This is a genomic window from Nocardia sp. NPDC005366 (assembly GCF_040606855.1).
Classification (GTDB): Bacteria; Actinomycetota; Actinomycetes; order Mycobacteriales; family Mycobacteriaceae; genus Nocardia.
The window spans coordinates 1-50,482 of the sequence record NZ_JBEXFQ010000039.1 but is presented as its reverse complement, the minus strand read 5'-3'; the positions used below and the strand labels follow the sequence as shown (position 1 = coordinate 50,482).

Annotated in this window: 45 protein-coding genes and 4 pseudogenes; 29 read left to right on the top strand and 20 right to left on the bottom strand. The window is 66.3% G+C overall.

Annotated features, from left to right (window positions below; all coding sequences use genetic code 11):
- Positions 1-173 precede the first annotated feature (173 nt).
- The 7 genes and pseudogenes from ABZS43_RS31600 to ABZS43_RS31570 all read left to right on the top strand — a co-directional run bounded on the left by ABZS43_RS31600 (position 174) and on the right by ABZS43_RS31570 (position 8,026).
- Positions 174-488: a hypothetical protein gene (locus ABZS43_RS31600; protein WP_355039645.1), complete on the top strand. Its 315-nt coding sequence runs from the start codon at positions 174-176 to the stop codon at positions 486-488.
- Positions 485-940: an OB-fold domain-containing protein gene (locus tag ABZS43_RS31595; protein WP_355039644.1), complete on the top strand. Its 456-nt coding sequence runs from the start codon at positions 485-487 to the stop codon at positions 938-940. The genes ABZS43_RS31600 and ABZS43_RS31595 overlap by 4 nt, the downstream gene beginning before the upstream one ends.
- On the top strand, positions 937-2,121 hold the full coding sequence (locus tag ABZS43_RS31590) for a transporter (protein ID WP_355039643.1): 1,185 nt from the start codon (positions 937-939) through the stop codon (positions 2,119-2,121). The genes ABZS43_RS31595 and ABZS43_RS31590 overlap by 4 nt, the downstream gene beginning before the upstream one ends.
- Before the next feature lie 15 nt (positions 2,122-2,136).
- The gene (locus tag ABZS43_RS31585; RefSeq protein ID WP_355039642.1) at positions 2,137-3,585 is read left to right on the top strand and encodes an aldehyde dehydrogenase; all 1,449 of its coding nucleotides are present in this window, start codon (positions 2,137-2,139) and stop codon (positions 3,583-3,585) included.
- A 40-nt stretch (positions 3,586-3,625) separates the two neighbouring features.
- Complete coding sequence (locus ABZS43_RS31580) at positions 3,626-6,037, top strand: CoA transferase (protein WP_355039641.1); 2,412 nt, start codon at positions 3,626-3,628, stop codon at positions 6,035-6,037.
- Between the two features lie 338 nt (positions 6,038-6,375).
- A pseudogene (locus ABZS43_RS31575) lies at positions 6,376-6,462 on the top strand (SDR family mycofactocin-dependent oxidoreductase); the annotation flags it as partial.
- Between the two features lie 70 nt (positions 6,463-6,532).
- A complete protein-coding gene (locus tag ABZS43_RS31570; RefSeq protein WP_355039640.1) occupies positions 6,533-8,026 on the top strand; it encodes an aldehyde dehydrogenase in 1,494 nt (497 codons plus the stop codon).
- 73 nt (positions 8,027-8,099) lie between these two features.
- On the opposite strand, the gene ABZS43_RS31565 is transcribed toward ABZS43_RS31570, so the two are convergent.
- From ABZS43_RS31565 to ABZS43_RS31540, 6 genes are all read right to left on the bottom strand, one after another.
- The gene (locus ABZS43_RS31565; protein WP_355039639.1) at positions 8,100-8,750 is read right to left on the bottom strand and encodes a TetR family transcriptional regulator; all 651 of its coding nucleotides are present in this window, start codon (positions 8,748-8,750) and stop codon (positions 8,100-8,102) included.
- A gap of 139 nt (positions 8,751-8,889) precedes the next feature.
- Positions 8,890-9,678, bottom strand: coding sequence for a glucose 1-dehydrogenase (locus ABZS43_RS31560; RefSeq protein WP_355039638.1), 789 nt, complete (start codon positions 9,676-9,678; stop codon positions 8,890-8,892).
- Between the two features lie 251 nt (positions 9,679-9,929).
- Positions 9,930-10,538 carry a TetR/AcrR family transcriptional regulator gene (locus tag ABZS43_RS31555; protein WP_355039637.1) on the bottom strand — a complete coding sequence of 203 codons (609 nt, stop codon included), beginning with the start codon at positions 10,536-10,538 and terminating at the stop codon, positions 9,930-9,932.
- A 304-nt stretch (positions 10,539-10,842) separates the two neighbouring features.
- On the bottom strand, positions 10,843-12,075 hold the full coding sequence (locus ABZS43_RS31550) for a cytochrome P450 (RefSeq protein ID WP_355039636.1): 1,233 nt from the start codon (positions 12,073-12,075) through the stop codon (positions 10,843-10,845).
- Complete coding sequence (locus ABZS43_RS31545) at positions 12,072-12,314, bottom strand: ferredoxin (RefSeq protein ID WP_355039648.1); 243 nt, start codon at positions 12,312-12,314, stop codon at positions 12,072-12,074. The genes ABZS43_RS31550 and ABZS43_RS31545 overlap by 4 nt, the downstream gene beginning before the upstream one ends.
- Positions 12,315-12,316: 2 nt before the next feature.
- Positions 12,317-13,183, bottom strand: a complete 867-nt coding sequence (locus tag ABZS43_RS31540) for an SDR family oxidoreductase (protein WP_355039635.1) — start codon at positions 13,181-13,183, stop codon at positions 12,317-12,319.
- A gap of 309 nt (positions 13,184-13,492) precedes the next feature.
- On the opposite strand from ABZS43_RS31540, the gene ABZS43_RS31535 reads away from it, so the two are divergent.
- The 4 genes from ABZS43_RS31535 to ABZS43_RS31520 all read left to right on the top strand — a co-directional run bounded on the left by ABZS43_RS31535 (position 13,493) and on the right by ABZS43_RS31520 (position 16,368).
- Positions 13,493-13,867, top strand: a complete 375-nt coding sequence (locus ABZS43_RS31535; RefSeq protein WP_355039634.1) for a hypothetical protein — start codon at positions 13,493-13,495, stop codon at positions 13,865-13,867.
- 203 nt (positions 13,868-14,070) lie between these two features.
- Entirely contained in the window at positions 14,071-14,835 is a 765-nt protein-coding gene (locus tag ABZS43_RS31530; protein WP_355039633.1) for a crotonase/enoyl-CoA hydratase family protein, read from the top strand.
- A 93-nt stretch (positions 14,836-14,928) separates the two neighbouring features.
- On the top strand, positions 14,929-15,690 hold the full coding sequence (locus ABZS43_RS31525; RefSeq protein WP_355039632.1) for a 3-hydroxyacyl-CoA dehydrogenase: 762 nt from the start codon (positions 14,929-14,931) through the stop codon (positions 15,688-15,690).
- Positions 15,691-15,735: 45 nt separating this feature from the next.
- Positions 15,736-16,368 (top strand): TetR/AcrR family transcriptional regulator, encoded by a 633-nt coding sequence (locus tag ABZS43_RS31520; RefSeq protein WP_355039631.1) that lies wholly within the window; start codon positions 15,736-15,738, stop codon positions 16,366-16,368.
- A 68-nt stretch (positions 16,369-16,436) separates the two neighbouring features.
- Here ABZS43_RS31520 and ABZS43_RS31515 read toward each other — a convergent pair whose 3' ends face one another.
- From ABZS43_RS31515 to ABZS43_RS31505, 3 genes and pseudogenes are all read right to left on the bottom strand, one after another.
- Positions 16,437-17,603, bottom strand: coding sequence for a thiolase family protein (locus tag ABZS43_RS31515; RefSeq protein WP_355039630.1), 1,167 nt, complete (start codon positions 17,601-17,603; stop codon positions 16,437-16,439).
- A gap of 76 nt (positions 17,604-17,679) precedes the next feature.
- A pseudogene (locus ABZS43_RS31510) lies at positions 17,680-18,831 on the bottom strand (acyl-CoA dehydrogenase family protein); the annotation flags it as partial.
- A gap of 42 nt (positions 18,832-18,873) precedes the next feature.
- Positions 18,874-20,043 carry an SRPBCC family protein gene (locus ABZS43_RS31505; RefSeq protein ID WP_355039629.1) on the bottom strand — a complete coding sequence of 390 codons (1,170 nt, stop codon included), beginning with the start codon at positions 20,041-20,043 and terminating at the stop codon, positions 18,874-18,876.
- A 144-nt stretch (positions 20,044-20,187) separates the two neighbouring features.
- Between ABZS43_RS31505 and ABZS43_RS31500 the strand changes: the two genes are divergently transcribed.
- From ABZS43_RS31500 to ABZS43_RS31440, 13 genes and pseudogenes are all read left to right on the top strand, one after another.
- Entirely contained in the window at positions 20,188-21,186 is a 999-nt protein-coding gene (locus ABZS43_RS31500; RefSeq protein ID WP_355039628.1) for a GNAT family N-acetyltransferase, read from the top strand.
- A gap of 139 nt (positions 21,187-21,325) precedes the next feature.
- Positions 21,326-22,288 (top strand): PDR/VanB family oxidoreductase, encoded by a 963-nt coding sequence (locus ABZS43_RS31495; protein ID WP_355039627.1) that lies wholly within the window; start codon positions 21,326-21,328, stop codon positions 22,286-22,288.
- A 103-nt stretch (positions 22,289-22,391) separates the two neighbouring features.
- Complete coding sequence (locus tag ABZS43_RS31490) at positions 22,392-23,909, top strand: AMP-binding protein (protein ID WP_355039626.1); 1,518 nt, start codon at positions 22,392-22,394, stop codon at positions 23,907-23,909.
- Between the two features lie 108 nt (positions 23,910-24,017).
- Positions 24,018-24,491, top strand: a pseudogene (locus tag ABZS43_RS31485) (enoyl-CoA hydratase-related protein); the annotation flags it as partial.
- Between the two features lie 279 nt (positions 24,492-24,770).
- Positions 24,771-25,700, top strand: a complete 930-nt coding sequence (locus tag ABZS43_RS31480; protein WP_355039625.1) for an ABC transporter permease — start codon at positions 24,771-24,773, stop codon at positions 25,698-25,700.
- Between the two features lie 50 nt (positions 25,701-25,750).
- Positions 25,751-26,578 (top strand): ABC transporter permease, encoded by an 828-nt coding sequence (locus ABZS43_RS31475; protein WP_355039647.1) that lies wholly within the window; start codon positions 25,751-25,753, stop codon positions 26,576-26,578.
- A 4-nt stretch (positions 26,579-26,582) separates the two neighbouring features.
- Positions 26,583-27,671: an Mce family protein gene (locus tag ABZS43_RS31470; protein ID WP_355039624.1), complete on the top strand. Its 1,089-nt coding sequence runs from the start codon at positions 26,583-26,585 to the stop codon at positions 27,669-27,671.
- Positions 27,668-28,687, top strand: a complete 1,020-nt coding sequence (locus ABZS43_RS31465; protein WP_355039623.1) for an MlaD family protein — start codon at positions 27,668-27,670, stop codon at positions 28,685-28,687. The genes ABZS43_RS31470 and ABZS43_RS31465 overlap by 4 nt, the downstream gene beginning before the upstream one ends.
- Complete coding sequence (locus ABZS43_RS31460) at positions 28,684-29,694, top strand: MlaD family protein (protein ID WP_355039622.1); 1,011 nt, start codon at positions 28,684-28,686, stop codon at positions 29,692-29,694. The genes ABZS43_RS31465 and ABZS43_RS31460 overlap by 4 nt, the downstream gene beginning before the upstream one ends.
- Position 29,695: 1 nt before the next feature.
- Complete coding sequence (locus tag ABZS43_RS31455; protein WP_355039621.1) at positions 29,696-30,790, top strand: MlaD family protein; 1,095 nt, start codon at positions 29,696-29,698, stop codon at positions 30,788-30,790.
- The gene (locus ABZS43_RS31450; RefSeq protein ID WP_355039620.1) at positions 30,790-31,800 is read left to right on the top strand and encodes an MlaD family protein; all 1,011 of its coding nucleotides are present in this window, start codon (positions 30,790-30,792) and stop codon (positions 31,798-31,800) included. Before ABZS43_RS31455 ends, ABZS43_RS31450 begins: the two co-directional genes overlap by 1 nt.
- The gene (locus tag ABZS43_RS31445; RefSeq protein ID WP_355039619.1) at positions 31,797-32,756 is read left to right on the top strand and encodes an MlaD family protein; all 960 of its coding nucleotides are present in this window, start codon (positions 31,797-31,799) and stop codon (positions 32,754-32,756) included. The genes ABZS43_RS31450 and ABZS43_RS31445 overlap by 4 nt, the downstream gene beginning before the upstream one ends.
- Before the next feature lie 58 nt (positions 32,757-32,814).
- Complete coding sequence (locus ABZS43_RS31440; protein ID WP_355039618.1) at positions 32,815-33,462, top strand: hypothetical protein; 648 nt, start codon at positions 32,815-32,817, stop codon at positions 33,460-33,462.
- A gap of 50 nt (positions 33,463-33,512) precedes the next feature.
- Here ABZS43_RS31440 and ABZS43_RS31435 read toward each other — a convergent pair whose 3' ends face one another.
- The 4 genes from ABZS43_RS31435 to ABZS43_RS31420 are packed head-to-tail and all read right to left on the bottom strand — an operon-like array spanning position 33,513 to position 37,267.
- On the bottom strand, positions 33,513-34,142 hold the full coding sequence (locus tag ABZS43_RS31435; protein WP_355039617.1) for an ATP/GTP-binding protein: 630 nt from the start codon (positions 34,140-34,142) through the stop codon (positions 33,513-33,515).
- Positions 34,123-34,503: a DUF742 domain-containing protein gene (locus ABZS43_RS31430; protein WP_355039616.1), complete on the bottom strand. Its 381-nt coding sequence runs from the start codon at positions 34,501-34,503 to the stop codon at positions 34,123-34,125. Before ABZS43_RS31430 ends, ABZS43_RS31435 begins: the two co-directional genes overlap by 20 nt.
- A complete protein-coding gene (locus ABZS43_RS31425; protein ID WP_355039615.1) occupies positions 34,500-34,937 on the bottom strand; it encodes a roadblock/LC7 domain-containing protein in 438 nt (145 codons plus the stop codon). The genes ABZS43_RS31430 and ABZS43_RS31425 overlap by 4 nt, the downstream gene beginning before the upstream one ends.
- A complete protein-coding gene (locus ABZS43_RS31420) occupies positions 34,934-37,267 on the bottom strand; it encodes a nitrate- and nitrite sensing domain-containing protein (protein WP_355039614.1) in 2,334 nt (777 codons plus the stop codon). The genes ABZS43_RS31425 and ABZS43_RS31420 overlap by 4 nt, the downstream gene beginning before the upstream one ends.
- A 710-nt stretch (positions 37,268-37,977) precedes the next feature.
- Here ABZS43_RS31420 and ABZS43_RS31415 point away from each other — a divergent pair.
- The 3 genes from ABZS43_RS31415 (at position 37,978) to ABZS43_RS31405 (ending at position 42,663) form a co-directional block, all read left to right on the top strand.
- A complete protein-coding gene (locus ABZS43_RS31415) occupies positions 37,978-39,168 on the top strand; it encodes an ABC transporter substrate-binding protein (protein WP_355039613.1) in 1,191 nt (396 codons plus the stop codon).
- A 71-nt stretch (positions 39,169-39,239) separates the two neighbouring features.
- A complete protein-coding gene (locus ABZS43_RS31410) occupies positions 39,240-39,962 on the top strand; it encodes an ATP-binding cassette domain-containing protein (RefSeq protein ID WP_355039612.1) in 723 nt (240 codons plus the stop codon).
- A 1-nt stretch (position 39,963) separates the two neighbouring features.
- Complete coding sequence (locus ABZS43_RS31405) at positions 39,964-42,663, top strand: branched-chain amino acid ABC transporter permease/ATP-binding protein (protein WP_355039611.1); 2,700 nt, start codon at positions 39,964-39,966, stop codon at positions 42,661-42,663.
- Positions 42,664-42,667: 4 nt separating this feature from the next.
- Here ABZS43_RS31405 and ABZS43_RS31400 read toward each other — a convergent pair whose 3' ends face one another.
- The 3 genes from ABZS43_RS31400 to ABZS43_RS31390 all read right to left on the bottom strand — a co-directional run bounded on the left by ABZS43_RS31400 (position 42,668) and on the right by ABZS43_RS31390 (position 44,495).
- Positions 42,668-43,084 carry a hypothetical protein gene (locus ABZS43_RS31400; protein WP_355039610.1) on the bottom strand — a complete coding sequence of 139 codons (417 nt, stop codon included), beginning with the start codon at positions 43,082-43,084 and terminating at the stop codon, positions 42,668-42,670.
- A 386-nt stretch (positions 43,085-43,470) separates the two neighbouring features.
- Positions 43,471-43,869: a PPOX class F420-dependent oxidoreductase gene (locus ABZS43_RS31395; RefSeq protein WP_355039609.1), complete on the bottom strand. Its 399-nt coding sequence runs from the start codon at positions 43,867-43,869 to the stop codon at positions 43,471-43,473.
- Positions 43,870-44,018: 149 nt separating this feature from the next.
- Positions 44,019-44,495, bottom strand: a complete 477-nt coding sequence (locus ABZS43_RS31390; RefSeq protein ID WP_355039608.1) for a DUF1772 domain-containing protein — start codon at positions 44,493-44,495, stop codon at positions 44,019-44,021.
- A gap of 223 nt (positions 44,496-44,718) precedes the next feature.
- On the opposite strand from ABZS43_RS31390, the gene ABZS43_RS31385 reads away from it, so the two are divergent.
- Both ABZS43_RS31385 and ABZS43_RS31380 read left to right on the top strand, forming a co-directional pair.
- Positions 44,719-44,916: a hypothetical protein gene (locus tag ABZS43_RS31385; protein WP_355039607.1), complete on the top strand. Its 198-nt coding sequence runs from the start codon at positions 44,719-44,721 to the stop codon at positions 44,914-44,916.
- A 147-nt stretch (positions 44,917-45,063) separates the two neighbouring features.
- Complete coding sequence (locus ABZS43_RS31380; protein ID WP_355039606.1) at positions 45,064-45,867, top strand: SAM-dependent methyltransferase; 804 nt, start codon at positions 45,064-45,066, stop codon at positions 45,865-45,867.
- 363 nt (positions 45,868-46,230) lie between these two features.
- Here the strand turns inward: ABZS43_RS31380 and ABZS43_RS31375 are convergent, their stop codons facing one another.
- From ABZS43_RS31375 to ABZS43_RS31360, 4 genes and pseudogenes are all read right to left on the bottom strand, one after another.
- Complete coding sequence (locus ABZS43_RS31375) at positions 46,231-46,842, bottom strand: GNAT family protein (protein ID WP_355039605.1); 612 nt, start codon at positions 46,840-46,842, stop codon at positions 46,231-46,233.
- A 143-nt stretch (positions 46,843-46,985) separates the two neighbouring features.
- Complete coding sequence (locus tag ABZS43_RS31370; RefSeq protein ID WP_355039646.1) at positions 46,986-48,653, bottom strand: hypothetical protein; 1,668 nt, start codon at positions 48,651-48,653, stop codon at positions 46,986-46,988.
- Between the two features lie 19 nt (positions 48,654-48,672).
- A complete protein-coding gene (locus tag ABZS43_RS31365) occupies positions 48,673-49,752 on the bottom strand; it encodes a glycosyltransferase (protein ID WP_355039604.1) in 1,080 nt (359 codons plus the stop codon).
- A 54-nt stretch (positions 49,753-49,806) separates the two neighbouring features.
- A pseudogene (locus ABZS43_RS31360) lies at positions 49,807-50,482 on the bottom strand (hypothetical protein); the annotation flags it as partial.

Here is a 50,482-nt window from a genome sequence, read left to right as displayed (position 1 = left end):
CTCCCACCGACTCGCTCGTCGCAACCTCTCAATCGAGAGTGTTGCGACGACCGCATGAACCCGCCCACCCGCCGTGGGGCATTGCTCGAAATAACCTAATGACATAAGGTTAATTTCGATCGATTCGCGAGCGGTGGACGCCGCTGCACGCGTCGGGAAGAAGGAGTTTCGACATGTCCGCAGAGGACTTCCGCGAGGTGTACGAGCGGCACGTCGGTCATGTGGTGTCCGGCGATATGAAAGCCGCGCTGGCCGACATGGTCCAGGAGAATCTCGCCACCGTGTTCGACGGAGTGACCGTCCCGCGCGCCGCGGTCGACGGTTTCGAGATCAAGGATGTACGCGCCGAGGGCGACCTCGGAATCGGTGAAACCGTCTACGCGACCCCCGATGGTGTGATCGGGCTCCGGTCCATCTGGGAATTGCGCGACGGGCAATGGAAAGCCGCGCGACTCGAGAACTTTCCGGCCACCGGAACCTCGGCATGAGCGACGATCCGGTCGCCGTGCTCGAACTCCCGTGGGGACCGGCGGCCGATGGCCTCGATCAGCCGTACTGGGACGGTCTGCGCGCCGGTGAACTTCGACTGCAGCGGTGCGCGCGGTGTCGTGCATGGATCTGGGGCCCGCAGTGGATCTGCGGGAACTGTCACACCTTCGACCCCGGGTGGGAGCCGGTCGACCCCGTCGGCATCGTCTACAGCTGGTCGCGCAGCCACTACCCGTTCATCACCGAACTCGCCGACCGGGTTCCGTACGTGACGGTCCTGGTCGCGCTGCCGAACGCCGGAAACCGCAGGGTGCTCGGCATCCTCACCGGCGCGGACACCGATCGGGTGCGCATCGGCGATGCGGTGGCCGGACATATCGAACTCGACGAGGGCGCGACGTGGCCGCTGCTGCGTTGGCGTCGGACCGAGACCCGAGGAGTACAGGAATGAGTACGGCTCGCCTACGCGGGGCCGCCGCGGTCGTCGGCGTCTGCGAACTGCACTACCGGCGCGGCCAATCCCCGCACGGTGAGTTGCGGATGACGCTGGAGGCGATCGTCGCGGCCTGTACCGACGCGGGTATCTCGCCGCGCGAACTGGACGGGTTCGTCTCCTACGCGGGCGGCGGCCACGACGGCGCGATCCTCGGCGGTGCGTTGATGGTCGAGGAAGTGCGCTGGTCGAACATGATGTGGGGCGGTGGCGGTGGTGCGGTCGCGGCCGCGATCAACAACGCCGCGGTGGCGATCGCGACCGGGCAGGCCGAGACGGTCGTGGTGTTCCGGTCGATGGCGCAGGAGGACACCGGACGCCTCGGCTACGCGAAGTACTTCTACGGGCCGCACTATCTCGCGCACGGCGTCGGCTCGCCCGCCCAGGTATGCGCGCTGCGGACCCAGCGGCTGCTCGAGCACGACGGCGTGCCGCGCGAGGCGATGCGCGCGCTGGTGCTCGCCGCCTACCGGCACGCCCAGAACAATCCGACGGCCGCGGGCTACGGCAAGCCGTTGGACGAGGCGACCTACGAGGCCTCGCGGCTGATCACCGAGCCGTTCCACCTCTTCGACTGCTCGCGGGAGAGCGACGGCGCGGTCGCGCTGGTCCTGGTCTCCGCCGAACGCGCCAAGAGTATGCGACCGGACGCGGCCTACCTGCTGTCGGGAGCCCAGGGCGCACCGGGCGGCTATTCGTCGATCATCGACAACGACGACCTCTACACGTCCGCCGGATTCGCCGCGCGCCCCGGCCGTTCCGGCGTCGCCGACCGGCTCTGGGCGGGCGCGGGCCTTGGACCCGACGATGTCGACGTCGTGCAGGTGTACGAGAACTTCAGCGGTCCCGCTGTCGCGGCGCTGATCGATCACGGGCTGGCTCCGACCGGTCCCGCCGCGGGCGAAGTGCTCACCGTCGACAACCTCACAGCCGGAATCGGAAAACTGCCGGTCAACACCAGCGGCGGCAATATCGCCGACTCGTTCGTCAACGGCATGGGCCTCGCGGTCGAGGCCGTGCGCCAGATCCGCGGTACCTCGACCAATCCCGTACCGGGGGCGCGGACCTCGCTGTTCATCGGCGGGCCGATGGCGCCGCTGGTCAGCTCGACGCTGTTCGGCCACGAAGACACCCTCTGACAGCCAAGGACTGATATGCACACCAACACCCTCGACCGGCCCGAACTGTTCATCGGCGGCGCGTGGACGGCCCCGGAACTCGCCGACGGGTTCGACGTCATCGAGGCTGCCACCGAGAAGGTGCTCGGCGGTGCCGCGATGGCGAGCACCGCCGATATCGATGCCGCCGTCGCGGCGGCGGGGCGTGCGCTCGGATCCTGGCGAGCGCTGTCGCCCGCGCGACGCGCCGATCATCTGGACCGGTTCGCCGCCGCGCTCAACGCGCGGGCCAAGCAGACCGCCGCCCTGGCCAGCCGCGAGAACGGCATGCCGATCACGCTGTCGATCGGAGTCAACGGGTACGCGCCCGGTCTCATGGTCAAGTACTACGCGGACCTGGTCCGCCGGGCCGAGGAGTCGGATATCCGCCCGAGCGCGTTCGGCGGCCGCACCGTGGTTCGCCGAGAGCCGGTCGGGGTGGTCGCCGCGATCACGCCCTGGAACTACCCGCAGTCCCTGGCCGCGATGAAGATCGCCCCTGCGCTGGCGGCCGGGTGCACCGTGGTGCTCAAGCCCTCGCCCGAAACATCGCTGGACGCTTATGTTTTCGCCGATGCCGCGATCGAGGCGGGACTGCCGGCCGGTGTGCTAAACGTGGTGCCGGGCAGCCGTGAGGCCGGCGCCTACCTGGTGCGGCACCCCGGCGTGCACAAGGTGGCCTTCACCGGCTCCACGCCCGCGGGCCGTGCCATCGGCGAAGTGTGCGGTCGGCTGCTGCGTCCGGTGACGCTCGAACTCGGCGGTAAATCGGCGTCCCTCGTGACCGTCGACGCCGACCTCGAGCTGTTCGCCGCGAACCTGCTCGAGGTGTCGCTGGTGAACAACGGCCAGACCTGCCACGCGGGCACCAGGATCCTCGCGCCACGCGCGCTGTACTCGCAGGTGGTCGAGCTGGTGACCGAGACCGTGCGCGCCCTGGTGATCGGTGACCCGCTCGACCGGGCGACCCAGATCGGGCCGCTGGTCAGCGCCGCGCAACGGGATCGGGTCCTCGGCTACATCGAGGCCGGACGCGCCGCGGGGTACCGCGTCACGACCGGCGGCGGCGCGCCCGCCGACCAGACCCTCGGCTGGTACGTCGAACCCACCGTCTTCGCGGGAGTCGACAATTCGGCGCGCATCGCGCGGGAGGAGATCTTCGGCCCGGTGCTGACGATCACCGAATACGGCGACGAAGACGAGGCCGTGGCGATCGCCAACGACTCCGAATACGGCCTCGGCGGCACCGTGTGGACCACCGACGAGGAGCGCGGACTTGCGCTCGCCGACCGGATTCACAGCGGAACCGTCGGCGTCAACCACTACGCGCTCGACCTGGCCGCGCCATTCGGTGGCGTCAAGGCGTCCGGGCTCGGCCGCGAACTCGGCCCGGAGGGAATCGCGCCCTACTACAGCGCGAAGTCCATCTACTTCCGAACCCGCTGAGCCCGAACAGAACCACCGCACAGATCACACGGAGCAGATGATGGCACTTCCGCTGAACGGGATCCGCGTCCTCGACCTGACCGATGGCCTCGGCGAATCCTGCGGCCGGTACCTCGCCGAGCTGGGGGCCGAGGTGATCAGGGTGGAGCTACCGGCCGGATCACGCTCTCGCGCCGCGCAACCCGTCGTCGACGGGGTCAGCATTCCGTTCGCGTTGCGCAATGCCAACAAACTCGGTATCACGCTCGACCTCGATCACGACGAGGGCCGAGACAGGTTCCGGGAACTGGCCGCCGACGCGGATATCGTCGTCGAATCGTTCGGGCCGGGCGAACTCGACGGCCGCGGCGTCGGCGCGGCGGAGACCCGTGCCGTCGCGCCCGCGCTGGTGTGGGTTTCGATCACCGGCTTCGGGCAGACCGGCCCCTATCGGGACTGGGCCGCGAGTGAGCAGGTGCTGTACGCGTTGTCGGGGGTGTTGTCACGATCGGGCGCTCCCGGCGCCGAACCCTTGCTGCCACCGTCCGGCCTGGTCGAGGAGACGGTCGGGGCGTACGCCGCGTGGGCCGCGCTGCTCGCCTACTACCGTCGCTTGCGCACCGGCCGGGGGGAGACGGTCGACCTGTCCGCGTTCGAAGCGATGGTGCACGGATTCGACCCGGGCTTCGGCACCCAGGGGTCCGCGGCGGCGGGCCGTTCGGAGGACTTCCCACGCGACCGGCCCGACGCCGCCGATTTCTACCCGGTGTTCCCGTGTAAGGACGGACACGTCCGCATCTGCCTGCTGGCCCGGCGCCAGTGGCGCGGCATGTTCGAATGGCTCGGAGAGCCAACGGAATTCGCCGATCCGAAATACGACACGATTCCGGCCCGGTTCGCCGCCGCCACCACCCTGCATCCGCTGATCGAGCACCTGTTCGCCGAGCACACCCAACGGGAACTGGTGGAGGAAGGTGCGCGGCGCGGTGTCCCGGTCGGTGGCGTGCACACGTTGGCCGAGGTGCTCGAGGCCGAGCATTTCGCCGTCTCGGGAGCACTCGTCGACGCGGAAATCGCCCCGGGCCGCCGGGCGCGGGTGCCGTCCGGATACGTCTCGGTCGACGGTGATCGTGCCGGATTCCGTAGCAGGGCACCCGAACTCGGCGAACACAATGATTCGGTGCCGGTGTCCGCGCGGGCGGTCGCCTCGGGTGACCGGAATCCGGATGCCGCGCCGCTGGCCGGACTGCGCGTGCTCGATCTCGGCGTCATCGTGTTCGGCGCCGAACTGAGTCGCCAGTTCGCGGACTACGGGGCAGATGTCATCAAGATCGAGAACGCGAATTTCCCCGATGGATTGCGTCAGTCCAAACGCGGCGCGGCGCTCGCGGCGTCGGTGGCGTGGGGCCACCGCAACAAGCGCAGCCTCGGCCTCGACCTGCGCAGCGCCGGGGGAGCCGCGATCTTTCGCCGCCTGGTCGAGAACGCCGATGTGGTGCTGGCGAATTTCAAGCCGGGCACCCTGGCCTCGATGGGGCTGTCCTACGAGACACTCGCGCGGATCAATCCGGGGATCGTCGTCTCCGAATCCAGTGCCTTCGGCGGCTCGGGCCCGTGGCGCACGCGGCTCGGCTACGGGCCGCTGGTGCGCGCGTCCTGCGGCGTCTCGGCGTTGTGGCGCTACCCCGACAACGCCGAACTGCTGTGCGACGGCTCCACCGTCTACCCCGATCACATCGCCGCGCACATCACGGCGACCGCCGTGCTCGCCGCGCTGATCGGACGGACACGAACCGGGCGCGGCGCGAATCTGGAGGTCGCGCAAGCGGATACGGCACTGGTGCAGCTCGGCGTGCACCTGGTGACCGAGGGAATGCGCCCCGGCGCGGCGACCGCGACCGGGAACGTCGACCCGTACGCCGCGCCCAGCGGCGTGTACGCCTGCGCGGGCGAGGACGAGTGGTGTGTGGTCACCGTCGGTGAGGACCACCACTGGACCGCGCTGTGCGGTGTGCTCGATCGTGCGGACCTGGCCACCGATGCGCGGTTGGCCACGGCGGCGGGGCGTATCGCCCACCGGGCCGAGGTCGATGCCGTCGTCGCCGCCTGGTTACGCGAGCGCGATCCACTCACCGCGTCGGCGGCGCTGCAGGCGGCCGGTGTGCCCGCCGGTGCGATGCTGCGGCTGCCGCAACTGCTCGACGACCCGCATCTGGTCGCGCGCGGCACCTACACGACCGTCGAGCACCGATTGCTGCGGGCGGGACTACCCGCCACCGCGCGGGCGGCGGGCTTCGCCGAGATCGCGGACCCACCGACGAGGCCCGCCCCGGTCGCGGGCGAGCAGACCCGGTCGATCTGTGCGGATCTGCTCGGCATGGGGGTCGAGGAGATCGATGAACTGGTGCGCGCCGGGGTGCTGCAGCCACCGGCCGACGATCCTGCCCGGCACACGGCGGTGGCGAGGGGGTAGGCCCGGTCGGGTGGTGTCCGATCCTGACCGAAATGGTTACCCCACAGTCTGATCCGGCGTGCGCACCGTGCGGTGCCGCGTGCCGGTGCGCCGTTCGCCCGTACCTTCGCTGACGATCAACAAATGACAACAAACGATTTTTGTAATTTGTTGACGAGACGCACATCACTGCTATAGGGTCGAGTGGTCCGCCTCACAGAACGGTCGAGGCGTGAAAGCCGGAGCGCGAGAGATGCCGTACGGCACCCGCCCCTCGCTCCGGAAAGCCCCCCGCCGCGGCCATGCGCTCACGCACAGCGCCGCCGGGAGGAGTAGATGAACCAGCGAGAGGAACACGCATGGGACGAGTCGATGGCGAGGTCGCCTTCATCACGGGAGCGGCGCGGGGACGGGGGCGTTCGCACGCGATCCGATTGGCCGACGAAGCCCGTTACGTCACCGGCAGCGCCATGCCCGTCGACGCCGACTACCACAACCGCTGAGAAGGGCCGAAACATGAGCAGTACCGAAATCACCTCTGCCGCACCCCGGGTCGCCGACCGTGAGCAGGTCTTCATCGGCGGTCGATGGGTCGACTCGAGCGGCGAGGAGTGGATCGACCTGATCGACCCGTGGAGCGAGCAGCGGGCGGCCGGGATTCGCAGCGCGACCACGCAGGACGTCGCGAAGGCGGTCGCCGCCGCTCGCGCCTCCTTCGACGCGGGCGTGTGGGCCGCCAAGACCATGGCCGAGCGCGCCGATGTACTCGACGAGATCGCGAACCGACTCGAACAACGGGTCGAGGAATTGACCACCATCGGCGTACTCGAGGTCGGTATCCCGGTCGCCGTCAGCGGGCCCACCCAGCAGATGACCGCGGGCCTGTTCCGCGCGGTCGCCGCGGAAGCCCGCACCTTCGAGCTCCGCGAGGATCGCACCCGCGCCGACGGCGGCATCTCACGAATCCTGAAGGAGCCCAACGGTGTCGTCGCGGCGATCATCCCGTGGAACGGCCCGGTGGGAACCATCTCCTTCAAGGTCGCTCCCGCACTGGCCGCCGGCTGCTCGGTCGTTCTCAAGGGCGCTCCGGACGCGCCGCTTTCACCCGCGGTATTCGCCGACATCATCGCCGAACTCGTCGACGAGGGCCGCATCCCCGAGGGGGTGGTCAGCGTTCTGATCGCCGACCGCGAGGTGTCGGAGACGCTGGTCACCAACCCGGACGTCGACCACATCACCTTCACCGGTTCTACCGCGGCGGGCAGGCGCATCGCCGCGCTGGCCAGCGAGCGGATCGCCCGTGTCTCGCTGGAACTCGGCGGTAAATCGGCGGCCATCATCCTCGACGACGCCGACCTGAACCACGTGTTGCAGTCACTGCCGATGGGCGGCTGCCTGCAATCGGGACAGGCGTGCATCGCGCTGACCAGGGTGCTCGTCTCACGTCAGCGGCACGACGAAGTGGTCGCGGCGCTGACGGCGGCCTACTCGGCGCTGCCGATCGGGAATCCGTGGGAGCCGACCAATTTCCTCGGCCCGCTGGCGGGCGAGCGCCACGTCGAGCGCGTGCTCGGCTATATCGCCGCGGCCGAGGCCGAAGGCGCGACCGTCGTGGTCGGCGGCGGTCGCCCCGATGGGCTCGACCACGGCTACTTCGTCGCCCCGACCCTTATCGACGGCGTGCGCAACGATATGCGGGTCGCGCAGGAAGAGGTCTTCGGACCGGTCATCTCGGTGATCACCTACGAGGACGAGGACGACGCCGTCGCGATCGCCAACGATTCCATCTACGGCCTGTCCGGCGCGGTATACACCGAGGACCTGGAGCGAGGTTACGCACTCGCGCAGCGCATCAGGACCGGGACCATCAGCGTCAACGGCTCGGTCATCGACTTCACCCTGCCGTTCGGCGGATACAAGCAGTCCGGCCTCGGCCGCGAGGGCGGTGTGGAGGGACTGGAGGAGTTCTTCGAGATCAAGACCGTGCACATGCCCGCCCCCGCGCAGTAAACGCTCGCGCGGTGTCGTCCTGATGCCCCCGGAGAAGATTCTCCGGGGGCATCCGCGCGTCGCCCGAGCGGTATCAGACCGTGAGTTCGGCTGCCTCGGAGGCACTTTCGGGTACCTCGCGCATCACACCGTGGAGGAAACTGCGAATCATCTCCTCGAACAGTTGTTTCGAGGTGAGTTTGTTCGCGCTGATCGCGCGGGCCAGCGTCGGCTGCAATTCGCGATCCACATTGGGGAAGATCGCCCGGGTGCCGGTCGGGCGCATCGCCTCGGTGAGCGCGGCGCCGATCGTCAACCGCTCCATGCCGTCGAGGATCTGCACGTGTAGATGAACGGGCACCCCCGATTCCTCCAGGAACTGCGCGGTCTCCTCGTAGGTGCCGATGAGCAGATCCCGGGGGAGATAGCGCATGAGAATCGGAGCGGCATTGCGGTGGCGCAGGATCGACTTGCGCAGGTTGAGTCCCAATGTCACGAAAAATTCCGGCCAGTCGGGACCGGGGCGCCGTCGTGGCATGGGACCGGCCCCGGCGATCTGGCGGGCCACCGCGGCGAGGATCTCCGACTTGTCGGCGAAATGGTGATAGAGCGAGGGAGCTTGCACCCCCAGGTACTTGGCGAGCCTGGGCATGCTGAACGCATCGAGTCCTTCGGAGTCGATGATCTCGATGGATGCCGCGACCGTGGAGGCACGGCTGATCAGAGGCTTCGACGGTCGAGGCATGTCACGCTTTCGGTCGACAGTGCGCGCTCGGCCGGATTACCTAGCACGGTGAGGTAAATCGTAGTCACTGCCGGACGGGGTGACGATCATCGGCACGCGCTCGGCCAGGAAGCCGAGCGGTCCCTCGCCGAGGACATGGTCAGTGTCCGGAGGTGCCGCCGTCGACGGCGAGCGTGGATCCGGTGATATAGCTCGAGGCCGCTGCGGCGAGAAAGACGACGGCGGCATCGATCTCTCGTTGGGTCGCGGTCCGACCCAGTGGACAGCCGCGCAGGAATTCGGCGAGCGTCTCGGCGGGCATCTCGCCGATCATGTCGGTGTCGACGAATCCGGGTGCGATCGCGTTGACCCGGATCCCCTTTCGACCCGACCACTGGTTCGACAGATCTCGGGTGAGGCCGATCAGTCCCGCCTTGCTCGCCGCGTACGCGGCTTGCGGCAGCACCGATGTGATCAGGCCGAGCATGCTCGAGACATTGATGATGCTCGACCCCGCCTCCATCACCCGGGCGCAGGCCTGCGCGGCCCAGTACGCGCCGAGCAGATTCACCTCGATCACGGCCCGAAAATCCTCGGGTCTTTCCCTGGTGGCCGGTGCGGCATGAGTCACGCCCGCGTTGTTGACCAGTATGTCCAGTCGTCCGAAGGCCGCGATCGTCGCGTCGGCGAGCGCGGTGCACTGATCCGGGTCGGTGACGTCGGTCGGCACGACCAGGCACCGGCGTCCGAGTTCGGTGACCGATGCCGCCGCCGATTCCAGGCTCGCCCTGCGTCGGCCCGCGACCACGATATCCGCGCCTGCCTCCGCGAGTGCCCTGGCGAACCCGGCGCCGAGACCGCTGCCCGCCCCGGTGACCACCGCGACGGAACCGGTCAGCCGGAACAGGTCGAGGACGGATTCGGGCTCGGATCGTGTCGTCGTGCTCATACCGGGCTGCTCCACTCTTCGAATGTTCGGTATCAGGGTCCGTGCGAGAAGTTCGCACGATTACCTAATAACATAAGGTACTAGGAGAGAAGCCCGTAAATCTATGCTCATAAGGTTTAACTGAACTCGGTGCGCCTACGTCCTCGCGCACCGGGTGTGAGTGCTCGAAACACGGCCACTCGCCGAATCGATTTCACGGTGGGTTCGGATTCGGCGGCCGGGTGGTGCTACCCCGAGCGGTGCGACGGAAGTCAGGAAGCGGGAACGAACGACGGCAGCACGAAATTCTGGAGCATCTCGCGGTGCGACGGGTCGGCGGGATCGTCGTAGTCGAAACGGCCGACGAGAATGAGCTGGACCAGGCCGAGCCATTCACAGGCCTTCTCGTTGTCGATGTCGGCGCGCATCTCGCCGCGTTCGCGGGCCTGGTCGAGTACCGGCCCCCACATCTCGAGGGTGAGACTGCTCGCCAACTTCGAGGTGCCGATCACCGCCGCGGCGAGGTCCATGTGCTCCGGGCTGACGATCAGACGGATGAGTGGATCCTTGCGTCCGTGGTCGACCAGATAGATGAGCCCGTCGACGAGCTGGTCGCGGAAATGCGCGCGTTCGAGCACGTACTTGGTGCCGCGAACGAAGAGTTTGCGGGATCGCAGCCGGATGAGTTCGGCGATGAGCGTGTCGCGGTCGCGGAAGTATCGGTAGATTGTCGGCCGTGACACTCCCGCGGCTTTCGCGATGTCGTCCATCGTGGTCTTCGCGACACCGAAATGGAGGAAGGTCGACTGCGCTGCCTCGAGTATCTGCCCGCGTGCTTCCTCGACGTCCCCGCTGAGCACGTTGCTGTTACGTCGAGCCATGTCTTGTCCTGCCCTCCACGGGATTGATTGCGGACCCAGCGCCCACTTGACGATACCCGTAATACATCGGACGTTCATCGTCCACGTAGCCGGGGCGTCGTGTCGTGGTCGCCGGAATCCGCGCGACGCCGGTGCCGCGTTGTCCGGATAGCGGCGGACCGGCGCCGATGAGGACGGAACCGGGCCGACGGCGTGACGCTGGGTGACTACTGTCACGTCTCGTCGGCCGGGCGCGCGGTGCCACTCGCGATCGAAGGAGGCGCGACGATGATGTGCATCGTCGCGCCTCCGGATTCTGGCTGGGTCAGCGTTCTGGTGTGAAAACGATCGGTAGCCGGGCGCATCCGCGGACCTGGCTGGAGTGCATTACCGGGGGGTCGGATTCGACGAGGGCGTAATCCGGGATGCGTCGGTGGATCTCCTCCAGCGCGAGCTTGAGTTCGATCCGCGCCAGATGCGATCCGATGCAGCGATGCGCTCCCGCGCCGAACGAGAGGTGCCGGTTGGGCAGTCGGTAGAGATCGAGTTCCTTCGGATCCTCGAACTCCGCGGGATCACGGTTGGCCGAGCACAGCATCAGGATCAGCTGATCGCCCTCACCGATCGGGAAGCCACCCAATTCCGTTGCGCGCGTGGCTCTACGGCCCGGAATCACCGCCGCCTCGATCCGCAGGATCTCTTCGACGGCGGTCGGGATGACGCTGTCGTCATCGATGATCTGCTGACGCCGATCGGGGTTGTTCGCCAGATGGATGACACTCCACGCGAGCGAGCCCTGGACGGTGTGCAGACCCGCGATCAACAGCAGGAAGAACATGCGGTTGAGTTCTTCGTCGGTCAGCAGGCGCTTGCCGCCGTCGAGCTGGAACTCGGTGTGGATCAGCTGCGAGGTCACATCGGTGCCGGGGTTCTGCCGACGCTCGTTGATCATGTTCTGGAAGTAGCCCAGCATTGTGAAGGCGGCCTCGCCGCGCGCCTGGTTGGACTCCTCCTCACTGGCACCGGGGACTCCGGTGAGGATGATGTCGGTGGCGTCGGTGAAGACCGGTGCGTCCTCGATCGGCCAGTCCATCAGCGCCAAGAACACGCGGGTGGGCAGTTCGTGGGCGAATTCGGCGATGAATTCGGCCTCACCCTTGCCCGAGAATCCGTCGATGAGTTCGTTGACGACACCCCGGATGTCGTCCTCGAGCGCCTTCATGCGGGTAGGGCTGAACAGCGGTTGCAGCGCGAGGCGGTAGCCGGTGTGTTCGGGCGGGTCGAGCTCGATCGGAATGAATTTGCCGAATCCCGCCGTCGTGGTCACGAGGTTGTTCGGGTAGCTGGAGAACGTCTCGGGGTCGCGCAGGACCTCGTGGATCTCCTTGTACCGCGTCACGATCCAGTGGCCGCCGTGCGCGGTCGAATAGACCACGGGGCCCTTCGCGGCGAGTTCGGCGACCCGTTCCTGGACGGTGTCGACCGGGAACGCGAGCGAGGGGTCGTAGACATCGAAATCGACGACGAGGTCGGGGGGTACTTCAGCGGCAGTGGTCATCGCGATTGTTCCTCGAGATCGGAGAGTTGCGACGCGTGTGTCAGCGACAGCGCGCGTTCGGGGCAGACGGAGACAGCGGTGTCGGCATCATCGAGATGTTCGGCGAATATCGGGTCGACGAGTACGACCGGATCGCCCTGCTCGTCGGGTTCGACGAGCGCTGGGGCGACCGCATAGCACATGCCGTGACCGGCGCAGGCGCCACGATCGACGACGAGACGAGCAGGAGCGTCGGTCAAGGTCACAGATCTCCGGGCGAGCCCTTGTCCTCGGCGAACCACATGCCCACGCGGGAGAGGGTGCCGCCGTCGGTCGAGGGCAGGACGAGTCCGGAGATGTAGGCGGAGTCGTCCGAGGCGAGGAACAGCGCGACCTTGGCATTGTCGACCAGTGTCGGCGGCCGGTCGAGCTTGAGCGGAATCGGCGAGATCGAGGAGTCCCACGGGCCCGCGACCTGTTCGTAGGACTGGCCGACGACCGGCGAACCGGCGGGCATGAGGAAGTTGGGCGACATGCCGTGGGTGGGGGCGATCGCGTTGACGCGGATGCCGTACTGCCCGAGATCCAGGCTCAGGCCGCGCACCAGACCGTTGACGCCCGCCTTGGTCGCCGAGTACAGCGCGATGTTGTGGTAGGCGACCAGCGAGGCGGCCGAGGAAGTGGCGAGGATGGTGCCGCCACCGTTGGCGCGCAGCGCCGGGACGGCGGCCTTGGCGGAGTAGAAGACGCCGCTCAGATTGACGCCGAGCACATGCTGCCAATCGGCGTCGGTGAGATCCTGGAAATCGACCTGCTCGCCCCCGGCGACGGAGGGGACGCCGCCGCGCGAGACCACGCCCGCGTTGGCGAACATGATGTCGAGCTTGCCGAATTCCTCGAGTGTGGCCGCGACAGCGGCCTGGACCTGGGTTTCGACGGCGACATCGGCGGTGAGCGCGATGGCGGTTCCGCCCTGTTCCTCGACCAGCTTGACCGTCTGGGCCGCGCGATCGGCATCGATGTCGACGACCGCGACGCTCGCGCCTTCGGAGGCGAAGAGCTGGGAACACTGACGACCGAAACCGGATCCGGCTCCGGTGATGATGGCGACTTTGCCTTCGAGCTTCATGGGTTGTTACTCCGCTGTCGAGGGATTGAATGCGACCGGTCCCGCGGATCGTCGCTGGGGAAAAGCGCAGCAGCCGGATCCGAGATGGCGCCCGGGCCGGGGCGGTATCCATCGCCGAGCGGATGGCGAGAGTGCTGTGCCTCACATTCGAAAGTACGGCACCGGACGAGTGACGTCAATCGTAATTTGTCAGCGAAAGAGGCTGAGAGACAATTGACGCAATCTGTAACGTGTCAGTACCCTGGTGTCGACCCGGTCATGGTCGCCCGGCCCCGGACATGACATCGGCGCACGGGTGAGGTGATTCGAGTGGCACGCGATCGACAAAAACCGTTGATGGACAACGATATCGAGTGCGCCACGCGACCGGAGGCGCTCACCGTGGAGGCCGCGCACCGACTCATGCAGCGCCATGCCCATTGGAGGGGATCGGTATGTGCCCAGCGGGCCGCGGCGCTGGAGTTGCTCGTCGCACTCGGCCGGTACGTGCTGGACTCGCGTCGATGCCATCTACGGGTGATGTGCGAATCCATCGGCCTGATACTCGACTTCCAGTGCGATCGGTCCGCGGCCGAGGCGTTCGCGTATCGCATGAGCGCACGCGCCGATTTCGGGATCGTCATCGACCGCGATGTCCATCCGGATATGCCGCCGCTGCCGTGCGCGCGGCTGTGGGCGGTGTGAGGCGGCACCGGATCCGCGGCTCGCGTTCGGCTGCCCGTGGGGGATCGCCGAGCGCATCCATATTACCTAATGTAGATAGGTTTTCGCGGCTGATGCGCCGTCCCTGTTTACTTATCGCTCGCTAAGTGGATAACCTGACGTCGAGCCCTCGGCAGCGCCGCGATCCGTTCGCGCGACGGGTCGGCGGCCGGAGGAGGAATGGCATGGCAGACACGGTTCTGACGGAATTCGGCGACGGCGTCGCGGTGATCACCATCAACCGCCCCGAGGCGCGCAACGCCATCGATCGTGCGACCGCGGAGGGTATCGCGGCGGCGGTGGACGAACTCGAGAGCCGATCCGATCTGGTGATCGGCATCCTGACCGGCGCGGGAGGCACCTTCTGTTCCGGAATGGATCTGAAGGCGTTCGTCCGCGGCGAGAATCCGATGATCCGCGGTCGCGGTTTCGGCGGCCTCGTCGAACGGCCCCCGACGAAGCCGCTGATCGCCGCGGTGGAGGGTTGGGCGCTGGCCGGCGGGTTCGAACTCGCACTGAGCGCGGATCTGATCGTCGCCTCGCGCGCCGCGAAATTCGGTATCCCGGAAGTCAAACGAGGACTCGTCGCCGCGGCGGGAGGACTGCTGCGGCTGCCGAAGACGCTGCCGTACCAGCTGGCGATGCAGATCGCGCTGACCGGTGAACCGCTGAGCGCCGAGGACGCCCACCGTCACGGCCTGGTCAATATCGTCTCCGAACCGGGCGCGGCCCTCACGGACGCGCGCGAGCTGGCCGCGCAGATCGCCGGGAACGCGCCGCTGGCGGTGCGGGCGACCAAACAGATCGTCGCCGGTGCGGTGCGGTGGACCGATGCCGAGGGATTCGCCGCGCAAGGCGCGGCGGTCGCGGAGGTGCTGGCGTCACAGGACGCGCAGGAAGGCGCTCGCGCGTTCGCCGAGAAGCGCGCGCCGCGCTGGCAGGGGCGGTGACGAGTCGATCGCTCGGATCGTCACGCAGGCAGCGGAACTGATCAGCGGTCGCCTCGCGGCCGTTGTGCGATAACCAGAGGAAGGACCGAAAGAGTGAAGATCGAGAACACCGTCGCGGTGGTGACCGGCGGAGCATCCGGACTCGGCCTGGCCACCGTGCGCGAACTGCACGGGCAGGGCGCGAAAGTCGTGATCGTCGACCTGCCCTCCTCCGCGGGCGAGACGGTCGCGAAAGAACTCGGTGACGGCGCGGTATTCGCCGCCGCCGACGTCACCGACGAAGCGCAGATCACCGCCGCGCTGGATGCGGCCTCGGCGCTGGGGGATCTGCGTATCGCGGTGAACTGCGCCGGAATCGGCAACGCGATCAAGACCGTCGGCAAGAAGGGGGCCTTCCCGCTCGCCGATTTCAGCCGGGTGATCAACGTCAATCTGATCGGTACCTTCAATGTGATCAGGCTTGCCGCCGAGCGGATTTCGAAGACCGAGCCGGTCGGCGAGGAGCGCGGTGTCATCATCAACACCGCATCGGTCGCCGCCTTCGACGGCCAGATCGGTCAGGCGGCGTACTCGGCGTCCAAGGGCGGCATCGTCGGCCTGACACTGCCGGTGGCCCGCGATCTGGCGAGTCTGCGGATCCGCGTCGTGACCATCGCGCCCGGACTGTTCCACACCCCGTTGTTCGCCACCGCCTCCGACGAGGTCGTCGCCTCGCTCGGCGCTCAGGTTCCGCACCCGTCCCGGCTCGGTGATCCGGTCGAGTACGGTGCCCTGGCGCGCCACATCGTGGAGAATCCCATGCTCAACGGGGAGACGATCCGGCTCGACGGCGCCATCCGGATGGCGCCGCGCTGAGCAGGTGTCGTCGCGCTGTCCGCAGTCCGATGCGATAGGTAGTTCATGGGTCGACGCAGTGACGATGTCGTGCAGCGGCAGTGGCGCCGGGTCGGGGATCTCGATCTGAGCCCGATCCTGTCCGCGGCCCTCGACGTGTTCTGTGAACACGGCTTCCACGGCACGACGGTGCGCGAGATCGCCCGTCGGGTCGGGCAGACGGTTCCCGCCCTGTACTACCACTACGACAGCAAGGAAGGCATGCTGGTCGCGCTGCTCGAACTGAGCACGAGCGATCTGCACCGGCGGGTGCGCGCGGCGGCCGACGCGGCCGGCGACGCTCCCGCGGCGCGGCTCGCCAACGTCATCGAGGCGATCGTGCTGCACATGACGGTGCGGAGCAAGATGGCGGCGCTGGACCCGGAGACGCGCCACCTGTCCTCGGACAACCGCAAACGCTACGCGGCGCGGCGCAAGGATATCGAGACACTGATGGTCGAGATCATCGAAAGTGGTGTGCGGCAGGGCGAATTCGTCGCGCCCGAGCCGGACGAGACGGCTCGGGCGTTGCTGGGCATGTGCCAGTCGATCGGACGCTGGTACCGCCCCGAGGGGGCATTGCGACCGCTCGAGCTGGCCGATCGGTATGCCGGCATCGCCCTGCGTGCCGTGGGTGCCGAACACGGCAGCGGCCGATAGCGAAACTCCGAAGCCACAGTGCGAGCCCGAGACGGCGTATCCGTCTCGGGCTCGCACTGTTTCGCGCTCTAGAGCCGTTCGATCAGGGTCGCGTTCGCCATTCCGCCGCCCTCGCACATGGTTTGCAGCCCGTAGCGGCCACCGGTGGCCTCGAGGTGGTTCAGCAGCGTGGTCAGCAGGCGGGTGCCGGAGCCGCCGAGCGGGTGGCCGAGGGCGATCGCGCCGCCGCGCGGGTTGAGGCGCTCGGGATCGGCGCCGAATTCGTGCTGCCACACCAGCGGCACCGGCGCGAACGCCTCGTTGACCTCGTAGGCGTCGATGTCATCGATCGACAGTCCGGACTTGGCGAGCAGTTTCCGCGTCGCGGGGATGACGCCGGTGAGCATGAGCAGGGGATCGCTGCCGGTGACGGCGAAGGTGTGGAACCTGGCGCGCGGGCGCAGGCCGAGCGCCCGCGCCTTCTCCTCGCTCATGACGAGCACCGCCGACGCGCCGTCGGTGAGCGGAGACGAGTTGCCAGGGGTGATCTTCCAGTCGATCTCGGGGAACCGGGCGGCGATGTCCTCGGAGTAGAACGACGGCTTCAGCCCGGCCAGACCCTCTGCGGTCGTATTCGCCCGCACCGTCTCATCGCGGGTGGCCCGGCCGCCGTCGATATCGATCGGGAGGATCTCGCTGGAGAAATCGGTGGCCGCGGCACGGGCGTGTGATCGCGCGGAGAACTCGTCGAGGGTGGCGCGGTCGAATTTCCAACGCGCCGAGATGAGTTCGGCCGAGACTCCCTGATTCACCAGACCTTCGGGATAGCGGGCGGCGACCGCGGGGCCGAACGCGTTCCGGCCGAGAGTCGCCGTGCCCATCGGAACGCGGCTCATCGACTCCACACCGCAGGCGATGGCGATGTCGTAGGCGCCCGCGATGATGCCCTGGGCGGCGAAATGCGCGGCCTGCTGGCTCGAGCCGCACTGGCGGTCGATCGTCGTGGCGGGCACGGCTTCCGGGAATCCGGCGCCGAGGACGGCGCTTCGCGTGATGTTGAGTGCCTGCTCACCCGCCTGGCCGACGCAGCCGCCGATCACGTCGTCGACCAGCGCGGGATCGACGCCGGTCCGCTCGATCAGCCCGGCCAGCACGGTCGAGAGCAATTGCGCCGGGTGGATGCCCGACAGCTGTCCTCCCGGTTTGCCCTTCCCGGACGGGGTACGGATCGCATCGACGATCACTGCGGTTGTCATGAAAGTTCCTCTCGAATGGCTTGTGAGGTGCGCGCAGGACCGGGATACCGGGAGGCATCCCGCGCCGCGGTTCCGATCAGGAACGAAGCAGATCCCGGTGGATGATCTGCTTCATGATCTCGTTGGTGCCGCCGTAGATGCGCTGGATCCGAGCATCGATGTAGGCCTTCGCGACGGGGTACTCCATCATGTAGCCGTATCCGCCGTGCATCTGGACACCCGCGTCGATCACCCGGCCCTGCAATTCGGTCGCCGAGAGTTTCGCCTTCGCGGCATCGACGGCGGTGAGCGTGCCCGCGTTGTATTCGCGCACGCACCGGTCGAGATAGGCTCGCGATACCTCGACGGCGGTCTGCAATTCCGCGAGAGTGAAGCCGAGGCCCTGGAATTCGCCGATATGCTTGCCGAACGCGGTCCGCTCACGCACGTAGTCGAGCGTCCAGCCGAGCACGGCCTCGGCCGACACCTGGGCGGCGATGCCGATGCCCAGCCGCTCGAGCGGCAGACTCTGCATCAGATAGCCGAATCCCTGACCGAGTTCGCCGAGCAGGTCGGTGTGGGGGACACGGACATTGTCGAAGAACAATTCCGCGGTGTCCTGGGCGTGCAGACCGACTTTGTCGAGTTTGCGTCCGCGGCTGAAGCCCGGCGTTCCGTCCTCCACGACGAACAGGCTGAACCCTCGCGAACCCGCTTCGCGGTCGGTGACCGCGAAGACGATGACGAGATCGGCCAGGATTCCGCTGGTGATGAAGGTTTTCGAGCCGTTGATCACCCAGGAATCGCCATCGGCGACCGCGGTGGTCTGGATCGCGCGCAGATCGCTGCCCGCGGCCGGTTCGGTCATCGCGATCGCGCCGATGGTCTCACCGGTCACGAATCCGGGCAGCCAGCGCCCGCGCTGCTCGGCATTCGCGTGACGCAGCAGGTAATTCAGCACGATATCGTCGTTGGTCGAGAACCCCGATTGCAGCGCCGACGCGCCGACGCGGGCGATCTCGGACTGGATGACCACCCGGAAGCGGTAATCGGTCTCGCCCGCGCCGCCGTATTCCTCGGGAACCGAGAGTCCGAGCAGGCCCTGTTCGCCTGCCGCGAGCCAGGTTTCGCGGTCGATCAGGCGATCGGAATCCCACTTCTCCAGCTTCGGCACGACGTGGCGCTCGACGAATCCGCGGACGGTCGCGGCGAAGAGTTCGTGGTCGGCCTCGAAAGGTCGGTCTTCAACGTAATCCTTCCCGTGTCGGGTTCTCGTTCCCGAGACGTCGTGTCACTGTTGTGTCAGCAGCTTCTGGGTTTCGCGCCGGAACACCTGGTTGGCGATCTCGTTCTGGCCGAGCACCATTCGGCCCGCGCTAGCGCTGGTCATACCGCGCTGCGAATCACGCAGCAGCGGGAAGTCCTCCGCGTGCAGCACGTCGAGCAGGATCTGCCAGTTCTTGTCCCACAGTCGAGTCCACCGCTCCTCGGTCATCCGGGTTTGTTCGACCGGAGGCACGATCAGTCGCATCTCCATCCGGCACCGCTGCGGATCGGTGGGGTGCGGACGGAAGGTGAGCAGCTGGAAGTGATCGGGCTGGCGCAGCAGTGTGCTGTTGGGCAACAGGAAATGCGTTTCGGTGACGTCGCTCGCGAGGCTGCGATCGCCGGGGTCCTCCTCGATCCACCGGTCTATCGACTTGCGCGGCGCGATGAATCGGCAGTGCCGCCCGAAGTCGTCGAAGGCCATCACGTTGGTGTGGATGTGCTTGGCGGCGGTATTCGGGTGCGCGTACTGGATGTGGTAGCCGTCGAGGAAGGCGTCCTGCATGATCTTCCAATTGACCGGCTCATCGAAACCCTCGGATTTCACGCAGATCTTCGGTCCCAGTTCGTAGGAATCGAGGATGGCGTCCATTTCCGGGCCGAGCCATGCGGCGACGTCGATGGTGGCGTCCGCGTCGTCGACCATCCAGATGAAACCGTGTCGTTCCTCGGTCGGTAATTCGATCAGTCCGAGGTTCGCGCGTTCGGCCTCGCCGAAGGTGTTGTCCCTGGTGATCGTGCGCAGGCTGCCGTCGGTGTCGTAGGACCACCGGTGGTACGGGCACGAGAACAGCCGGCAGCGGCCCTTCTCCTCCTTCTCCAGCAGCGCCCCGCGATGGCGGCACAGGTTCACCAGCGCCTTGACCCCGCCGTCGCGCTGGCGCACGACGATGATGTTGTTGCGCGGCATCTGCAGGGTGAAGAAATCGCCGGGGCGGGGGATCTCGGAGCCGTGCGCGACGATCGACGGCGACCTGCCGAAGATCAGGTCGCGTTCGCGCTTGGCGATCGCCGGGTCGGTGAACTCCTCGGGCTCGAACCAGGTGATGTGCTCGTACTCGTCGGTGGTGTCGTTGCGCAGGTGCGTCAGCGCACGGCGAATGCGTTCCTCGCGGGGAGCCCCGACCTCGGTCATGGCTTTCCTCCAATGTCTTTCGGCGTGCCCGGTGTCGCCATCGAAGTGGCAGGCAGCACCCGGCTGAGCTGTTGAGATTCCTTTCTAAATCTAACTCATGTAGGTTTGTGTGTAAACGGGAGGATCGAGAAGGAGTGCTGCGAGATGATCTCTTACGGCTGGTGTGAGCGTCTCGATGACGGCGACCGGGCCGAGGCGTCGACACTGGTCGCCGCGGCGGCCCGTTACGACGAGGAGGCGGGTTTCACGACGATCGAGCCGCGCGAGGTGCACTCGGAGTCGACCGGTCCCGACGAGGTCGTGTGGCATCTGCCGATCAAGGCGCGCCGCGATCTGAGCACGCGCGACGACGCGCCCGAGGTGATGGTGGCCTACCTCCGCCTCTCGATCGATCGCCACGGGCAGGCGAGTGTGGCGATGGTGGTCGATCCTCGCTATCGGTCACGCGGCATCGCGACCACCCTCGTCGAGGAATTGGGCCTCGACGTGTCGGCGCCGGGTGGCTGGTGCGGGAGGGGGGCCACGTCGCTGCGCTGCTGGGCCTACGGCAGTCACCCCGCGTCCGAACGGCTGACCCGGCGGTTCGACGTGCGGCCGGTCGCGCGGTTGTGGACGGTGCTGCGCCACCTGTCCGGACCGTTCGCGATGCCGTTGGAAACGGCCGAGATCCCCGACGGCGCGGTGATCGGCGAGTTGCCCGATCTCGCCGCACCGGCCGCGACCGCGCGGGTGCGCGATCTGCTCGAACGCGCGTCCCTGACCCGCTCGCACGTCGAGCAGTTCGGTGACGAGTTCGCCGACCGTGCCGGACGGGTGCTGATCGCTTCGGACGCGGCGGGGCGCGACCTGGGTTTCGTGTGGTTCGATCCCCGGCCGCGCGAGCATATGGAGTTGCGTACCGCGTCGGTGCGCGCGTTGATGCTCGCCGCGGACGTGCGGGGTTCCGGGCTCGGTGCGGCGCTGTTGACGCGCGCGCTCGTGCGACTCCGCGACACCGGCGCGCAACTGGCGCGGATGCGGGTCGACCCGGAGGACGAGGGCGCTGTCCGCATGCTGCGCCTGCTGTCGTTCGAGCAGGAGGAAGCCCACGCCTGCTATCAGATCGGCGACCGGATCGATCCGCCCGTCTATCGGCGCGGATGACCGGAACGGCGTGTGGTCACCCTCGCCGGGGGTGCGGCCACGGGGTCGTCGGCGGCATCACGATAATGCCGCGATTTAATCTAATGTCATAAGATTTAGTGAAGTTGTTCGAGAGGCCGATCGTGTTGGGAGTGACCGGATGAGTGAGGCCACGGCAGTGCAGGCGCCGAGGCGGATGCGGGTGGTCGCCAAGGACACGATCGCCGACGGCGTCGTCGCGGTGCGATTGGCCGACGCCGACGGTGGCGAGGTAGCGACGTGGGAGCCCGGTGCGCATATCGATCTCGAGCTCGAATGCGGTCTGGTCCGTCAGTATTCGCTGTGTGGCGATCCCTCCGATGTCGGTTCGCTCACCGTCGCGGTACTTCGGGAGGCGTCCGGACGCGGTGGATCCATCTACGTGCACGACAAGCTCGAGGAAGGCGATGTCCTCCAGGTCGGCGGGCCGCGTAATCATTTCGCCCTCGTCGACGCGCCGTCCTATCTGTTCGTCGCCGGCGGTATCGGCATCACCCCGCTGTTGCCGATGCTGCGCAACGCCGAGCGGCGCGGTGCCACGTGGCGGCTGCTGTACGGCGGCCGGACTCGTTCGGGTATGGCCTTCGCCGACGAGTTGGTGACCGCGTATCCCGAGGGTGTCGACATCCGTCCACAGGACGAGTTCGGGCTGCTCGATATCGCGGGCGCGCTCGATGCCACCGAGGACGGCGTGGCCGTCTACTGCTGCGGTCCCGAACCGTTGCTCCAGGCCGTGGAGGCGGCGGGGCGTGAGCGGCGGCTCGATGTCCACGTCGAGCGGTTCGCGCCCAAGGCGGTCGCCGAGGACGCCGTCGACGGTACGTTCGATGTGGAGCTGCGTCGCACCGGCGCCACGGTCGCCGTCGGCGCGTCCGAGAGCATCATCGACGCGCTCGAGCGGGTGGGAGTCTCCGTCGACTTCTCCTGCCGGGAGGGAACCTGCGGGACTTGTGAGGTCGCTGTCCTCGGGGGTGAACCCGATCATCGCGACTCGGTGCTGACCGAGGAGGAACAGGCGGCCGGGGACGCGATGATGATCTGTGTCTCGCGCTGCCGAGGATCGAGGCTGGTGCTCGACCTATGACTCGTTTAAACTACGGCCATTAGATAAAGGGTGACGGGCGTCACGTACGACTCGGGTGGGTCTGCCACACGCCGGATACCGCAACAAGGAAGTTGAGGAGAACATGGCAGCGACTATCGGATCTGCCCTGGGCTGGTGGGCCCGTTCCAAGGGAGAGCGGACCGCGATCGTCGTGGGGGAGGAGGCGCTGACCTACCGCGAGCTACAGGACTGGTCGAGCCGCATCGCGCGTTCGCTCGCCGATCGCGGCATCACGCGCGGGGAACGCGTCGGCGTTCTCGGGCCCAACTCGCTGGCCTGGCCGGTCATCGCCCTCGGCGCGATGAAGGCGGGAACCGTCCTGGTGCCGCTCAACCCCAGGCTCAAGCCCGCCGAACTGCGCAAGGTCGTCGACGACGCGGGTATCACCACGGTGGTGTTCCCCGTCGAATTCGCCGCAGCCGTGGACGAGACCAGGGCGCTCGGTGACGGATTCACCGGTATCGAATTCGGCGAGCTCGCCGCGCTGCGGGCCGGAGGCGTCGACGATTTCCGCATCGACCTGGACCCCGACGATCCCGCCGCGCTGCTGTTCACCAGCGGCTCGACGGGACTGTCCAAGGGCGTGATCTGCACCAATCGCACGCTGTTGAGCATCGTGTTCGAGGCCTCCCTCGTCGAGGAGGGGCTGCGGCCGGGCACCACGACGTTGCTCGTGCTGCCGCTGGTCTTCACCCCCGGTCTGGTGTGGGGTCTGCTCATGACGATCGTGCTCGGCGGGAAGATCGTGATCGAGCCGGAATTCGTCCCGGGTAAGGCAGCCCGGTTACTCGCCGAGCACGAGGTGCAGGCGATCTTCGGTGTGCCGCTGATCTTCGAGGCCATCTCGCGGTCGGCCGAGTTCGAGGAAACCGACCTGAGTTCGCTGCGCACCGCCATCGTCGGTGGCGCCGCGGTGCCGGTATCGCTGCTCGAGCGCTGGGCGAAGAAGGGCGTGGCGCTGCGGCAGATCTACGGCATGACCGAGGCGGGTGGCGTCGCCACCGCGACACTGGTCCAGGAGGCGGCGGACCACCCGGACACCTGCGGCACAGGCTCGATCTTCACCGAGGTGACGGTCGTGGCCGAGGACGGAAGTCCCGCCGAGCCCGGCGTCGAGGGCGAGATCCTGCTGCGCGGCCCCGGTGTGACTCCCGGATACTGGAACGACGAGGAATCGACGGCCGCCGCGTTGCGCGACGGCTGGCTTCACAGCGGTGACCTCGGCAAACGTGACGACCAAGGCCGCCTACAGTTCGTCGACCGGCTCAAGGACCTGATCATCACCGGCGGTATCAACATCTCCCCGGTCGAGCTGGAACGGGTGATCGGCGAAATCGACGGTGTCGAAGAAGTCGCGGTGATCGCCGCCAGTGACGCGCGATTCGGCGAGACCCCCGCCGCCATCGTGAAGGTCAACGGGGAGGTCGATGAAGCCGGGATCATCGAGCATTGCGATCGTCTGGTCGCCGATTACAAGGTGCCGAGGTACGTGATCATCAGGGACGAGCCGCTGCCGCGACTGCCCAGCGGCAAACTGTCCAAGACCGCGATCCGCGCGGAATACCGTGACGTCGCCGACCGTTTCGAGAAGCTGCGATGACCACGGCGCCGACGCCTGTCGCGGAGGCGGTGGTGCGGATCGAGCGCGACGGCGCGATCGCCGTGATCCGGCTGCATCGCCCGGAACGGCTCAACGCCTTCAACCAGCACATTGCCCGCCGATATCCGGATCGCGTCCGACACAGCGCGATTCGGTTTCGTCTTCACCCGTCGCGGGTTGGTGCCCGAAGCGTGTTCGTCGTGGTTCCTGCCCAGGATCGTCGGTAACGCCACGGCCTTGGAGTGGACACTGAGCGGCCGCATCGTGCCCGCGTCGGAGGCGTTGGCACGCGGGCTGGTGAGCGAAGTGCTCGCGCCCGACGAATTGCTGCCGAGAGCGATCCAGATCGCGCGATCGTTGGTGTCGGGGACAGCGCCGGTATCGGTCGCGCTGACGCGAGAACTGTTGTGGCGCATGCTCGGTGCCGAAGGGCCTGAAGTCGCCCACCGCGCCGAATCCCGTGGCATCTTCGCGCGCTCCCGGTCGGCCGATCTGCGTGAAGGCGTGGACGCCTTCCTGACCAAACGCGACCCGCGATTCGTCGACTCCGTCGCCGACGGATTGCCTTCACTGTTCGACTGACCGGAGAACTACGCGGCTGTCCGGATCCTGTGCCACAGGGTCCGGACAGCCGCGTTTCGTCTGTGGCCCGCACACCGCAGCAGTTTTACAGATGACGATTGACGTCATACGTAATGTGAAGTAGCGTTCTGTGAGGCACGGCACTATTCCCCGTGCAGACGGTGCGCATCACATTGCGCGTTCCGGATGCGGGTCCGCCCGGGTGGTCGTCGCTTTCCTTGTGCTCGTCCGACTTCGGACCGGGGCGCGGTCATCGTGGAAATACGGAGTATCGAAACAATGAAGTTCGAAGGCACCGCTACCGACGTAGCCGATTGGTCGACGAGCTCGACGACGAGCATCACCCGGATTTCTCCCCTCGATCATGTCCAGCGCGACAGCGCACCGCGGCGGCCTTCACCCGCCGACCGCGTCGCGGAATACCTCTCGCAAGCTCCCGCCAAGAGTTTGGCGACACTCGGCAGGTCGGCACAGTTGACTGCGGCCGTTCTGCGCTATTCGGTCGTCGACACCGTCAGAATGCGAATGCCGGTGCAGGAATTGGTCGAGCAGATGTGGTCGCTGTTGAAAGTAACCGCGCTGCCGGCATTGCTGATGGCGATTCCGATCGGCGCCGAGGTCTCGGTTCAGGTCGGCGGAATCATGAATCAGGTCGGGGCGAACTCGCTGGCGGGGGCCGCGAGTGGTCTCGGTGTCGTTGGTCAGGGCGCGCCGATGGCGGCCGGACTCCTGATGAGCGGCGCCGCCGCCTCGGCGATCGCCTCCGATCTCGGAGCGCGGGCGATCCGCGAGGAGATCGACGCGATGCGGGTGATGGGCGTCGATCCGGTGGAGCGCCTGGTCATGCCCCGGTTTCTGGCGATGATCGCCATCGCGCCGATCCTGTGCATCATCATCATCTTCGCCGGTGTTTTCGCCGGCCTCCTGATCTCGGCCAATGTCAACAATGTCGTGCCCGGCAGTTTCTGGCAGTCCTTCGGCGCCTTCGCGACACCGACCGATCTGGCCTTCTCGGTGCTGAAGGCGCTGCTGTTCGCGGCGATCGTCGTACTCATCGCGAGTCTGCGCGGCCTCGAGGCGAAGGGCGGGCCGAAAGGGGTGGCGAACGCGGTGAACGCCTCGGTCGTCCTGAGTGTGTTCTGCATCTTCCTCACGAACCTCCTTGTCAGCCAAGTGCAGATGATGTTCTTCCCCGCGCGGTTGGCGTGATGATGACCAGCAACCCCGCGAAATACCGGTACCTCCCGAACTCGCTGTTGATGTCGCCGCTCCAGGCGCTCCACCGGGGCACGACGAGTTTCCTCGGCGAGATCGGCCAGATGACGGTTTTCACCGTCAAGACGATCTACCTGCTGCCGAGGACAATTCGCCATTACCGGAAGCAGACGCTCGCGACCATGAACAACATGGCATGGGGGAGCGGTTCGCTGATCGTCGACGGCGGTGTGGTCAGTTTGATGTTCTTTCTCGGCGTCGCCGTCGGCGCGGTGGTCGCGATCGAGGCATTCATGGCCTTGAATCTGCTCGGCTTCGGCGCATTGACCGGAATCATCGGCTCTTTCGGCAATATTCGGGTGATCGCCCCGATCATCACCGGAATCGGATTCGCCGCGCAGGCGGGCTGCCGCATGACGGCCGAGATAGGCGCCATGCGGATCTCGGAAGAGATCGATGCGACCGAATCCATGGGTCTGCAGGCGATTCCGTTCGTGGTCGGCACCCGGCTGATCGGCGGAATGCTCGTCGTACTGCCCGGCTATCTGATGGGTCTCGTGGTCAGCTTCTTCACCGGCGGGGTCATCGTCAAGGTATTCCACCGACAACCCGAGGGAACCTACGACCACTATTTCGCGCAGTTTCTCAGCGTCGCCGACCTCGCGGCCTCGGTGGTGAAAGCCGTCACCTTCTGCGCGGTCGTGACCATCATCCACTGCTACTACGGATATTTCGCCACCGGTGGGCCCGCAGGTGTCGGCGCCGCGTCCGGGCGAGCGATCCGGGCGAGTCTCGTCGTCATCGTTGTCCTGAATTTCGCCATGACGGTCGCCATGTGGGGTCTGAGTCCCCTTCTGGTCTTCAAAGGATAGGTCGATGGGTAAGACAAGGAACCAGGACTTTCTCCGCGGCTCCGATCGGCGGCAGTCGAGAGTGGTCAACGGCGCGGCCGCGGCCGTGCTCGCCGTCGCGACGGCCGCGGTCGTCGGTGTGGTGTGGGTCTTCCCGCACTACGACGAACCGGAAGGGCTCGCGCTGAATATCGACGTGCCCTACGTCGGTCCCGGGGTGGGCACGGGCACGAAGGTGATCCTGCACGGCGCCGAGGTCGGCGAGGTCACCGGACTGGATAAGACCAGGCCCGACACCGTCCGGATGACGGTGACCCTGGAACCCGGCGAGATCGGCGGCCTGACCGACGCGTTCGATCTGGACTTCCGCCCGCAGAACTACTTCGGCATCACCGCGGTGAACCTGGTCGATCGCCCCGGCGGTGGCGCACTGATGGCAGGGCGCACGCTCGACCGGGTGCCCGCGGGCGATTTCACCATGTCGACGATGCTGGAGAAGGGCTCGGTCGCCATCGACGGAACATTGACCACCTCGATGGTCCGATCCCTCGACAAGGTCGTGCGATACACCGACGGGCTGACTCCGCTGATCCAGTCGGGCATCGTGTTCGCCGACCGTGTCGCTGCCACCCAGCAGACACTGCCGACCGAACTCCTGCGCTACGCGAACGACATCCTCGCGGTGCTGCCAGCTTTCAGCGCCGAGGCGATCGACAGCCTCGCCTACGTCTACGACAGCGTGTACAACCGCAAGCCCGACGGCTCGATCGGCGTCGACGACGCGTTCATGGATTACAGCGACGCGGGTCTCGGACTGGCCGCCAACAGTCTCTTCGGCAAGGCGGGACGCCTGCTCGCCTCGCACGGAACCGAGTTGACACCGATGACCCTGCTGGTCAAGGCGCTCACCGACGCGATGCCGCGGATGCTCGACGGTGGTGCCGCACCGGCGAAGTCGCGGGAACTCATCGACCGCTACAGCGCCGCTTTCAGCGGACCGGGAGACAGCAGGACGCTGAATCTGCGGCTCGTCCTGGACGATCTGCCGATGATCGCCGCACCGTTGGCGCTGACCGGACTACCGCCGATGCTCGCACAGGAGGGACCGCGATGAGCCCTCGGGTCGCCATGTTCATCACCCTCGCCAAACTCGCTGTCGCCCTTGTCGTGTCGATCGCGCTGTTCGCGATCGTCCTGAGTGCCATCAGGAATCCGGTCGATGGTGAAACCTCCGTCTACACGGCGGAATTCACCGACGTCTCGGGACTGCACGTCAACGGTGACATCCGCACGAAGGGCGTCCGGATCGGAAAGGTCCGCTCGATCGAGCTGAACCGCGCGGACGGCCGCAGCATCGCCGAGGTCGAGTTCTCACTGGAGGAGCCCTACCGGCTGTACGACAACACGGTTCTGGCGGTGAAGTACCAGAACCTCACCGGAGTTCGCTTCATCGATCTCGCCGCCCCGCAACAGCGGGGTAACGAGGTGCGCCGACTACCGGTGAGCGCGACGCAGTCGTCTTTCGACATCACCGAACTGTTCAACGGATTGCAGCCGGTGCTGACCACCATGAGCACCGAGGAGATCAATACCTTCATGGAGAACGCGATCACCCTGTTACAGGGCGACGGGGCGGGTTTGGCGCCGATGCTCGACAGTATTCAGCGACTCACCGATCTCGCCCACGATCGCGAACAGGTGATCTCCACCCTCGTCACCAATATGTCGCGCATCGCGGACAGCATGGGAGGCAGGTCGCCGCAGGTGATCCAATTCCTGCACTCGCTGAGTTTCCCGATATCCAAGGCGATGACCGTGTTGGAGGAATTTCCCAAGACCGCGAGCTTCGGCCCCGAATTCCTGACTCCCGTGCACCGCCTGCTCACCCAACTCGGACTCGATCGCGACCTGGATATCGAAGAACTGCTCGGCCGGGCCTTCGCCTCGATTCCCTCGGCGGCCGAAGCGCTGCGCCTGCTGCCGGTCGCGTTCGCGGGTCTGCAATTGCCGCAATTGACGACCCCGGCGGCGGGTGCGATGAACTGCGGAAACGGTGTCGCGCAACTTCCGACCGAAGTCCGCGTGCTGCTCAACGGAAGTGAGGTAGTGGTATGCAACGGGCCTCGATGACCGCGCCTCGCGCGGTGTCGGTGACGCGGCGCCTCGCGCACCGGGTCGCCCACCACGAGATGCTGCTCGGCGCCGTCGTCGTGCTGGTCGCCGTCGTTGCCCTGGTGACGACGACGCTGCTGTACACGCGACCGATCGGTCAGGCGACGATCACCTTCGAGACCACCGACGCCTCGGCGCTCACACCGGGTCTGGAAGTGCGTATCGCGGGCATCACCGTCGGCAAGATCACCTCGATCTCGCTGCGCCCGAATGTGGTTCGGGTGCAGGCCCGAATCTCCGACGACGCCTTCGTGGGTGAGGACTCCCGAGTCGAGGTGCGCATGCTGACGCCGGTCGGCGGGTACGCGGTGACACTGATCCCCCTCGGCGACACGCCACTCGGGGACACGGTGATCCCGCACGAGCATGTCACCGCGCCCTATTCGATCGGCGACGTGCTGCAGGCCGCCCCCCACGTCACCGACGAGGTCGACGGCGTCACCATCGACGCCGGTATCGATCAGGTCGCGCGAGCGCTCCAGCACAACACGACGTCGGTGGGATCGCTGATCGCGGGTATGAACAGCATCGCCACGGTGATGGACCATCAGCGCGAACAGGTACGACGGGTCGCCGATCTGGCGGCGGAGTATCTCGAATCCTTCGACGCCGACCGCCGATTCGTCTTCGATCTGATCCGCCGGGTCGATATCGTCGTCACGACCTACAACAACACCCACGTCGGATTCAACGAGGCGTATCGCCTGCTCGGTGACGTACTCGCCCGGGTACAGCCGCTCGAGAAGTACTACCTCGACCACAAGGACGAAGTGCGCGCCGCGGTCGATCAGGTCAGGCATTCCATCGAAGACTTCCAGACGAATATGGGGCCCGCCATCGATCAGCTGCAGAATCTGCGGGACCGATTGGCGGCCTGGCTCACGCCGGAAGGCCTCGCGGCGATCAGCGGCGGAACCATATCGGCGACACAGATCTGCGTTCCCCTTCCCGGACGGGCGTGCTGAAGTGAGAAAGAACAGAACTCGCCTCGTCGGCATCCTGGTGATCGTCGGCGTCGTGGCGGCAGGCGGAATCGGTTTCGCCGCGGTCGACAGCGACAGAGAGAGCACCGACGGATTTTGCGTCCGGATGCCGGATTCGATCGGTCTCTACGAGGGAAATTCGGTGACCCAGATGGGATTTCAGGTCGGCAAGGTCGACCGGATCCGCCCCGCCGGTGACCACGTCGAGATCGGCTTCACCCTCGACGGCGGACGCCGATTTCCCGCCGACGTCAAGGCGGTGACCCGGTCCAAGTCGATCCTGGCCGACCGAAGTCTCGAACTCGTCGGCAATTACGAGAGTGGGCCGGAATTGACAGCGGGGGAGTGTATCCCGCTCGAGCACAGCTACACACCGAAGAGCATCTCCGAAATCGCTGGGTCCGCCGCGGATTTCATCGATGAGCTCAGCCCGGCCGACGGTCGGCAGAGCATGCGGAACGCGGTCGTGGGATTCGAGGAGGCGCTGCGCGGTCAGGGCCAGAACGCGCGCGCGATGATGCTGCACGCGTCGGCCGCCGCGAACAATCCCGACCAACTGATCGCCGATATCGGCTCGATCATCCTCGATATGGCACCGCTCACCGATGACGCCCTGCGACAGTGGTCGAGCATCCAGTCGATCCTCGATCAGATGCCCGCCGTCGTCGCCGCGGGCATCGGGCTGTGGCCGGGAACCATCGACGTGTGCGTCGGCGTCGGGTGGCTGGTGAACGTCCTGCACGATGTCCACACCGAATACGGCGACCTGCTGTGGCCGATGCTGCGCGGTCCGCTCGCCGAAGCGATCCACCTCGCGGCGGCCCGATCCGGGGATATCGCGAGCCTGCTGGAATCGATTCCGTCGGTCGCGGCGATGCTGCGTCAGCAGAGCGGCGACGACGGGTCGATGACGGTCGCCTACCAGCCGCCGACCGTCCGGATCGAGGCAGCGGACTCCGCGGCGGTGTGCGAAGCGCTCAACCACCTCGCGCCGGGCACCTGCACACCGACCGCCACGGGGCAGGCCCAGATTCCCGCCACGGGCCTGCTCGACCTCGTCCTCGCGAAAGGCCGATGATGACAACATTTTTCGGGTCTTCGAAGATCGGGGCCGTATCGGTCGCGATGTGCTGCGGCCTTCTCATGACCGGCGGCTGCTCACTGGGGCCCGACGACCTGCCGTCCGTTCGTGGCGGTATCGGCGACGGATACACCGTCGGCATCGAATTCGTCAGCGTGATGAATCTGCCGAACGGCGCCGACGTCATGATGGACGGCCTGCGCGTGGGTGAGGTTCGCGCCGTCACGGTGCTCGAAGATTCGGTGAATGTGACCGTCGGCCTGAAGGAAGGCAGCAGAGTACCCGCCGATGTGCACGCGGTGATCCGCCAGAACACCCTGCTCGGCGACACCTACATCGCCCTCGACCACGACAGAATCGGGGCCGACGAGCAATTTCTGCGCCCCGGCGGTCAGGTGAGCGCGGACCACACCAGTTCACCGCCGCAATTGGAGGACACCATGGCGGTGCTGGCGTATTTCGTCAACGGCGGCAGTATCCAGCGGATCCAGGACGCGATGGGCCGGATCAACACGGTCATGCCCACGATTCCGGATGTGCGGCGGCTCGCCTCGGTCGTCGCCGTCGACCTGCGAGATCTGGCGAGCGATACCGGCGAGATCGACCGGATGCTCGACGGATTCGACGCCACCGCGGTGGCGCTGAACGAGAAGTCGCAGACCCTCGCCACGCTGTTCGCGCCCGAAGCGCAACACTACTGGCGGCGAGTGGCGGTCAATATCGTCTCCTATATCAGCCAGATCCTGCCTTCGGTCGGCAGCGTCTACCAGGGTGGACTGTGGTTGGTCCCGATGCTGAACTCGCTCGCCGATACCGGCGACCTATTCCGGACCATCTGGGACAAGGCGCCCGCCGATACCGCGAAACTGTCGGATTTCCTTCGGACGACAGTCCTGCCGTTCGCGCAGCGCCCCTCGGTGAACATTCGGTCGATCGAATCCGCTCGGGGCGATCAGATCGTCGCCGATGTCGAAAACCTGCTGCGGATGCTGGGAGCTGTGAAATGAAGTTCGGGACTCCACTGTCGATCCTCGGCATGGTCGCACTCGCGACGTCCTCGCTGCTGTATCTCGATCGGCTCGGCCTCGACTACGACGCTCTCGCCGAGGTGAGAACGGCGAACCTGTCCATTCCGGACACCAACGGCCTGGTCGTCGGATCGCGAGTATTGCTGCGCGGGGTCGAGATCGGTCATATCACGCGGGTCCACTCCTCGGCCGCGGGCATCGATGTCGAATGGAACTACGACCGCGGCTACCGGATACCGGCCGACAGCCGATTCCGGGTCGACAATCTGTCCGCTCTCGGCGAGACGTATCTCGCTGTGCTTCCGGCAGCCGCCGCCGGTCCGTATCTCGCGGACGAGGCCGTCATTCCGGCCGATCGGGTCGTCGTCCCGACCACCTTCAAGGAACTGTCCGAGCGTCTGACCACGCTGCTCGAGCAGGTCGAGCCCGAGCGGATCCGTGAAATCTTCGCGACCATCGACGTCGCGCTGCCCGACGACCCGTGGGTACTGGGCGATCTGTCGCGCGCAGGCGAACTCCTGGCAGGCACCCTCACCCAGCAGTCGGCGAATCTGACCACGGTGCTGTCGAGTATTCAGCCGATACTGCGCAACACCGGAACCGTTCCCGGCGATCTGGTCGGCGCGACCCCGCTTCTGGCCGACTTCGGGTCCGGATTCCGAGAACTGCTCGCCGGAATCTATTTCGCGGCCTCGTTCGGCCCCCTGAAGGACGGTATCGAATTCGGCGCCGGACCCCTGATCGATCAACTACAGGCATTTCTCGACGACACCGCCGCCGACCTGCACACTCTCGGCGTCGATCTGCTGCCCGGTGTGCAAGCCGGAACTGCCGCGATGGCGACGGTGAATATCGGACGACTGCTGGACAACGCCATTGCCGCGACGGCCTCCGGTGATGCGGTGACCGTCCGAATCCGGCCACCGGACAGGTGAGCCCACGCCCTTCGGTGCCCCCATCCAGTGACGAAACCCCTTTCACAGGAAAGACCTCATGACCCAGTCGACCGATATCCCGCAGAGCCCCGAACACACCGAAGAAGTCGATGCGGACGCCGTGCCACCCGCTTCGGGGTGGGGTGAAATCGTGCGCCGAGGCCGCGACGCGGGTGAATCCGCGATCAAGCTCAAAACACTGGTCTGCGGCCTGGTCGTGTTCGCGATGGCGGCAACCATCGCGGTGCTCGGCTGGCAGTTGCACCGCGAGTCCGGCGACCTGGACGCGGTACACACCGCTGCGGCCGATTCGGCCCACGCCGAGCAGATCGCACTGGATTACGCCACGGCGGCGGCGGAAATGAACTTCCAGGATCTGTCGACCTGGCGCGGGCGGCTGACGAAGGGAACGAGCCAGGAACTGTCGGGCCGCCTCACGCAGGCCGCGACCTCGATGGAGCAGATCATCGTTCCGCTGCAATGGGTTTCGACCGCGAAGCCGATCGCGGCGAAGGTCCGCTCGGTGGACAACGGCGTGTACTCGGTCGACTGCTTCGTCAGCATTCTGACCAAGAACAGTCAGGCACCGGAAGGGATCCAATCCACGGCCACCTACCAGTTGAGCCTCGACAGCGCCGACAACTGGACCATCTCCGATATCGGCGGTATCGGTCCGGCGTTCGGCGCCACCGATCCACCCCGCTAGATCCTGGTGCCCGCGAGAGTCGCCCGGGGACCGTCCGTCGGAGAACGGCCTCAGCGGGCGGTATTCGGGCGCGACCGACCGGGCGCCGGTGTGGCGCCGACGGTGGTCATGAGGTGTTCGATGAGCAGGATGAGGACCTGTTTGGCCGACTCTCGATCGCGCACATCACAGAGCCGGATCGAGATATCGTCCGACAGGTCGAGTGCGCGGCGGATCTCGTCCTCGTCGTAGATGTCGGCGTCATCGAAACAGTTGACCGCGACGATGAAGGGAATCCCGCGTGATTCGAAGTAGTCGACCGCGGCGAAGCTGTCGTCCAGGCGTCGAGTATCGGCGATGACGACCGCGCCGAGAGCGCCGATGGACAATTCCTTCCACATGAACCAGAACCGGTCCTGCCCCGGCGTTCCGAACAGGTAGAGCACCAGGTGCGGGCTCAGGGTGATCCGGCCGAAATCGAGGGCGACGGTGGTCGTGGTCTTGGTCTCGACCCCGGTCAGATCGTCGACGGCCGCACCGAGGGCGGATAGACGTTCCTCAGTGCGTAGCGGTGCTATCTCGCTGACTGTGGTGACCAGAGTGGTCTTTCCGACGCCGAACCCACCCGCGATGAGCAGTTTCACGGCCTCGACCGAGCCGATGTCGGAGGGGTCGGCGAAATCAGATTCTGCGAATACCATCGAGCACCGCCTGCAGGAGTGTCGGATCGGCGCCGCCCGCGAGTGGCGCCGGGGATCGGAAGATGACGTGCCCGGACTGGATCAGGTCGCTGACAAGGACTTTGACCGCTGCGAGTAGGAGATTCAGGTGGGCGGCGAGTTCGGCGATCGATAGCGGCCTGCGCTGACACAATCGAACGATCTCGGCGTATTCCCGATCGAGTGTGGCCGCCTCGTGCTCGGAGCGAACCGCGACGACGAGGGTGAGTATGTCGAGTTTGTGCAGGTCACGTCCTGCCCGGCCCCGGGTGACGGCGAACGGTCGGACCAGTGGTCCCGGGTCGTCGCCGAACTCCCAGTTCTGCTCGCCGCCGAAATTCACGGTTTCAGGGGTACGCGCAGCGTGCCAGACGGTGTGCGGGGCACAGCGGCGAGCTGATCACGGACCTGCCCGACGATGACATTCATCTCGTAGGCGATCAGGCCCAGATCGGCCTCGATGGCGGCCAGCATTGCCAGACAGGTGCCTTGCCCCGCCTCGGTCACCACCAGGTAGCCTTCGGCGAGTTCGACGACGGTCTGTCGCAGGGACCCTTTGTCGAATCTGCTGCCGACCCCGCGGGCCAGGCTGTGCAGGGCGGACGCCATGGCGGCCAGATGCTCGGCGTCCTCGCGGCGCAGTGTGCGTGAACGTGCGAGTGGCAGGCCGTCGGCGGACAGGACCATGGCTTGCTCGGACCCCGGTGTGCGGTCGACCAAGCCGTCGAGCAGCCAGTCGAGGGTATCGCGGGCCTGGGTTGCCGCTTCGTTGTTCATGTATAGGGGCCGTCCATTGCTCGTCGGGTGAGGTTCGGGTCGGACGTACGTGCTTGGCGTGTGCCCTTCTGGAAGGACTCCATCGACCGTCGGATTTCTCCGGCCGACCGCGATCGGTCGGGGGATCGCTGCCCGATCTCGGGCGAGTGTTCGTCGGCTCGGAGCTCCGGCGCGAGGTGGGTCTGCTTGTGCCGCTGTGGAAGCGGAGCCCGCTGACGAGCGCTCGTGCGCCCGGTGATCTCCCGCTGCGGCCTCGACTGCCCAGCGGGGGAACTCGTCGGTCGACGCCCGCTGGTGAGCCGGTCGTCCGATTCGTCGTGCGGCCACGGGGGCAGGGGAGACCGGTCGTGTCCGGACAGCCGGGGAACCTGTTCGGTGGGCCTTCGCATTGCCGCCTCGAGCGTGTGTCCTGGGGGTGTCGGTGGCACCGCGACAGGATCGGCCTCGGCCCGGTCGGCGTCGAGTTCGAGTAGCGCGGTCGGGATCAAGACGATGGCTTTGACACCGCCGTAGGCCGATTCCTGCAGGTTGACCGCGATCGTGTGTCGTTTCGCCAGTCTGCTGACCACGAAGAGACCGAGGTGACGCTGTCCGGCCAGGGCCAGTTCTTGGAAGTCCTGCGGCTCGTGGAGCAGGTTGTTGAGTCGTTCTCGTTCGTCGAATCGGATGCCGAGTCCCTGGTCCTCGACTTCGATCACGACGCCGCGGCCGACGACGTTGCCGTGGATGGATACCAGGGACTGTGGTGGCGAGAACAGCGTGGCGTTGTCGATCAGTTCGGCGAGGAGGTGGATGAGGTCGGCGACGACGTTGCCGAGTACGTGGGCGTGTGGCAGGCGGATGGCGTTGACTCGGGTGAGGTCGTGGGTTTCCGAGACGGCGCTGCGGACGATCTGTTCGAGTGCGACGGGGTCTCGCCAGCGGCGTCCGGGTTGGCCGCCGCCGAGGATGAGCAGGTTCTCGGCGTTGCGTCGGGCGCGGGTGGCGAGATGGTCGAGTTGGAAGAGTAGTTCGAGGTGTTCGGGGTCGTCCTGTTTGGCTTCGGCGATGTCGAGGACGTCGAGTTGGCGTCGGACGATGACCTGGCTGCGGTGGGCGATGTCGAGGAAGACTTTGTTGAATCCCTCGCGTGTTCGGGCTTCGGAGGCGGCGGCGGTCATCGCGGCGCGTTGGGCGGTGCCGAATGCCGCTGCCACCTGGCCGATTTCGTCGGAGCCCCGGTCGAGGATCATGGTTTCGGCCTCCACGTCGACGGCTTGGCCGTCGTGCAGGCGTTCGATGATCGACGGCAAGGTCTCGTTCGCCAGTTCCAGCGTCCGCGAGCGCAGCGAACGCAGGCGACCGACCAGGCGGTTGGCCATCAGCAACGCGAGGACGAAGGCGCCGATCGCGGTGACCGCCACCCCGATGCCCGCCCAGATCGACCGCGCCAGCGAGCGTTCGGCGGCGGCGGTGGCCAAAGTGTTCGCATGGAGCGCGTGATCGCGGAACAGGCCGACGAGTTCGGCATCGATCGCGCGCTCGGCGGCGAGCCACTCGGCGTGCGGGACGGGAAGAACGCCGCGTTCGGCGAGCACGTCCTCCGCTGTTGTCGCGGTGCGCCATTCAGTGCTTTCGATCAGTTGTGTCAGTCGCTTTCGACCGTTGTCGGTCAGGCGTCCCGTCATCCCGTTCAGTTGGTGTCGATACGCGCCGACGAGTTCTGTGACGATGCGCTGTTCATCGAGACGAAGCGGTGCTCCGGTCGCGGTAGCGGCCGCCGCGATAGCCGCACCGCGGGAGTGGAGTTCGGCCGCTTCGACCAGATTCCCCGCGGTCATCTCCTCGGCCGCGGTCAAGGGATCGGGTGTGTAACGCGCCAGGTCTTCGAGTCCGGGGCCGACGGTGCCCGCGAGTGCCCGATAGAAATCGTCCACCGCCCGGATATCGGCCTGGCCGATATCCACTGCTTGCCTGATCACCGGTGTCCTGGCGGCCAACTCGATGAAGGCGGGGGTCGATCGTGCGACAGCTTTCGGGTTGAGCTGCTGCATCGCCCCGCCCATCCGCCCGAGTGCGGCGAGAGTGGCATCTGTCCGGTTCCGATGGGCAGCCAATCCGGAGATCGCCTGCGGGTCACCGTTCATCGCGAACAGACTCTGCAGTCGTTCCTCCTGGACAGCGGTGACGAAGGTGGCCAGTGGGTCGACTTGTTCATCGAGGTAGGCAGACCATTTGTTCGTCGTTCTGGCGTCATTCGACAGAATCAGGACCGCGATCGTTCCCGAGCCGAGCAGCGCGACACAGGGAACCAGCGCGATGGCGAGTACGCGTGACCGAATGCTTTTCACTCGCGGGACGCGCCACCGATCGCCGGTATCGGTCGGTGGTCCTATGTGAGACGGCACGAGCCGGTCTCCTGCTCTGCCTGTTTCCGAGACCCGGGTGCGCGGTGTCGAACAGAGCGGGTCGGCGACGGCGCGAATCGCGAAACACAGCCGGGGAAGACAACCTGCGGTGTGTTCGTGAGTGCCGTCGAGTTCTTCGGTGAATATCGGATCAAGGAGGCGTCCCGGCGATCGGCCCCGTTCACAGAATGCATTGCTGTGCAGCACTATTCATGAATCAGTCGAGGCAACGTGGTCTGTCATAAACTTCGATCATTAGATTAATCTGTGGGAGGGACCGTAATGGCATCCGGCCACGCTGTCAACATGTGCGACCCTGCCATCGTCCGTCCGTCCGTCCGTCCGATCCGAACCTGGCGGTAGCGCCTGTGATCGCCGAGGATCCGAGACATAGCTGACAGCTATTGATTCTCGGATGTCGCGATGCGCGCCGCCGCCCCCGGCGGGTTCATATCCGCGAGATGCGTGATTCGAGTCATCTGTGATGACTTATGCGAGGCCATATATTACCAGTTGAACCATATTTTCCCGGTCTTTTTATCTAAAGGCTTGTGGTTTGCTGTCTATGGACCTTAGGCTGACTCCATTCGATCGGAAAGTGGTTCAGATCACTTCAGTGACGTTCCGCTACGCGTGACAGGAGTTGGACACACATGCCCTCGACCACATCCAGACTGCGAAATGCCGCAGTCGGAACGACCCTGCTGCTCGCACTGGCCGCGTGCGGCAGCAACTCCGACGACGGAAACACCGGCGCCGCGAACAATTTCACCGGCGACCCCGTGACGGTCATGACCCTCGCACCGGTCAAGTCCGCGGCGATCAACACACCCGAGGTCATCACCGCCGCGGAGGCCGCCGTCGAAACCATCAATGCCGCAGGCGGACTCGGTGGCCACGAAGTGAAACTCATCGCGTGCAACGACGGGAACAACGCCAACCAGGCCGGTGACTGCGCTCGCCGCGCGGTCGAGGCCCATGCTGTCGCCGTACTGGGTGGATTCACCACCAACGGCGGCACCATCGTCCCGATCCTGGAGAAGGCGGGAATCCCGTGGATCGGCGCCCCCGCTTTCTCGGCCGAAGAACTCTCCAGCAAGGTGTCGTACCCGCTCGTTTCGGGCGCGGCGGCCTTCGCCGGCATCGGTGCTCGCGCCGCACGAGACGGCTGTGCTTCGACCTCGATGGTGTTGTACGACGTGCCGACCGCGGAGAAAGCCGCACAGTTGATCAATCTCGGCATCGCGGGCGCGAAGGGGCAGCAGGCAAGCCACATCAAGGTTCCCACGACCACCACCGATTTCAGCAGCGTCGCCAAGTCGGCGGGCAATTCCGATTGCGCCATCGTCGGCCTCCCCAACGACCAGGTGGTCGCGCTCGCGTCCGCCGGACGGACGCTCGGCGAGAAGACCAGGTACTACGCGCTTCAGGGCGCACTCAACGATCAGGTGCTCAGCGGTGCGCGGGACGCGCTCCAAGGCGCCACATCCGCGGTCAACTTCGTGGTGGCGACCGAATCCGCGTGGGACGCGGCCGAAGCCGCCTCGACGAAGGTCGACTGGACCTACCCGTACAACCAGAACACCTGGGCCTCCTACCAGGTGTTGGTCGAGGCGCTCGGCGGCGTCACCGACATCTCGGCGGCGTCGGTCATCGCGGCGCTCGACAAGACGAGCAACGCGAAGGCGGGCGGGGTCACGGCGCCGATCGATTTCACCAAGGAATTCCCGGTTCCCGGTCTCAATCGTGTCTTCAACCCGAATATCACGTTCGTGAAGGCCGAGGGCGGCACGGTCGTCCGGGACGGCGGCTTCGAGAATCTCACCGCGCTGTTCGCGGGCTGATAGATGCTGTGCCGCAACGACAATCGGTGCGGCACAGCGCGCACCCGACCGTTCTGCAAGGAAGACACCAGATGAGTGCCACGTCCGCACCGGCGGGCCCCATCGGCGAACCCGTGGTTCGCGCGATCGGTCTCACCTCCGGGTACGCCGGAACACCGGCAGTACAAGATATCGACCTGACCGTCGACGCGGGCGAGGTCGTCGCTCTTCTCGGCGCGAACGGAGCAGGCAAGTCGACCACCCTGCTCACTCTCGCCGGTGAGCTCGCGCCGATGGGTGGATCGGTGGAGGTACTCGGCCTGCGCGCCCGCCGCCGCCTCGACTACCGGGCGCGACACGGTCTGGGATACCTGACCGAGGGGCGGTGCGTGTTCATGGAACTGACCGGATGGGAGAACCTACGACTCGGACGCGGCGCACCGGAACGCGCGATCGAGTTCTTCCCCGAACTCGAGCCGCATCTCGCCAAACGAACCGGGCTGCTCTCCGGCGGCCAACAGCAGATGCTCGCCCTGGGCCGGATCCTGGCCGCCGACCCCCGACTGATCCTTGCCGACGAACTCTCATTGGGTTTGGCGCCGATCGTCGTGCACAGGCTGCTGTCGGTCCTGCGGTCGGCCGCTGACAACGGCACCGCCGTCGTGCTCGTCGAACAGCATGTTCACCAGGCACTCGGGATCGCCGACCGCGGCTACGTCCTGCACCGCGGTCGCGTCGTGATGTCGGGATCCGGCACCGACCTGCGGGCCCGAGCCGATGACATCGCCACCCATTACATCTCAGGGGAGGCCTGACATGGATGTACTGACCTTCGCTCTCATCGGTCTCGGAACCGGGGCGATCAATGTCCTGCTGGCCGCGGGACTCGTGCTGATCTACCGTGGATCGGGCGTCATCAACTTCGCCCACGGCGGATTCGCCCTGCTCGGGGCCTTCATCGTGATGGACTTGCGCACCGAGCACGAGCTCTCCTTGCCGGTCGCGCTGGGCGCGGCGGTGGTCGGTACCGCAGCGGCGGGACTGCTCGTTCAGGTGCTGGTCATGCGGCCGTTGCGTACGGCGAGCCCGTTGGCTCGCGTGATCGCGACACTCGGAGTGCTCACCATTCTGATCCAGGGCGTGCTCCTCGAATACGGTGCCGAACAACGAACTGTCCCGCTGCCGGTGCCGTCCGAACCGGTGCGTCTCGCGTCGGACGTTGTTGTCGGAAAGCAGAACTTCTACCTGGTCGCCATCGCGGTCGCGGTGGTGGTGACGTTGTCCATCGCCACCTTCCGAACCCGAATCGGCAACGCACTCACCGCCTCGGCCGAGAATTCTCGCGCCGCCTCGGCCCTGGGATGGTCGCCGAATCTGCTCGCCGCGCTGACCTGGGGATCGGGTGGCGCGCTGGCCGGGCTGGCTGGCGCCCTGTTCCCGGCGACCTCGACGGGGTTCATCTCGATAGCCCAGATGAGCGTTCTGATCGTCGGCGCGCTGGCGACCGCGCTACTCGCGCAATTCCGTTCGTACTACCTCGCTCTCGCCGGTGGCTTGGCGATCGGTATCGTCCAAGCGCTCACCACTCGGTATGTCGACCAGACCGGCGTCGCCGACGCCGTCCCGTTTCTGGTCATCGTCATCGTCCTGGTCGTGCGAGGTAAGGGGCTGCCCGTCCGTGGTACGGCCGCCGACCGCCTGCCACGGGTCGGGACCGGACGCGCGCATCCCGCGATCGTTGTTCCGCTCGCGGTGGCGGCCGTCGTGCTGTTGCGCTACGCGACTCCGAGCGATTGGTACCCGGCCCTGATCGTCTCGCTCTGCTTCGCCATCATCGGACTCTCGACGGTGGTGCTCACCGGCTACGCAGGACAACTGTCCCTCGCGCAATTCGCGCTGGGCGGCGCCGGAGCATACGTCGCAGGGCGCGTGGCCGCCGCCCGAGGCTGGCCGTTCGAGTTCGCCCTCCTCGCCGGTGTGGTCGGCGCGATGCTCCTCGGGCTGCTCTTCGGTCTGCCCGCGTTGCGCACCCGAGGGGTGAACCTCGCGGTGGTGACCTTCGGCCTCGGGTTCGCACTGCACCAGATCCTGTTCAGCAACAGCGATTACACCGGCGGCGAGTTCCAGACGAAGATCTCCTCCTTGCGTTTCCTCGGCGTCGACGTCGACCCGATCACGCACGCGGACAACTACAGCCTGTTGTGCGCGGCCTGGTTCCTTGTTCTCGCGACGGTGGTCGCGACGATCAGACGCGGACGAGTCGGGCGGCGGCTACTCGCCGTTCGCACCAATGAGCGTGCCGCCGCGGCGATCGGGGTGAGCGTATTCCAGAACAAGCTATACGCATTCGTGCTGTCGGCCGGTATCGCGGGTGTGGGCGGTGTGCTGTTCGGCTTCAGCTATCCCACCGTTTTGTATCAGCAGCTGTTCATCCCGGACATGTCGATCACGGTGCTCGTCATCACGGTGATCGGCGGCATCGGATACATCGGTGGTCCGCTCGTCGGTTCGATGCTGGTTCCGGGAGGAGTCGCGGTCCTGCTGTTCGACACCTCCTCCGCCGCGACATCGGCCGACGAGGGGTTCGTGAAGTACGTCCCGCTGGTCACCGGGATCGTGCTGGTGATCACGCTGATCGCGAACCAGAACGGAGTCGTCGACCAGCTGATGGAACCGCTGCGCCGTTTCCGGTCGCGGTGGACGGGCGACGAAGCGTCCACGATCGTGTCGGGTCCGCGTTCGCGCGTGGCGCCCAAATCACTGGAAGTCCGTGGTGTGACCCAGACTTTCGGTGCCTTCACCGCGCTGGCGGAGGTCGGTGTGACGATCGCACCCGGACAGGTCGTCGGGGTACTGGGCCCCAACGGTGCGGGGAAGACGACGCTCATCGATGTCATCACCGGCTACAACCGCCCGGGGGCGGGCGCGATCGTGCTCGACGGTCGAGATGTCACGGCGTGGCCTCCGCACCGTCGAGCCCGCGCCGGCCTGGTCCGCTCGTTCCAGTCGCTCGAGCTGTTCGACGATCTCACGGTGCGCGAGAATCTCCTCGCCTCCTCGGAGAAACAAGATCTCGCGGCATATCTCACCGGATTGATCCATGCGGGAACCCCGCGGATCACCGACACCGTTTCCGCCGCGGTCGAGGAACTCCAACTCGGCGACGTGCTGCACAAGCGTCCGCAGGAATTGTCCTACGCGCGCCGCAGATTGGTCGCGATCGCGCGAGCCATCGCGGCGCGACCGTCGGTGCTGCTGCTCGATGAACCCGCGGCGGGGCTCGACGAATACGAAAGCGCCGAATTGGGCCGCCTCATCCGACGTTTGGCCGACGACTGGGGAATCGGTGTGCTGTTGATCGAGCACGACGTCGGACTGGTGCTCGATAACAGCGACCGCGTCGTCGTCCTGGATTTCGGACGCGTGATCGCCGAAGGCACACCCGCCGACATCCGGGAAAGCGATGCTGTGCGTCGCGCGTATCTGGGTGAGAGCCTCGTCGAAGCGGTGCCGTGACAGTTCAGACTATGCGGACGTTCATCGTGTAGGAGGCGTCATTCTGCACCGACGTGATGGTCAGGTTGTACCTGCCCGTGGCCGGAAGCTGGAACTGGCTCACGGTGGTGTCGGTGGGGTATAGCTGGCCGTCGGGGGCGGTGAGCGCGACGAGGGCGGTGCCGGACGCGGAGGTGTAGTGCGAGATGAGCTCGATGGTCATCTGTTGCCCCGCACGGGCCTCGAGCGTCCAGATGTCGCTGTACCCGCGGTTGATGTAGCCATCCACGGTGCCGTGGTCGGTGCCGGGCGCGAACGTGATCTCCGCGTAGACCCCGCTGGCGTTCGCCGCGCCCGCGCCGGCGGTGACGAGGAAGAACGCCGCCGCGATCGCTGCCACGGCGACAGCCGCTTTGCGCAGGGTGATGAGAAAGGCGGTCATGATGCCTCCGTTGTTCGGTGTCGTGTCCGGTATCGATCTTCAAATAGATTGTCGTGCAACGCTTATCGGACGCTTGTGGTCCGCTGAAGGTGATTCGGCAACCCTCGCGACCGCTGCCTCGCGGGCGTTCGGAGCGGATATCAGCCGGAGTGTTCGTGACGAACGGTCCAGTTACGTCGGATCTCTCCTTTCATGCCCGAAACAGACTGGCGCGCCACGGAGCATGGTCATTCAGGTGGCTGTGGGTTCCCCGCGACAGGTTCGCGAACGCTCATGTTCACTGTCGAGAAGTGCCCGGGCGTTGTTACAAGACATCGGGTCGACAGTCCGATGGCCTCGCGAACGGACCGGACTCGATGTTCATCGGCTAGTCCTGAATCCGGTCCTCACTCGGCGCCGCGACTGGTGAAGTCGAAGGATCCGCCGTCGATGCCCCAGGAGATGACCCGTTCGGGGTGAATTCGGATGACCGCGCGTTCCTGGGGTTGGAACGGTGGCTCCTCGTCATCGAGCGCCTCGGCCGTGCCGCGTACCTCGATGCCGCGAATCACGTATGGCTCCAATGAAACCTGTTGGTCGATGACGAACGACACCCGGCTGCCCGCCTCGACATTGCGGTACTTTCGACTGGAACGCATCCGCATGCCCCCGATGTCGATCGTGCCGTCGGCGTTCACCCGATAGCTGGTCGGGTTGTTCTGCACAACGCCGTCGGGCGACACCGTGGCCAGCCGGCCGATCCCGGCCTCGGCGAGGAACTGCTGTTCATTGGCGGTGAAGGTCATGTCGGTTACTCCTCGGTGAATTCGATATCAGGTGTGCCCCGGCGATCGGCCGGAAGTTGTTGGGTGCGGCAAACGCACGCTGTTGCCTGCCGCGTCCCGGGCGTCTTGCGTCGGCGGTTCGGCGGCACCGCCTACCCCGTGCTCTGAGATCAGAACAGAATCAGCGCGGCGCACAGTCCGGCGATGGCAATGAATTGCAGGGTGACCCGGTACTTCAGAATGCTGTCCCACTTGTCCTGCAACGCACGGGCATTGGCCGGAATGATGCCGCTCTGCGCAGCGGCGGTCTGCTGGGCATTGATCGGCTTGGCGATGCGGACGTAGAAGGCGAGCCAGGTGAGCAGTGCCGCCACCGTGATCCCCGCCGCGACAGCGGCGCCGATCTGCCCGGCCAACAGCGCGATCAGCAGTGTGAGCACCGCGGTGACCACACCGCCCGCACCGACAACCGGCATGCGCCTGTCGCCGTAGTAGTGGCCCCATCCCGCACTGATGGTGACGGTCGCGTCATCGAGTTTGCGGTACACCGACCGGGTGATCACGGCCCCGCAGACGTCGGTGCCATAGACGACGGCATTGGCGAGAACGGCGGCGGTGGCGACGATCTGGCCGGTGATAATCAGCATTTCGGGCTTCCCTTCCTGGATTCTAGCAATGCTAGCAACTAGAGCAACGGTAACACTCGTTGGCTAGCTTGTCTAGCGTTGCTAGATTTCGGATCGCCGCCGTGGATCGCGCTCGGATCGGCAAGCTGCACACGTCGAGGGGTATGGCCGACCGACCGGTGAATCGGCCGAGATCTGTGCTGTGGCAGAGTCTTCGAGATTCGCAGTAGATGGGGGCAGGCCGTTGTTCGTTGTCGTGCCGTTGCGGGTTTTTGCCGCAGGCAACCAGGACAAGGCGGTCGGCTGGACCATCATCGGTGCCGGTGGGGCGTTGATAGCTCTTCTCTTCCTGGTGCCGATCGGCAAGCAGAAGAAGTCGCACCGCTCGATCAGGGCGCGGACCGCGAACTCGGTGCGACGTCGGGGGCAGACGCCGCAGTGACGGTAAGGGCCACGCCTCCTGCTCTGGCAGACGCAAGACGTAGCGGCGGTGTCCCGAGCGGCGAAACAGCGACAACGAGACTAACGGCTACATCACGCGCTGCGGTAATCTTCAGGCGCAGCGAGTTTTTCACACCGAGGAGTGAGCGTGCCGGACGGCATCACCGTGGATCTGCGCCAAGACCAGCCGCATTCGGCTCGGATCTACGACTACTTCCTGGGCGGGAAGGATTGGTACGACGCCGATCGTGAGGCCGCCGAGCAGATCGAACGGGCCATACCCAACGTGCGGTTGCTGGCCAGGACCAACCGGGAGTTCATGCACCGCGCGATCGGGTTCCTCGCCGATCAGGGCATCCGGCAGTTCCTGGACATCGGGACCGGAATCCCGACCGCGCCGAATCTGCATCAGGTCGCTCAGGAGATCGCGCCGGAGGCGCGCGTGGTGTACGCCGACAACGACCCGATCGTGCTGGCTCATGCCAGGGCGCTGCTGGTGGGCACGCCCGAGGGGCGGACCGAGTACCTGCACGCCGACATCACCGAGCCCGACTCGATCCTCGACGCCGCGCAACTGCGTGACGCGCTCGATCTCTCGCAGCCGGTCGCGCTCAGCGTGATCGCGTTGGCGCACTTCGTGACCGGCGAGCGGATCTACGATGTGATCGCCACCTTGCTCGAGCCGCTCGCACCCGGGTCCTGCCTGGTGATGACTCACTTCACCGCCGACTTCGACCCGGAGGGCGTCGCGAACACGGTCAACGTCTACCAGCAGGGTGGGATCGGTATCGAACCGCGCGACAAGGCCTCGGTCGGCCGTTTCTTCGAAGACCTGGAGATGATCGATCCCGGCATCGTGCCGATCCACCGCTGGCGGCCGGGCGGAATCGAGCCACCGCAGTCCTATGACGACAAACTGCCGGGCTACGCTGCCGTCGGTCGCAAACCCTGACCCCGGTCGAACTGGCGGGTGGCGCGACGTAGTCGTTGAAAAGCGCGAGTGCGTGCACCGTCGAAACCTAGGAAGCAGGCACGCGATCGGGCGCCGGGCCCCTCCAGCTTCCACCCGGCACACGACCGCCGCGACCTCACGTGGCGGAACCCGACAGCCCCGGCCCGAACCGCGCGGGCGCGCAAGCGGCTTTCGAATACCGCGCCCACACCGGGATCTGCGGACGCACCGCCGCACAGAAGGCGCGGCCGGTAACCACCGAGAAGACCGAGCCCGAATCGGAGGTCAGGATTGGGGCTACCGGGTTGCTGTCGAACCTGTTACGCGATCACGGTAGGGAGAAGTTGTCACGGTCGCCCTCGCCTATCGGGCGGTGTTCGGGCATTCGGTCGGCCAAGGTTCACACGGGCGGCGAGGGTCGTCGCGGTGCAGCGAGGCGATCCACCCGTCTTGCGCACTTCCGGGTTGAACGAGCAGTTTCCGGACCGTGCCCTCCAGTCGGAAACCCAGCCGCCACACCGTCTTGCGACTGGCCCAATTGCCCACAACGGCCTGCCAGTGCATGACCTCGATGTCATGAGCGAAGGCATGGTCGAGGACCAGGCTCACCGCTCGACCCATGAGGCCCTCACCTCGCGCGGCCGGATGCAGTCCGAACCCGATCATCGCCGTGCCCACCCCAGTCGGCCGGTAGTCGACAGTGCCGCAGAATCGCGTCCCTCCCTCCGGTAGCGGCTTGGTGATCGCCCATCCGCGGCGCGAGGTCGGTGTGGCCTGCTCCCACTCGCGGGCAGTGCGCTGCAGGAAGTCCCGGGCGTCATCGCGGCCATACGGACGAGGAACCGTCGTGTAACGAATCATCTCGACGTCACGGCCCTGCTCGACAATGGCGTCGAGATCCTGCTGTCGATGCGCGCGGAGCGTGACCATGCCGTCGGCGAGGACAGGAACGTCGTCTGGATATCGGAAGGCCATGCCAACAGAACAGCAGGAACCATCATGCATAGCAATTGAATTCGGCAGGCGCTGCGGCACGAGATATTCAGCGACCCGCGGCTGTTTCCGCGCCACGCTGCCAGGCCGGCAGGTGGATCACCGACAGTTCCTGGCGAGAGCCTTCACCTGCGGATCGAGTTCCTCCGCCGTAGCGCGGTGTCCGTTGATGGTCGGCTGCGGGCCATGGCCGGGGCGATGGGGTGGCGGGTCGGGCGGGCGAGAGTTCGCAGGGGTTCCGCGCGGATCAACTCGCCTGTTGCGACCATGCGGTCGATCATGCCGTCCGAGGGGATCGCGGCCTGGAAGCACGCGCGCGCGCCTTCGAGGTCACTGTGGGCGACCGCCACCTGGAGGAGTTCTCGGGAGTGGTAGGCGAACTGCCGTGCCGCGGTGCCCCCGGTTTCGGCGACTCGGGTCGCGCGTGCCAGCCAGCTCTCGAAACTCGGATACGGGTAGTGCAGGATCATCGGGGCAGTGACCGTTCCGGTCGCGCCGCAGAATCCGGTGAACCGGTGCCGGTCCGCCGGTGTGACATCGGGGCCGAGCCGGACGGCGCTTCGGGTGGCCGGGGTGTCGAGGAACGGTGAACGTCCGCTGACCCGGAACACGGTGCAGGCGTGGAACGGATCGGTCACCGGGTGGTCCATCGGGACGGCTTCGTGGCCCATGAAGGTCACCTGTCCGGCGCCGCCGATCTGCCAGCGACGTCTGCCGTCGTCGTAGAACAACTCGTCGGGACCGAGCGGCAGCAGCCATCGCATCCCCGCGCCGCGGGCGTGGGCGACGGCCGTTCCGATATCGGCGACCTCCCGATCCACGGGGTCACCCGAGTCGGTCGCGGTCCTGGCGCACAGCAGCACGGCTTGTTCCTGGCTCAGTTCCCCTATTGTCGCGCGGACGGCGGGATCGTCGCTGAAGGCGATGATCAGATCGGCCCGTAGCGAGTGGTAGTGGAACCACGCCGCCAGGTCCGGGCGTGGGGCGTCGATGGTGACGCAGAGCGCGGTCGGTTCGTCCGACAGCGGTCTGCGGGCCGCGCCGATACCCCGATGCACCCACGTCGAGAGGTCGCTGATCCCGTGCTTCAGCAGGTAATCGCGGTATTCCCGGGTGGGGTCGATCCCGGTGGCCCTGGCCGCGGTCAGATTGGGTCCGCCCACCGGGCGGGTGTGGCGGACCGTGACCGCGTCGATGATGGCGATCGCCGAGGTGTCCGGGGCGAACCGCGGCCAGTGGAAGTCCAGGCCCCAGCCGGTCTGCGTTCTGTCGAAGGTCGGCAGGCACCGGGTCAGGAACTCCCGGCTGAAGCACGGTGCCATGATCTCCACGAAATTGGTGTACCGCAGCTCGAACCGGCGATCCACCAGCGTGATCTCGTGGGTGAAGTAGCTGTCCTCGGTCAGCGCGGGTTGCGCGAGCGACAAGCGGTATCGCGCGCTGTATTCGAACAGTTCATTGATGGTGGCGGTGTCGGTGGACAGATCGTCGTCGGGCAGCCAGACATAGTCGTAGTTGTCGATGACCTCGGCGAGGTCGACGGTGAGAACGTGGTGCAGCGCAGGCCATTTCGGCCCCTTGCGGTCCAGCCTGGTCACGTCGTCGCCGCGGAATCGGTGCGGATCGTCGCCGAAGTAACTGACGACCAGATCCCAGGTCCGGGGCTGGGGCCCGGTGAGCCACTTCTCGTGCAGCGAGGCGTCGCCCGCTCGCAGGATGACCAGGTTCCGTCGCCGCGAGCCCGGGCGCTCCGGCGGCGTGTGGTCCGGGCAGGTGCGCGGATGCGGCAGCATCGTCGTCAAAACGACCCTTTCATACGGTGTACCACCCTTCCCCCCACAGGGTTTGGAGACGCTCGAAGTACTCCTCGTATTGGGGCGCGACGACATCGGTGGAGAATTTCGAGATCGCGTACTCGCGGATCGCGCGGTAGTCGAGTTTGTCGACGGCGTTCGCCGCGTCGCAGAACTCGCGCAGGTCGCGGCACCGAAAGCCCTGCACGCCCTGCTGCACGGTCTCGGTGAAAACGCCCCAGTCGGTGGTGATCACCGGGGTTCCGCACAGCATCGCTTCGGCGTGTACACCGCCGAAGGGCTCGAGGTAGAGCGAGGGCACGAAAACGCCGCGGGCGCGGCTCATCAGTTCGCCGCGGCGCACGTGATCCACCACGCCGACGTACTCGGCGACCTCGGGTGCTGGCACCGCGCCAGCGCCCGCGACGACCAGTTTCGCGCCCAGCCGTTTGCACGTGTCGATGGCGACCTGGATGCCCTTCGCCTCGACGATCCTGCCGATGAACAGGAAGTAATCGTCCTTCTCGGCTGAGAACGGAAAGTCCTCCACCTCGTAGTAGTTCGGGATCACGGTGTCGAAGAACCGGCCGCGGGCGTTCATGACGCCGGGCACCGTGGTGTGTGAGCCGTAGACGGCGTGCATCCACGCGTAGCTTTCGAATACGCGGTAGTCAGCGAATACCCCGCTGTAGCCGACCCCGAACTCCACGGTCATGAGCTCGGGGAAGGTATCGGCGATCGGTTTGTGGCAGCCGCCGCCGAGCACGCCGATGAAATCGCGGTCCCGCTTGCGTTTGGCGATCTCGGTGACCGCGCGTGCGTTCGAGATCAGCCAGTGCGGGTCGTACGGGTTCCAGGTGAGATTGTTGAGTTCTTTGTACAGGTCGTTGCCGCCGAACCATTCGGCCTGTTCGGCTTTCGTGACGATGGTGACGAATTCGGTGCAGGCCGCGTCGTTCTCCTCGCCCCCGTACAGGAAGACTTCGTGGCCGCGATTGGTCATCATCTCGGCGAATCGGCGGTTCTTCTGGGTGTAGGCGCACGGCTGATAGTGCTTGGTGGTCTGGGTGTTGGGCAGGTTGACGATGTGGAAACGCATGGGAGGGCTCGTGTTCGGCTCGGGGATTCGGATGCGGCATGGTCAGTCGCCGTCTCAGCGGTCGATGATCGGCCGGACCGAGAGCGGATCCTCGCCGAGGGCTTCGTCCAGATGTTCCGTGCTGTCGAGATAGGCCGCGCGACTGCGTTCCTTCTGTTGGCCCGCCTGGGCGCCGCCCATATTGCTCATCGGCATGCCGCCCATCGGGATGCCGCTCATCGGCACGCCGGAGCTGTCCGCCAGTCCCGCACGGGTGGCGGCGGTCTCGGTCGTAGATCCCGGTGAGGTGCCGGTGACGGCCGCGCCTGCGCGCGGGAACAGGTTGCTGCTCAGGGGTTCCGACAGCAACGACGTCGCGGCCGGTGCGCCCACCCCGCCCCCGCCTCCGCCGCCCCCGCCTTCGGCACCCGCGGGCTCGACGTCGAATCCGAACGGGCCGGTCGACCCCGCGCCGCTCCACGGGCCGGACGCGTCCCACGGAGTCGCCGAGCTCCACGGACCGGACGCGCCGGTCGGCATCCCGGATCCCATCTGCCGCATCATGTCGGCCAGCGTCGACAACGGTCCGGAGGCACCGGTGAACGGATCGGTGGCGCCACTCGAATTCGATTGATAGGAGGTCGGTTCGGAGATTCCGTTCGGGCCGCCGGTGGGTGATGTGGAGCCTGTTGAACCGCCGTTGCCTTTGCCGTTGCCGTTGCCGCTGCCTTTGCCGTTGCCGTCGCCGGTG

Bases quoted from the DNA above. Each gene is read 5' to 3' on its own strand.
- ABZS43_RS31600 (WP_355039645.1), top strand. From the start codon at position 174: ATGTCCGCAGAGGACTTCCGCGAGGTGTACGAGCGGCACGTCGGTCAT.
- ABZS43_RS31595 (WP_355039644.1), top strand. From the start codon at position 485: ATGAGCGACGATCCGGTCGCCGTGCTCGAACTCCCGTGGGGACCGGCG.
- ABZS43_RS31590 (WP_355039643.1), top strand. From the start codon at position 937: ATGAGTACGGCTCGCCTACGCGGGGCCGCCGCGGTCGTCGGCGTCTGC.
- ABZS43_RS31585 (WP_355039642.1), top strand. From the start codon at position 2,137: ATGCACACCAACACCCTCGACCGGCCCGAACTGTTCATCGGCGGCGCG.
- ABZS43_RS31580 (WP_355039641.1), top strand. From the start codon at position 3,626: ATGGCACTTCCGCTGAACGGGATCCGCGTCCTCGACCTGACCGATGGC.
- ABZS43_RS31570 (WP_355039640.1), top strand. From the start codon at position 6,533: ATGAGCAGTACCGAAATCACCTCTGCCGCACCCCGGGTCGCCGACCGT.
- ABZS43_RS31565 (WP_355039639.1), bottom strand. From the start codon at position 8,750: ATGCCTCGACCGTCGAAGCCTCTGATCAGCCGTGCCTCCACGGTCGCG.
- ABZS43_RS31560 (WP_355039638.1), bottom strand. From the start codon at position 9,678: ATGAGCACGACGACACGATCCGAGCCCGAATCCGTCCTCGACCTGTTC.
- ABZS43_RS31555 (WP_355039637.1), bottom strand. From the start codon at position 10,538: ATGGCTCGACGTAACAGCAACGTGCTCAGCGGGGACGTCGAGGAAGCA.
- ABZS43_RS31550 (WP_355039636.1), bottom strand. From the start codon at position 12,075: ATGACCACTGCCGCTGAAGTACCCCCCGACCTCGTCGTCGATTTCGAT.
- ABZS43_RS31540 (WP_355039635.1), bottom strand. From the start codon at position 13,183: ATGAAGCTCGAAGGCAAAGTCGCCATCATCACCGGAGCCGGATCCGGT.
- ABZS43_RS31530 (WP_355039633.1), top strand. From the start codon at position 14,071: ATGGCAGACACGGTTCTGACGGAATTCGGCGACGGCGTCGCGGTGATC.
- ABZS43_RS31520 (WP_355039631.1), top strand. From the start codon at position 15,736: ATGGGTCGACGCAGTGACGATGTCGTGCAGCGGCAGTGGCGCCGGGTC.
- ABZS43_RS31515 (WP_355039630.1), bottom strand. From the start codon at position 17,603: ATGACAACCGCAGTGATCGTCGATGCGATCCGTACCCCGTCCGGGAAG.
- ABZS43_RS31505 (WP_355039629.1), bottom strand. From the start codon at position 20,043: ATGACCGAGGTCGGGGCTCCCCGCGAGGAACGCATTCGCCGTGCGCTG.
- ABZS43_RS31500 (WP_355039628.1), top strand. From the start codon at position 20,188: ATGATCTCTTACGGCTGGTGTGAGCGTCTCGATGACGGCGACCGGGCC.
- ABZS43_RS31495 (WP_355039627.1), top strand. From the start codon at position 21,326: ATGAGTGAGGCCACGGCAGTGCAGGCGCCGAGGCGGATGCGGGTGGTC.
- ABZS43_RS31490 (WP_355039626.1), top strand. From the start codon at position 22,392: ATGGCAGCGACTATCGGATCTGCCCTGGGCTGGTGGGCCCGTTCCAAG.
- ABZS43_RS31480 (WP_355039625.1), top strand. From the start codon at position 24,771: ATGAAGTTCGAAGGCACCGCTACCGACGTAGCCGATTGGTCGACGAGC.
- ABZS43_RS31475 (WP_355039647.1), top strand. From the start codon at position 25,751: ATGTCGCCGCTCCAGGCGCTCCACCGGGGCACGACGAGTTTCCTCGGC.
- ABZS43_RS31470 (WP_355039624.1), top strand. From the start codon at position 26,583: ATGGGTAAGACAAGGAACCAGGACTTTCTCCGCGGCTCCGATCGGCGG.
- ABZS43_RS31465 (WP_355039623.1), top strand. From the start codon at position 27,668: ATGAGCCCTCGGGTCGCCATGTTCATCACCCTCGCCAAACTCGCTGTC.
- ABZS43_RS31460 (WP_355039622.1), top strand. From the start codon at position 28,684: ATGACCGCGCCTCGCGCGGTGTCGGTGACGCGGCGCCTCGCGCACCGG.
- ABZS43_RS31450 (WP_355039620.1), top strand. From the start codon at position 30,790: ATGACAACATTTTTCGGGTCTTCGAAGATCGGGGCCGTATCGGTCGCG.
- ABZS43_RS31445 (WP_355039619.1), top strand. From the start codon at position 31,797: ATGAAGTTCGGGACTCCACTGTCGATCCTCGGCATGGTCGCACTCGCG.
- ABZS43_RS31440 (WP_355039618.1), top strand. From the start codon at position 32,815: ATGACCCAGTCGACCGATATCCCGCAGAGCCCCGAACACACCGAAGAA.
- ABZS43_RS31435 (WP_355039617.1), bottom strand. From the start codon at position 34,142: ATGGTATTCGCAGAATCTGATTTCGCCGACCCCTCCGACATCGGCTCG.
- ABZS43_RS31425 (WP_355039615.1), bottom strand. From the start codon at position 34,937: ATGAACAACGAAGCGGCAACCCAGGCCCGCGATACCCTCGACTGGCTG.
- ABZS43_RS31415 (WP_355039613.1), top strand. From the start codon at position 37,978: ATGCCCTCGACCACATCCAGACTGCGAAATGCCGCAGTCGGAACGACC.
- ABZS43_RS31410 (WP_355039612.1), top strand. From the start codon at position 39,240: ATGAGTGCCACGTCCGCACCGGCGGGCCCCATCGGCGAACCCGTGGTT.
- ABZS43_RS31405 (WP_355039611.1), top strand. From the start codon at position 39,964: ATGGATGTACTGACCTTCGCTCTCATCGGTCTCGGAACCGGGGCGATC.
- ABZS43_RS31400 (WP_355039610.1), bottom strand. From the start codon at position 43,084: ATGACCGCCTTTCTCATCACCCTGCGCAAAGCGGCTGTCGCCGTGGCA.
- ABZS43_RS31395 (WP_355039609.1), bottom strand. From the start codon at position 43,869: ATGACCTTCACCGCCAATGAACAGCAGTTCCTCGCCGAGGCCGGGATC.
- ABZS43_RS31390 (WP_355039608.1), bottom strand. From the start codon at position 44,495: ATGCTGATTATCACCGGCCAGATCGTCGCCACCGCCGCCGTTCTCGCC.
- ABZS43_RS31375 (WP_355039605.1), bottom strand. From the start codon at position 46,842: ATGGCCTTCCGATATCCAGACGACGTTCCTGTCCTCGCCGACGGCATG.
- ABZS43_RS31370 (WP_355039646.1), bottom strand. From the start codon at position 48,653: ATGCTGCCGCATCCGCGCACCTGCCCGGACCACACGCCGCCGGAGCGC.
- ABZS43_RS31365 (WP_355039604.1), bottom strand. From the start codon at position 49,752: ATGCGTTTCCACATCGTCAACCTGCCCAACACCCAGACCACCAAGCAC.